This window comes from Gemmatimonadota bacterium (assembly GCA_009835325.1).
In the GTDB taxonomy this organism is placed as follows: Bacteria; JAAXHH01; JAAXHH01; order JAAXHH01; family JAAXHH01; genus JAAXHH01.
Genome location: VXWP01000017.1, coordinates 36847 through 82936, shown reverse-complemented (window position 1 = coordinate 82936; position 46090 = coordinate 36847). Strand labels below are relative to the sequence as shown.

General features: G+C 63.6%; 41 protein-coding genes and 1 pseudogene (1 of these 42 cut by a window edge). 16 read left to right on the top strand and 26 right to left on the bottom strand.

Translation table 11 applies throughout. From position 1 onward, the window contains the following. The first annotated feature begins 261 nt into the window (after window positions 1–261). The 7 genes and pseudogenes from F4Z81_02085 (at window position 262) to F4Z81_02055 (ending at window position 7225) form a co-directional block, all read left to right on the top strand. Window positions 262–648 (top strand): hypothetical protein, encoded by a 387-nt coding sequence (locus F4Z81_02085; GenBank protein ID MXW03836.1) that lies wholly within the window; start codon window positions 262–264, stop codon window positions 646–648. Window positions 649–753: 105 nt separating this feature from the next. Further along, window positions 754–2475 (top strand): annotated as a pseudogene (polX, locus tag F4Z81_02080) (DNA polymerase/3'-5' exonuclease PolX). Window positions 2476–2622: 147 nt separating this feature from the next. After that, complete coding sequence (nth, locus tag F4Z81_02075) at window positions 2623–3261, top strand: endonuclease III (GenBank protein ID MXW03835.1); 639 nt, start codon at window positions 2623–2625, stop codon at window positions 3259–3261. Between the two features lie 208 nt (window positions 3262–3469). Then, entirely contained in the window at window positions 3470–4147 is a 678-nt protein-coding gene (locus tag F4Z81_02070) for a response regulator (protein MXW03834.1), read from the top strand. 8 nt (window positions 4148–4155) lie between these two features. After that, complete coding sequence (locus F4Z81_02065) at window positions 4156–6033, top strand: HAMP domain-containing protein (GenBank protein MXW03833.1); 1878 nt, start codon at window positions 4156–4158, stop codon at window positions 6031–6033. Window positions 6034–6452: 419 nt separating this feature from the next. Further along, window positions 6453–6782 carry a hypothetical protein gene (locus tag F4Z81_02060; protein ID MXW03832.1) on the top strand — a complete coding sequence of 110 codons (330 nt, stop codon included), beginning with the start codon at window positions 6453–6455 and terminating at the stop codon, window positions 6780–6782. Window positions 6783–6895: 113 nt separating this feature from the next. Further along, complete coding sequence (locus F4Z81_02055) at window positions 6896–7225, top strand: hypothetical protein (GenBank protein ID MXW03831.1); 330 nt, start codon at window positions 6896–6898, stop codon at window positions 7223–7225. Between the two features lie 132 nt (window positions 7226–7357). On the opposite strand, the gene ppk1 is transcribed toward F4Z81_02055, so the two are convergent. Further along, window positions 7358–9706, bottom strand: coding sequence for a polyphosphate kinase 1 (gene ppk1, locus F4Z81_02050; GenBank protein MXW03830.1), 2349 nt, complete (start codon window positions 9704–9706; stop codon window positions 7358–7360). 156 nt (window positions 9707–9862) lie between these two features. On the opposite strand from ppk1, the gene F4Z81_02045 reads away from it, so the two are divergent. The 7 genes from F4Z81_02045 (at window position 9863) to phoU (ending at window position 18987) form a co-directional block, all read left to right on the top strand. Next, window positions 9863–12229 carry an outer membrane beta-barrel protein gene (locus tag F4Z81_02045; GenBank protein MXW03829.1) on the top strand — a complete coding sequence of 789 codons (2367 nt, stop codon included), beginning with the start codon at window positions 9863–9865 and terminating at the stop codon, window positions 12227–12229. 36 nt (window positions 12230–12265) lie between these two features. Beyond that, window positions 12266–12832, top strand: coding sequence for a TonB-dependent receptor (locus tag F4Z81_02040; protein MXW03828.1), 567 nt, complete (start codon window positions 12266–12268; stop codon window positions 12830–12832). 114 nt (window positions 12833–12946) lie between these two features. Continuing rightward, window positions 12947–14674 (top strand): T9SS type A sorting domain-containing protein, encoded by a 1728-nt coding sequence (locus F4Z81_02035; GenBank protein ID MXW03827.1) that lies wholly within the window; start codon window positions 12947–12949, stop codon window positions 14672–14674. Window positions 14675–14770: 96 nt separating this feature from the next. Continuing rightward, window positions 14771–15901, top strand: coding sequence for an ABC transporter permease subunit (locus F4Z81_02030; protein MXW03826.1), 1131 nt, complete (start codon window positions 14771–14773; stop codon window positions 15899–15901). A 34-nt stretch (window positions 15902–15935) separates the two neighbouring features. Further along, complete coding sequence (gene pstA, locus F4Z81_02025; protein MXW03825.1) at window positions 15936–17369, top strand: phosphate ABC transporter permease PstA; 1434 nt, start codon at window positions 15936–15938, stop codon at window positions 17367–17369. 110 nt (window positions 17370–17479) lie between these two features. Beyond that, the gene (gene pstB / locus F4Z81_02020) at window positions 17480–18277 is read left to right on the top strand and encodes a phosphate ABC transporter ATP-binding protein (GenBank protein MXW03824.1); all 798 of its coding nucleotides are present in this window, start codon (window positions 17480–17482) and stop codon (window positions 18275–18277) included. Between the two features lie 5 nt (window positions 18278–18282). Further along, window positions 18283–18987, top strand: coding sequence for a phosphate signaling complex protein PhoU (gene phoU, locus F4Z81_02015; protein ID MXW03823.1), 705 nt, complete (start codon window positions 18283–18285; stop codon window positions 18985–18987). Here the strand turns inward: phoU and F4Z81_02010 are convergent. Continuing rightward, a complete protein-coding gene (locus F4Z81_02010) occupies window positions 18920–19945 on the bottom strand; it encodes a tRNA dihydrouridine synthase DusB (protein ID MXW03822.1) in 1026 nt (341 codons plus the stop codon). The two genes, phoU and F4Z81_02010, sit on opposite strands and share 68 nt — an antisense overlap. 135 nt (window positions 19946–20080) lie before the next feature. Here F4Z81_02010 and F4Z81_02005 point away from each other — a divergent pair, with 135 nt between their 5' ends. Then, window positions 20081–20398 (top strand): cupin domain-containing protein, encoded by a 318-nt coding sequence (locus F4Z81_02005; protein MXW03821.1) that lies wholly within the window; start codon window positions 20081–20083, stop codon window positions 20396–20398. Window positions 20399–20486: 88 nt separating this feature from the next. Continuing rightward, window positions 20487–21671 (top strand): LbtU family siderophore porin, encoded by a 1185-nt coding sequence (locus F4Z81_02000; protein MXW03820.1) that lies wholly within the window; start codon window positions 20487–20489, stop codon window positions 21669–21671. A gap of 39 nt (window positions 21672–21710) precedes the next feature. On the opposite strand, the gene F4Z81_01995 is transcribed toward F4Z81_02000, so the two are convergent. From F4Z81_01995 to F4Z81_01880, 24 genes are all read right to left on the bottom strand, one after another. Next, entirely contained in the window at window positions 21711–21965 is a 255-nt protein-coding gene (locus F4Z81_01995) for a hypothetical protein (GenBank protein ID MXW03819.1), read from the bottom strand. 274 nt (window positions 21966–22239) lie between these two features. After that, on the bottom strand, window positions 22240–22764 hold the full coding sequence (locus tag F4Z81_01990; protein ID MXW03818.1) for a 3-hydroxyanthranilate 3,4-dioxygenase: 525 nt from the start codon (window positions 22762–22764) through the stop codon (window positions 22240–22242). A 16-nt stretch (window positions 22765–22780) separates the two neighbouring features. Beyond that, on the bottom strand, window positions 22781–23194 hold the full coding sequence (locus F4Z81_01985; GenBank protein ID MXW03817.1) for a RidA family protein: 414 nt from the start codon (window positions 23192–23194) through the stop codon (window positions 22781–22783). 80 nt (window positions 23195–23274) lie between these two features. Beyond that, a complete protein-coding gene (locus F4Z81_01980; GenBank protein ID MXW03816.1) occupies window positions 23275–24717 on the bottom strand; it encodes an aldehyde dehydrogenase in 1443 nt (480 codons plus the stop codon). A 258-nt stretch (window positions 24718–24975) separates the two neighbouring features. Next, window positions 24976–26364: an FAD-dependent monooxygenase gene (locus tag F4Z81_01975; GenBank protein MXW03815.1), complete on the bottom strand. Its 1389-nt coding sequence runs from the start codon at window positions 26362–26364 to the stop codon at window positions 24976–24978. Between the two features lie 58 nt (window positions 26365–26422). Next, the gene (gene kynU, locus F4Z81_01970) at window positions 26423–27685 is read right to left on the bottom strand and encodes a kynureninase (GenBank protein MXW03814.1); all 1263 of its coding nucleotides are present in this window, start codon (window positions 27683–27685) and stop codon (window positions 26423–26425) included. 66 nt (window positions 27686–27751) lie between these two features. After that, entirely contained in the window at window positions 27752–28804 is a 1053-nt protein-coding gene (locus tag F4Z81_01965) for an amidohydrolase (GenBank protein ID MXW03813.1), read from the bottom strand. Window positions 28805–28942: 138 nt separating this feature from the next. Next, window positions 28943–29893 (bottom strand): phytanoyl-CoA dioxygenase family protein, encoded by a 951-nt coding sequence (locus F4Z81_01960; protein ID MXW03812.1) that lies wholly within the window; start codon window positions 29891–29893, stop codon window positions 28943–28945. 35 nt (window positions 29894–29928) lie between these two features. Further along, on the bottom strand, window positions 29929–31338 hold the full coding sequence (locus tag F4Z81_01955; GenBank protein MXW03811.1) for a sulfatase-like hydrolase/transferase: 1410 nt from the start codon (window positions 31336–31338) through the stop codon (window positions 29929–29931). Between the two features lie 9 nt (window positions 31339–31347). Further along, window positions 31348–32748: an amino acid permease gene (locus tag F4Z81_01950; GenBank protein ID MXW03810.1), complete on the bottom strand. Its 1401-nt coding sequence runs from the start codon at window positions 32746–32748 to the stop codon at window positions 31348–31350. Between the two features lie 42 nt (window positions 32749–32790). Further along, on the bottom strand, window positions 32791–33786 hold the full coding sequence (hpaD, locus tag F4Z81_01945) for a 3,4-dihydroxyphenylacetate 2,3-dioxygenase (GenBank protein MXW03809.1): 996 nt from the start codon (window positions 33784–33786) through the stop codon (window positions 32791–32793). A gap of 11 nt (window positions 33787–33797) precedes the next feature. Next, window positions 33798–35330, bottom strand: a complete 1533-nt coding sequence (gene hpaE / locus F4Z81_01940; GenBank protein MXW03808.1) for a 5-carboxymethyl-2-hydroxymuconate semialdehyde dehydrogenase — start codon at window positions 35328–35330, stop codon at window positions 33798–33800. Then, entirely contained in the window at window positions 35327–36082 is a 756-nt protein-coding gene (locus tag F4Z81_01935) for a 2-hydroxyhepta-2,4-diene-1,7-dioate isomerase (GenBank protein ID MXW03807.1), read from the bottom strand. Before F4Z81_01935 ends, hpaE begins: the two co-directional genes overlap by 4 nt. A 40-nt stretch (window positions 36083–36122) precedes the next feature. Further along, a complete protein-coding gene (locus tag F4Z81_01930) occupies window positions 36123–36995 on the bottom strand; it encodes a hypothetical protein (protein MXW03806.1) in 873 nt (290 codons plus the stop codon). Between the two features lie 13 nt (window positions 36996–37008). Beyond that, a complete protein-coding gene (locus F4Z81_01925; GenBank protein ID MXW03805.1) occupies window positions 37009–38667 on the bottom strand; it encodes an acetolactate synthase in 1659 nt (552 codons plus the stop codon). A 34-nt stretch (window positions 38668–38701) separates the two neighbouring features. Continuing rightward, window positions 38702–39673, bottom strand: a complete 972-nt coding sequence (locus F4Z81_01920; protein ID MXW03804.1) for a D-glycerate dehydrogenase — start codon at window positions 39671–39673, stop codon at window positions 38702–38704. 53 nt (window positions 39674–39726) lie between these two features. Continuing rightward, window positions 39727–40503, bottom strand: coding sequence for a phytanoyl-CoA dioxygenase family protein (locus tag F4Z81_01915; protein MXW03803.1), 777 nt, complete (start codon window positions 40501–40503; stop codon window positions 39727–39729). Between the two features lie 160 nt (window positions 40504–40663). Continuing rightward, the gene (locus F4Z81_01910; GenBank protein ID MXW03802.1) at window positions 40664–41674 is read right to left on the bottom strand and encodes a DUF523 and DUF1722 domain-containing protein; all 1011 of its coding nucleotides are present in this window, start codon (window positions 41672–41674) and stop codon (window positions 40664–40666) included. Window positions 41675–41697: 23 nt separating this feature from the next. Continuing rightward, on the bottom strand, window positions 41698–42444 hold the full coding sequence (locus tag F4Z81_01905; protein MXW03801.1) for a phytanoyl-CoA dioxygenase family protein: 747 nt from the start codon (window positions 42442–42444) through the stop codon (window positions 41698–41700). 2 nt (window positions 42445–42446) lie between these two features. Beyond that, a complete protein-coding gene (locus F4Z81_01900) occupies window positions 42447–43571 on the bottom strand; it encodes a mandelate racemase/muconate lactonizing enzyme family protein (protein ID MXW03800.1) in 1125 nt (374 codons plus the stop codon). Window positions 43572–43573: 2 nt separating this feature from the next. Continuing rightward, window positions 43574–44185 carry a hypothetical protein gene (locus F4Z81_01895; GenBank protein MXW03799.1) on the bottom strand — a complete coding sequence of 204 codons (612 nt, stop codon included), beginning with the start codon at window positions 44183–44185 and terminating at the stop codon, window positions 43574–43576. Between the two features lie 31 nt (window positions 44186–44216). Next, window positions 44217–45335 (bottom strand): hypothetical protein, encoded by a 1119-nt coding sequence (locus F4Z81_01890; GenBank protein MXW03798.1) that lies wholly within the window; start codon window positions 45333–45335, stop codon window positions 44217–44219. Window positions 45336–45369: 34 nt separating this feature from the next. Next, window positions 45370–45651, bottom strand: coding sequence for a hypothetical protein (locus F4Z81_01885; GenBank protein ID MXW03797.1), 282 nt, complete (start codon window positions 45649–45651; stop codon window positions 45370–45372). Window positions 45652–45769: 118 nt separating this feature from the next. Further along, window positions 45770–46090, bottom strand: the 3' portion of a protein-coding gene (locus F4Z81_01880) for a hypothetical protein (protein MXW03796.1). 492 nt of this gene lie beyond the right edge of the window; 321 of the gene's 813 nt are visible here — the last part of the coding sequence; its start codon lies beyond the right edge, outside the window; its stop codon occupies window positions 45770–45772.

The window sequence follows — 46090 nt, the reverse complement described above, 5'->3', positions numbered from 1 at the left end:
AATATATAATTTGATAATGTATGTGTCAACAATTAGATTGGAAAAAATCCATACTCATCCGGGAGATCGCCGACTGCCTCGTCCGGACAGGCACCGGCAGACTCGCCCGGACGGGTCCCTGCAGATCCACCCCTGGAACACGCGTGGAGCACGAGCCGGACCGAAACAATCCCCTTGTTTGCGGCCGACTTCCGCCTGTATATTCGAACTGCCGAAACGTTGAAACCCCGTCAGCCAGCGTGATGCGAGCCTGGAGCCGTGATGCCTGACCATACCATTCTCGTCGTGGTAGACGACCTGTTCTTCTCCGCCAAGATCGGAGAGACCATCCGACAACTTGGCGGCAAGCCGCGCTTCGCGGCGGAAGCGAGCGAAATCCCGGGTGACTCCGAGGGAGGTCCACCCGCCGCGATCATCGTGGATCTCGATCTTTCGCGTACCGACGCCGTTGGCCTGATCTCGCACTTGAAGGCCGGTGAAGCGACCAGGGACGTACCCATGATGGCCTACGGACGGCACACGCGGCCCGAGGCCTTCGTACTTGCCCGGGAGGCGGGCTGCGAACAGGCCGTGCCGAGATCGGAATTCGTGAAAAGGCTGCCGGAATTCGTCGAAGCCTGCCGTGAGAACGCCCGCACCGCGCGCTGAGCACATTGCAAATGCCCCGGGACGTCAGGACGCGCCGGGACGTCAGGACGCGCCGGGACGTCAGGACGCGCCAGGACGTCAGACGCGCCAGGACGGAATCCAGTCATGACCAACAAACAGATCGGCAAGGTACTCAGCCAGATCGGATCGCTCCTGATCCTGCAGGGCGAGAACACCTTCAAGACCCGCGCCTATGCGAACGCCGCGCGCCGCGTGGAGACCCTCTCTGAACCGGTAGTGGATATGGTGAACGAAGACCGGTTGGGCAAGGTCCCCGGCCTGGGCGCTTCCATGGTGCGCCACATCACCGAACTCGTCCGGGACGGGCAGTCGAGCTATCATCAGACCCTCGTTCAGGAGGTGCCGGCCGGGTTCCAGGAAATGCTCACGATTTCCGGTCTCGGAGCGCGGAAGATCCGGACGATTTACGACCATCTCGACATCGATACCGTGGGGGAACTGGAATACGCCTGCCGGGAGAACCGCCTCGTCAAGCTGGACGGATTCGGCGCCAAGACCCAGGAGCGCGTGCTCAAGGGGATCGACCTGATCAAGCGTTCGCGCGGGTTCCATCTCCTGGACCGGGCGATGAAGGAGGCGAAATCCCTGGCGGACGACCTGCTCCGCCACCCCGACGTCTGGCGCGCCGAGGTCGCCGGAGAAGTAAGGCGCAGGATGGAAGTCATCCGCGAGGCAGACCTCGTCGTCGGCCATCCCGACGCGGAGGGGATCAAGCCCATCCTGCATCGTTTCGGAGAGGTGCGGGAGCAGGACGGCCGGGACTTGACCGTCATCGGTCCATCCGGTCTGCCCGTGCGGGTCCACTGCGTGCCGGACGAAACCTTCGCCGTCACGCTGTACCACTGGACGGGCAGCGAAGGCCATCGAACGAGGATCGCCCGGCACGCCGACGACCGGGGGATCACCATTACCGACCGGCACGTCATTCACGACCGCGCCGTGATCCCCTGTCCCGACGAATCCGTGATCTATGACCTGCTCGGTCTTCAGTTCGTACCCCCGGAACTGCGGGAAGGAGGAGACGAGGTCGCCATGGCCGCGGAAAACCGGCTGCCGGAACTGCCTTCGAAGGCGGATATCCTCGGCGTGATCCACAACCATACTTCCTACAGCGACGGGATGCACAGTCTCCGGGAGATGGCCGAGGGCGCTCGTGCGCGAGGGTACCGCTACATCGCGGTCTGCGACCACAGCCGGACCGCGGCCTATGCCCAGGGACTGAGCATCGAAAGGGTTATGGAGCAGCAGGAGGAAATCGACAAACTGAACGCCGGCTACGACGACTTCCGCATCCTCAAGGGCATCGAGTCCGACATCCTCCCCGACGGAAGTCTGGACTACCCGGACGAGGTCCTGGCCTCCTTCGACCTGGTCGTGGCTTCCGTCCACTCCATGTTCAACATGTCCGAAGCGGACATGACCGAACGCATGGTCAAGGCGATCCGGAATCCGTACACGACCATCCTGGGACACCCCACGGGCCGGCTGCTGCTGGCCCGGGACGGCTATGCCGTGGACGTGGCCCGCCTCATCGACGAAGCGGTGGCTCACGATGTCGCCGTAGAGGTCAATGCGAATCCCCACCGTCTCGACCTGGACTGGCGGCATCTCGATTACGGCATGACCCGGGGCGCCCGGTTCAGCATCGGACCCGACGCCCATCACGTGGACGAACTGGACTACGTGGAATACGGACTCTCCATGGTCCGCAAGGGCGGCGTAACGCCCGATCGACTCCTGAACAGCCTGACGGCGGAAGAACTGATCCGGCTGAAGACCGGGCGTCTCAGCACGGCGGCGAGTTGAGCCGTCCGCATGGACTGCGTGGCTCGCCTGGTCCGCCTGACCCGCCGGTCCCTGCCTGTCCCGCCGGTCCACCAGTTCCTGCGCAGTCCGGCCTTTCCGATGAGTCCCCGCCTGTCCCGGCCCGACTCCCACAGGAGATGCTGAAACATGCCGACCGTGAAAGCGCAGCGTGAACGAATGACGGAGGTCCTGTCCCGCCTGAAGAAGACCTACCCCGACGTGGGACCGGCATTGAGGTTTACAACGCCATTTGAGCTGCTTGTCGCAACCATCCTCTCGGCACAGTGCACGGATAAGCAGGTAAACGTAGTCACGGAATCCCTCTTCAAGAAGTATCCGTCTCCCAGGCACTACCTGGACGCCGCGCCCGATGCATTGGAAGCGGATATCTTCACCACGGGCTTCTACCGCAACAAGGCGGCCAATATCCGGAAATGCTGCCGTTCGTTGGTCGATCTCCACGGCGGCGAAGTGCCCTCGGCCATGGAGGACCTGACGAATCTGGCCGGCGTGGGCCGGAAGACCGCCAACGTCGTGCGCGGCAACGCCTTCGGGATTCCGGGGATCGCCGTGGACACCCACGTGAAACGGCTGTCCGGGCTCCTCGGGTTCGCGAAACATGCCGACCCCGACCGGATCGAGCGCGACCTGATGAAGGTCGTGCCGGAATCGGACTGGACCGGCCTCGGTCACCTCCTGGCGGCTCACGGCAGGAAGACGTGCATCGCCCGGCGTCCGAAATGCGACGAATGTGTCCTGAGCGACCTGTGCCCTTCGGCAAAGTAGGCGTTATTGCCTGCCCGTACACACGCCCGATCGCGGGTCCGGCCGCCGTTTTGTGTTTTCAACAGACCCCGCGCCAGGTATATTTCGGATACCTCGAATGAGCCGCCTGCGCGTCGATCTGCGTGTCGATGGCCCGCGGCGCGCGCGCGAGACAATTCGACCCGCGGGACGCGCGCGAGGTGGTCCCAGAAAGCAGACAGGATGGGGAATGCGCCAAACGATACTTGTCGTAGACGACGAGCCCGATATCGTGGAAATCATCCAGTACAATCTGGAGAAATCCGGCTTCGACGTCATCGTGGCGGCGGACGGCTCGGCCGCGCTTGAAAAAGCCCGCGACGAGGCCCCTGATCTCATCGTGCTCGACCTCATGCTGCCCGGACTCGAAGGCACCGATGTTTGCCGCATTCTGAAACAGGACGAACGCACGAGGTTCATACCCATCCTTATGCTGACCGCGAAGAGCGAGGAAATCGACCGGATCATCGGTCTTGAACTGGGGGCCGACGACTATGTGGTCAAACCCTTCAGCCCCCGGGAGATCGCCCTGCGCATCCGGAACATCCTGCGCCGCCGGACCGAGCCGGAAACCGCGGGCCCCGTCCGGGCGGGATCCCTGGTCATCGACGTGGAAGGCCACCACGTGTCCGTATCGGGAAGCTCGGTGTCCCTGACGGCCACCGAGTTCAAGCTCCTGGCCGTTCTCTTTCAGCGGCGCGGCAGGGTACAGACCCGGGAGGAACTGCTCGACGTGGTCTGGGGATATGACTACATGGGGTACGGACGCACCGTGGACGCCCACATCAAGCGATTGCGAGAGAAACTCGGCGAGGCCGCCGGCATGGTGGAAACGGTGCGGGGGGTCGGATACCGCTTCGCCAGGTAGGCCCTGTCATGCGATTTTCGCTACAGACAAAGATCCTGGTCGGCTACGTCGCCTTTACCCTGGTGGTGGCGGGCGCCGTGTACATCTATCTGAACACGTCCCTCCGCGAGGACGTCAGCGGCCATACCCGCGAGCAGTTGCTCAATGACGCCCGCCTGATCCAGTCCTACCTGGAAAACACGCCGCTTCCGTCCCTTTCCCCCGAAACGATCGATCCGATCGCGGACCGCCTGGGTGAGCAGTGCGGCGCCCGCGTAACCGTGGTGCGGGACGACGGCGTCGTGGCCGGTGATTCGTCCATCCCCCTTTCGTCCGTTCCCCTCTTGGAGAACCACGGCGACCGGCCGGAGATCCTCGAAGCCATCGCGTCGGGGATCGGTAACAGCATCCGCTACAGCAACACGCTGGAAACCGACATGGCCTATGTGGCGGTCCCCTTCCGCACCGAACAGGCAAGGGGCGTAGTTCGGGTCGCGCTGCCGCTGCAGCAGTTCCGTTGGATCGAATCCCATATATGGAAGATCGTGCTCGCGGCCCTTGGCATCGGCCTCCTGTTGAGCGTCGTGCTGAGCTGGGGCACGGAGAGACTGGTGTCCCGACCGATCGAACGCATGACGGAAGTCGCCCGTCGCCAGGCCGCCGGCGACCTCGAGGTCGCCGCTTCCGCGCCGGCGCACGTCGAACTCTCCTCACTGGCGGCCGCCCTGAACGAGATGGCCGCGCAATCAAAGGAAAGGCTTTCGCGGATCCGGGAAGAGAACGCCCAGCTCGAAGCGGTGCTGTCCGGTATGGCGGAAGGCGTAATGGTGACCTCCGCGGAAGGGCGGATCCTGATGGTCAATCCGGCTTTCAAGCGCATGATGGACGTGGACGCGTGGTGCCTGAACAAGCGACCGATCGAGGTCGTGCGCAACCACGACCTGCAGAGCGTGGTGGACGCCGCGATCGATTCGGCGCCGTCCCTGCACGAGGATACCGTGTTCGACCTGACCCTGGAGTGGAACCAGCGCATCTTCCAGGTACACCTGACTCCCGTACGCATCGGGGAGCAGCTGCACGGCGTGGTCGCCGTGTTCCACGACATGACCGAACTGCGCCGCCTTGAGCAGGTCAGGAAGGACTTCGTGGCCAACGTGTCTCACGAACTCAGGACGCCGCTGACCTCCATCAAGGGTTTTGTGGAGACGCTGCTGGACGGCGCCATGGAAGATACCGCCGCGCTGCGCCGTTTCATGACGTCCATCCAGCATCATGCCGACCGGCTCCAGGCGCTGGTCGAGGACCTGCTGCAACTGTCCAGCATAGAATCGGGCCGGTACGAGGTCGAATTCACCTCCTGCCGCCTGGACCGGGTTTCGGAACGGGTTGCCGAGATTTTCGCGAAACAGGTCGACCGCAAGCAACTGGCGCTCTCCCTGCGTTTCGAAACGGACAGGCCGGCCCGCGGAGATCCCGAACTCATGGAGCGGGCCCTGTCCAATCTGGTGGACAACGCCGTGAAATACACGGAGAATGGCGGATCGATTACCATCGGCACCGAGGAGCGGGTCGATGAGATCGTCCTGTCGGTTTCCGACACCGGACCGGGCATTCCGTCCGAGGCGCTTCCCCGGATCTTCGAACGTTTTTTCCGGGTTGACCGGGCGCGGTCCAGGGCCCTGGGCGGAACCGGCCTGGGCCTGGCGATCGTCCGGCACACCATGGAACTGCTCAACGGCCGGGCATGGGTCGAGAGCAGGCTCGGCGAAGGCGCGACCTTCTACCTCTCCCTGCCCGCGTGGACCGAAAACGAGCCGTCGGAAGACGAACAGTCCGAAGTGACCGGACGCCCCGCCCGCACGCCAGGAGAATCGGTCGGCGAAACTACCACGGGTGGAACCACTTAGACCACACCATCCCCACTCGCGGCACCCGGTGGGATGTGCTGGCCGGGACCGCTCGTTTCATGGTCTGTGCTCGATCAACGGACCGCCGTGTTCTTCCGCTTTGTTTCCTGTGTTTTTTGGATCAAAAAACACATTTACCCTTGACAGTGCTTCCCTTCTGATATTTATTGGGTACATAACCCAAAAAACAAAATAAACCATCGGGAACAAGACCCCGATACGCAGGACTCCGGCCAGGCTTCTGAAGGCAGTCGCACGATGCGCGGACGCGCGCGTCCGACTGAACCGTTTCGAAGGAAGTTAGTGACAGGTGCGGCTTACTGTGCGTACGCGACGCAAGTTCGTCTCGCCGTAGTTCCCGCCACGGCAACGCGCTGGTGCGGGCCGGTGGCAAAACCATTCTCCTCCAGGAGGTAGATATGGCAACCAGAGTAATTGTGGGTTTGATCGCCCTTTTGGCGATCATCCAGGGGTTGGCTGGTGGCATGATGAATGATGGCGGAGCCATAATGATCCTGATTGTGCTCCTGGGTATCGCCTACGGCTTCGTGGGGGTAGACGCTGAGGACGCAACGGACTACCTGGTCGTGACTATCGCGGTAGGCGCGGCGGCGGGCGCAGACGTGTTGAGTGGCATACCGGTCATCGGAATGTCCCTGGACGGCATTCTGGATCCGGCCAGCTCAGCGCTGTACGCCAGCGTGTTTTCCATCCTGATCATGCGTACGTTAAACCGGCTCAAGGGATAGGCGGCCGCGACCCGCGGCCTTCCGTGCCGGGGACCCGCGGCTTTCCGTGCCGCGAAGGTTTACCCGGCCTTCCCTGAACCGAGTCGTTTTCAAGTGCTTAGGAGGTAAGATATATGGCATCCCGGATAGTCGTTGGACTCGCGGTGCTGCTGGCGTTGCATGAGGGGCTGGTTAGCGGTATGCTGCTTGACGGTACCGTTGTCGGGCTGTTGCTGGTCATCCTCGGCCTGTTGCACGCGCACCTGTCGGTCGACGCGGAAGACGCCACGGGCTACCTGGCGGTCACCATTGCCGTCGGCGCAGCAGCGGGCATGGACGTGCTAAGCAACATACCGGCGATCGGCGCGACCCTTGACGCGATCATCGATCCGGTCAGCACCGTCCTATACGCCGGCGTCGTTACCATTCTCCTGAAAAGGACGAAGGCCCGTATCGGGTGGTAACTGAGACGTAGTCGGCGTAAAAACACACAGGCGGACCGGGGAAGACTCAATCTCCCTGGTCCGCCTGTTTTTTGTGTAACGGTTGTCCCCCGGTACCGGCTGACCCTGGTACCGGTTTTCTCCCGAATCCCCTCAGTTCCGGGCGGTCAGCGCAGTCCGGGAAGCCGCGGAGCGCTTCATCTTCAGGTCCGCGTTGATCCTCACGGTCTCGCAGGCCAGTTCGTACAGTTCCCGCTGCGACTGGAAGCGTCTTCCCGCTTTCTTCACGTACCGGTACGTCCCGTCCGACTGCAATTCACGCGCCTTCACGTTGTCCTTCAACTGTATCTTCAAATACGCCCACAGCTCCGCCTGGAGTGCCCGGTCGATGACCGGGAACGATATCTCGACCCGGCGGTTGAGGTTCCGGTCCATCCAGTCCGCGCTTGAAAACAGGTATTCCGGGTCTCCGTCGTTGTAGAAATAGAACAGCCGGACGTGCTCGAGGAACCGGTCGACGATGCTGATGACGCTGATGTTCTCGCTCAATCCCGGTACGCCCGGTCTCAGGCAGCATATGCCGCGGATGATCAGCTGTATCCGCACGCCGGCCTGGGAGGCCTGGTACAGGGCCACGATCATGTCCGGGTCAACGAGGGAATTGATCTTCGCGATCACCAGGGCCGGATGCCCGGCGCGGGCCCGGTCGCTCTCCCGCTGAAGCCGCTTCACCATGTCCTCCCGCATCGACGTGGGCGAAAGGATGAGATGGTGAAAGCGCGAGGGCAGCGCGTAGCCGGTCAGCAGGTTGAACAGTTGCGTCACGTCCTCGCCGAATTCCTCCTTGTCGGTGAACAGGCCGAAATCGGCGTAGATACGCGCCGTCTTGTCGTTGTAATTCCCCGTACCCAGGTGACAGTACCGGTGTATCCCCTCGCCCTCCCGGCGCACGACCAGGCAGGCCTTGCAGTGGACCTTGATGCCCGGTATGCCGTAGATGACATGGGCCCCCGCCTCCTCCAGCTGCCTGGCCCACTGGATATTCGCGGCCTCGTCGAACCGGGCCTTTAACTCCAGCAGCACCGAGACTTCCTTGCCGTTCTGCGCCGCTCGCGTCAACGCCCGGGTGATAGGCGAATTGGCGCTGACCCGGTACAGCGTCATTTTGATGGCGAGTACCTGGGGATCCTCCGCCGCTTCCGAAACGAACCGGACCACCGCGTTGAACTGATGAAAGGGGTGGTGCAGCAGGATATCGTCCTTCCTGATGGCCTCCCAGATGGAAGGCGCGCCTTCGAAGGGCGTCGCCGGCTGGGGCGGGAAGGGTTCGTCCATGAGATCGGGCCGGTCGACGGCGTCGTACAGTTCGATGAGATCGGAGAAAGCGGTGAAGCCTTCCGTGGGGTAGAGATCCTCCGGCTCCAGTTCCAGTTCGTCCACCAGGACGTCCAGGATGCGCGAAGACAGCTCTGGGTCGTACTGCAACCGTACCGCGGCCCCGTTGCGCCGGTTGCGAATGCCCTCCTCGATGACCTTGAGCAGGTCCTCCGCGCCTTCCTCCTCGTAGTCCACGTCGGCGTCCCGCGTCACGCGGATCGACGCGCAGTTCAGCACCTCGTAACCGTTGTAGAACAGGTCGAGGTTCATCTGGATGACGTCCTCCAGCATGAAGAACGCCTGCCGGCCGTTTTCGGACGGGAGTTCGAGGAACCGCGGCATGACCGAGGTGGGCAGGTGGATGACCGAGAGGTTCGTATGGGGGAAAACGGATTTCTGGATCTTGCGGATTTCAGCCACGAGACAGAGCGTGCCGTTGGCCAGGTAGGGAAACGGATGGCCCGGGTCCACCGCCAGCGGGGTCACCACCGGCAGGATGGTCTTCCGGAAGTACTCGTCCAGATAGGCCTTCTGCGAAGGGCTGAGTTGCTCCGGCTCGAGGATGTCGATGCCCTGCTCGGTGAGTTGCGGGAAGATCTCGTTGATGAAGAGTCCGTGCTGCTTGTTGACCAGTTCGTGCATCCGGGACGAGAGCGCGGTCATTACCTCCCGGGGACTCAGGCCGTCGGCGGTCCGCGTGGACTGGACCTGCGCGTCGATCTGTCTCTTGACGCCGGCGACGCGGATCATGAAGAACTCGTCCAGGTTGGTGCTGAATATGGCCAGGAACTTCACCCGTTCCAGCAGGGGAACCGACGGGTCGAGCGCTTCCTCCAGCACCCGCGCGTTGAACTCCATCCAGCTCAGTTCCCGGTTGAAGAAGTGTTCCGGGCGCCAGTAGTTCGTCACCAGCGGCGCGACGGGAGGCCGGGGCTTGTGGGTGAACCGGCGCCCCGCTCTCTTAGAGGCGATGGTTCGAACCGTGGCGGTCCTGGAGTTGTTCCCATTCGCGGAAGACATGACTAAAGCCACCTGGAGGATATGCGGTTTCGAGCCTGGATCAAGTATCCATAAAGCAAGACGGACGGCGGTTTTGTCAAGCCGTCTTTGACCCGCCGGCCGCATCCGACCGGAAAAACCAAACTTTATTCATAACGTCATGGCCTTGTATGCTGTTCGTAACAGAATCGTCAAATAACCTTTTTATATTTGCACCGTGTTTGATTCAAGCTTGCGTTCCAGGCACCCGCAGACGGATTGATTCGACGAAAACAAGGGGAGATGCCGTACATGACGAAGACATACCGGTTCCGGAACGGCCATTACGCGAAATACGACAGAAACCGGCTGGCCGCATCGATGCGGGCAGCGGTAGTCGTGGCCGCACTCGCGGTCGTTCTCGCGCTCCTTGCCGGCACAGCGATGGAGGTCCGGGGACAGGCGTCCATGGGCCGTATATCGGGTACGGTCGTCGACGCGGCGACGGGCGATCCGCTTATCGGCGCCACGGTGGTGGTGGTGGGACTGGAGCTTGGCGCGATGGCCGATCTCGAAGGCGCCTACCTGATCCGGAACGTCCCGGCGGGACTGCACACCGTCCGTGTATCCATGATCGGGTACGCGGCGAAGCGGGTCACCGGGGTCCATGTCGAACCGGACCAGGTGAGCAGAATAGACATAACCGTCGAACAGGAACTCATCGTGGCGGACGTGGTGGAGGTGACGGCCCGGTCCCTGGAAAACACGGAAGCGTCACTGCTCAAGCGCCGCCAGAACGCCCTTTCCATCAGCGACGCCATCAGCGCCGAGGATATCTCCCGGGGCGCCCAGGGAGACGTGGCCGCGGCCATGACCCGCGTTACCGGCGCATCGGTGGTGGACGGCAAGTACGTCTACATTCGCGGACTGGGCGAACGCTACAGTACAGCGCAGCTGAACGGCACCGCCCTGCCGAACGCCGATCCCAACAGCAAGTCGGTCCAGATGGACATCTTCGCGGCGAACCTGCTGGACAACATCACCACGGAAAAGACCTTCACGCCGGACAAGCCGGGCAACTTCACCGGCGGCAGCGTCAACGTGAAGACCAAGTCCCTGCCCGAGTCTTTCACCATGTCCTTTTCCACGTCCACGAAGTACAACACCCAGTCTTCCTTCAAGGACATGCTGAGCTACGAGGGCGGTGAGTACGATTTCCTGGGCTTCGACGACGGCACCCGGGATATACCCCTGCCCCTGCAGAATCCCGATGTGGAGATTCCCGGCATCACCAGCGCGCTCCGGGACCCGGAAGCCGCGCAACTCCTGGACCTTTATTCCAAGTCGTTTGCCGACAAGTCGATGACACCGACCACCATAGAAGGCGGGCTCGGCCAGAGCTACGCGTTTTCAATAGGCAACCAGACGGAGATCGCGGAACGCCCGTTCGGGATGCTGGGCAGCGTGAGCTACAACCGGAACGTCTCGGCGTATGACAACGGCGCGTCCGGGATATGGAAGCGCGTGTCCCGGGAGGCCGAAGGGTTGAACAGGGAGCGATTCGCGACGGACATGAGCGGGTCCGAAGAAGTACTCTGGGGCGGCCTCGTGAACGCTACCTACCAACCGAGCATCACCCACGAGATCGGCGTCAACGTGCTTTACAACCGCAGCGGCGAAAAACTGTCCCGATTCCAGACCGGCGCATGGCCATCCTCCCTGCCCGGTGAAAACGTGCGGTACGAGACCCGCGTGCTGTCCTTCATCGAGCGCGAGATGCGGTCTCTGCAGTTCCGCGGCAAGCACGTAATGCCGTCCGTATCCAACATGGAAATCGAATGGACCGGCGCATTCATCCGGTCGACCCAGGACGAGCCCGACCTTCGTTACTTCACCAACGAATTCCAGACGGTCGACGCGGCCGGCGAAGGTGCGCCCGATATCGACAGCTACACGATCGCCCTGTCCAATTACGCGGCGCCGACCCGTTACTTCAGGAACCTTGAAGAATCCAACCGGGACTTCAAGCTGGACGTGACGCTGCCCTTTACGCCATGGTCCGGACTCACGGCCCGTCTGAAGTTCGGAGGAGCCTACCTGGACAAGGACCACACCTTCCGGGAGCGGCGATTTTCCTTCAGGCAGGACGCCCTGCAGTACCGGAATGATCCTGTCGTCTTCTTCTCCACGGCGCGCACCGGGATACTGCCCGATGAATTCCAGGATACGCCCGGGTTTACCCGGTTCGGTAATTTCGTATCCGAGGACTCGGACCTGAGGAACAACTACGACGGCGACCAGGAAATCCGGGCCGGATACATGATGCTGGACCTGCCGATCACCAGGCGGTTCAAGGTCACGGGCGGCGCGCGGTACGAGTCCACCCTGCTGGACGTGGCCAGCCATGAAACTTCGCTTACGCCCGGCAGGCTGGATGAGAAGGACTGGCTGCCCTCGATCAACACGGTGTACCAGGTCGTGGACAACATGAATGTCCGGGGCGCTTACAGCCGGACCCTGGCGCGGCCCTCCTTTCGCGAACTGGCTCCATTTGCCTCTTTCCTCTTTGTCGGCGATTACATCTTCGTGGGGAACAGCGAGCTGAAGCGGACGCTGATCGACAACTACGATTTCCGCTGGGAATGGTTCACCCGGCCCGGCGAGATCTAAGCCCTCAGCTATTTCTACAAGAACTTCGAAAACCCGATTGAACGCGTAATCGTGACGACGAACGGCGAAATCCAGTTTCAGAATGTCGACAGGGCGCGCGTCTCCGGTTTGGAACTGGAATTCCGGAAGCAGCTCGACCAACTCCATCCGTCCCTGGGCAACTTCCAGCTCGGCGGCAACCTGTCCCTGATCAGTTCCCAGGTGGATATCGCGCCGTCGGAACTCGCCATCATCCGGGCGCTCGATCCGGGTGCGGCGGAGACCCGCAAGCTGCAGGGCCAGTCTCCCTACGTAGTCAATATCGACGCCATGTACGACAACACGGACACCGGTACCCTGGTGAGCGTCCACTACAACGTTTTCGGCGAAAGGCTTTCCGAAGTGAGTACGGGCGGGACGCCCAACGCCTTCGAGCAGCCCGCCGGCATGCTGGATATCACGGGCTCGCAAAGGCTGTGGGACCGGGTAACGCTTAAGTTCTCCGCCAAGAACCTGCTGGACCCGGACATCAAGAAGGTACATCCGTTCAACAACGAGGAGTTCATCCGGAGCCTGTACAAGCGGGGGCGGACGTTCTCCCTGGGATTTTCGTACGGGATATAACCGACCCGCCGACGGGCCGGTCCGCCGACCCGCTGGCCCGCCGACCCGCTGGCCCGCGAGGACGACTATGACTTCATCTTCACAACTCAACCGCAAGCCCTTCAAGGAGAAGGTATGTTTCGGTGGATATCCATCGCCTTGGTTTCCTCATCATTGGTTTACCCGGTCCTCGCAAAAGCACAATCCCCCGCCAATCCCGCAATAACCATCACCGACGCAGACATCGTCGGCAACACATCCTTCACCTCAGACAACACTTATCTGCTGTCCGGCCTGGTCTTCGTCGAAGACGGCGAGACGCTGACGATCGAGGCGGGCACGGTGATCAAGGGCAAGTCCACGACCATCGAGGGCGAGGATACCGCCCTGATCGTGGCCCAGGGCGGCAGGATCATCGCCGACGGCACGGCGAGGAATCCGATTATCTTCACGGCCGAAGCGGACGACGTCGATGATCCGGACGACATCCTGCTGTCCTCCCCCACCGCTTCCCGCGGGCTGTGGGGCGGAGTCATCCTCCTCGGCCGGGCGTCCATCAACACCGCCACAGGTGAGAACAACATTGAAGGCATCGATGCGACGACCGAACCCCGGGGTATCTACGGTGGTGGATCGAATCCCGACGACGACGACGACTCGGGCGTGCTGAGGTACGTGTCGATCCGGCACGGCGGCGCGGTCATCGGCGCGGACAACGAGATCAACGGACTGACCATGGCCGGCGTGGGCCGCGGCACGACCATCGAGCACGTGGAGGTGTTCTACAACCAGGACGACGGCTTCGAATGGTTCGGCGGAACGGTGAATACGCGCTACCTGATATCCGCTTTCGCGGGCGATGACGCCTTCGACTACGACGAGGGCTTCCGGGGCGAGCACCAGTTCTGGTTCTCGATCCAGGACCCGTCCCTGGGCGACCATGCCGGCGAGCACGACGGCGGCACGGATCCCGAGGACGGCAGGCCCTACGCCCGTCCCACGATCATGAACGCCACCTACATCGGCCGCGGCGCTTCTTCGACGGGCGGCAAGGACAACAACGCCCTCATCTTCCGCGACAACGCGGGCGGGATGTATTTCAACAGCATCTTTACCGAGTTCCAGGGCCATGCGCTGTCGATCGAGGACCTGGATCCGACCCGCGGCGCGCAGGACAGCAAGGCGCGCCTGGACGCGGGAGACCTGGCCTTCCGGTATAACATCCTGGGCAGGTTCGGAGCAGGGAGTTCACCCGCGGACCTGGGCGGCGACTTCCACACGACGGAACTGCTCGCCAACGAAGGCAACGCCAACCGGATCACGGATCCATTGCTCCAGGGCATCAGCTGGAACCGGAACCTGGGGCTTGATCCGCGTCCCGGCAACACCAGTCCCGCCTGGGATGCGAGCAGGCTCATGGAAGAACCGCGGAACAGCGGGTTCTTTACGGACGTCGATTACGCGGGCGCTTTCGGAACGGAAAACTGGGCGGACCATTGGTCGGCGCTTGCGGCATTGGGTTATTTCAGTACCGCACCGGCACCTATGCCGCCGGAACCGGCTGAACCCGGCGTAGATGCACCCGACGGCTTCAGCCTGGCGCAGAACAGTCCGAACCCCTTCGGCATGGCCACGAACATCGATTACACCGTATCGTCGACGAGCCATATACTGATCGAGGTATACAATCTCCTCGGCCAGCGGGTGGCGACGGTGGTGAACGATATCAGGCTTCCGGGGCACTACACAGAACGCTGGGAGGCGCGGCATCTCTCGAGCGGCGTGTACTTCTATCGCTTCGAGGCTACCGCGGATGGACGGACCGCCCACGTCTTCAACCGGAAGATGACCCTGCTGAAGTGATGCGCCGGTATTGACGCCGTACGGACCCATCGCTTAACTTCCACTCGTTGACCTCGTCCAATAATGCCCTGTTAAATCCCGATCCAGGATCCCCGGATGACCGATCGCCCCCAAGGACGCCGGTTTGACCGGCGCCTTCTGCTGGACCTTCTGGTTGGCCGCCTCTCCGCCCTTGGCGGCGTGGTGTTGATCCTGACCATTCTGTCGGTCTTTGCCGTGATCATGTGGGTGATTTACCCCTTGTTCACGTCGCCCGCGGGATTCCGCTGGGGGGTTTCCGATCCCGAGGGGATCGACGCCGGGTACAGCATCCTGCCGCTGATCTCCGGGACCTTGAAAGGGGCGGTGTATACCTTGCTTTTCGCGGTGCCGGTCTCGGTGCTCGCCGCGCTCTACGCGTCGCAGTTCCTGCCGCGGGTGCTGAAGGAAAGACTGAAACCGCTGGTGGAAATCATGGCCGCGGTACCGAGTGTCGTGCTCGGTTTCATCGGCGGCATCTGGCTTGCACCGTTCCTGGCGTCCCACGTCTTCGCCCTCTTCCTGGCGCCAGTATTCATTTCCGGCGCGGTGGTGGCCGCTTTTCTCATCAGGCACCATGCCCCGGTGCGGTTCCGGGCGTTCAATCATCCGGGCCGGGAGATCTGGCTGCTGCTGGTTGCCGTGCTCGCCGGGGGATGGCTGGCCCTGGAATGCGGGGCGATGCTGGAGGCCGCCTGGCTGCGGGCCGGCTACGAAACCTGGTTCGAGGAGTCCCTGGGACTGACCTATACGCAGCGGAACGCGATCGTCGTGGGTATGGTCATGGGCCTGGCCGTCACACCGATCATATTCACCCTGTCCGAAGAAACGCTTTCCGCCGTGCCCCGCTCATTCCTGGAAGGATCGATGTCGCTGGGGGCCACGCGCTGGCAGACCGCCGTGCGCATCGTCCTTCCCGCCGCGGGATCCGGCATACTGGCCGCCGTTCTGCTGGGGTTCAGCAGGGCGATCGGGGAGACCATGATCGTGCTGTTCGTCTCGGGCAATATACCGGTGATGGACTGGTCCGCCTTCTCCGGGTTCCGGGCCCTGTCCGCCAGCGTGGCCCTCGACCTGCCGAACGCCGCGCCGGACGACACGCGCTACCGGGTCCTGTTTTTCGCCGCCTTTCTCCTGCTCGTTTCGACTTTTGCGATCAACACCGTGGCCGAACTGGTTCGACGGCGGCTGAGACGGCGGTATGCTTGAGCGCCGGATGTTCCACCGGCCGCAGGGAGATGTGATGGTTTCGAAGTGGTCAAAGGATGACGCCCTGATCTGGCTGTCCGGCGGCGCCCTGGTCCTCGGCTTCCTGATGGTGGCGGGACTGATCCTGGTCATTGTCGTGCACGGACTGGGCCGGTTCTGGCCCCAGGAACTCACGCTGTACGAGCTGCGCGACGGCAGGATTGTCCTGGGCCACGAGACGTCCCGCGTCAGCGTCCGGACCGCCGGCTTGTCGGGTGAGCGGTCCGTGGCCTATCGATTGAGGGTCCGGACCGGCGACCGGGAACGGTTTCCGGCCGAATACGTCTGGCTGGAGGAAGGCCGGGTCGCGTGGCGTGACGCCCCCCGCGAGGCCGTGGTCGTGGAGCAGGTCCGGGGCGGGGACGTCTTCGGCTTCCTGGAATCCTTCGTGGACGACGGTACGGTCGTCGCCCGGGGTTACGAAGCCGTTCGGGCCCATTACCGGGAGCAGTCCCCGGAACTGGAACGCCTGCGCAGGCAGCGGGCGCTGTCCATCGTCCTGTCTTTTGCGGATGGCCGGCAGCACACCGTTTCCCTCGCGAACGTCCACCGGATCTACGCGCCCAATGCGATGACCACGTGGACGAGGATCCGTCACTATATGGGCGGCGCCTGGTCCTACCTGTGGTCGCCGCCGAGAGACCAAAACCGGCTCGGCGGGGTCTATCCGGCGATTTTCGGCACGGCGGCGATGGTCATCCTCATGTCGGTCGTCGTCATGCCCTTCGGCGCGCTGGCGGCCTTTTACCTGAGAGAATACGGCAACCCGGGCCCGTTCCTGAACGTGGTTCGAATCGCCGTGAACAGCCTGGCCGGCGTACCCTCCATCGTATTCGGGGTTTTCGGACTCGGTTTCTTCGTGTATTATCTGGGAGGAACCCTGGACCGTCTGTTCTTTCCGGCGGAACTCCCGGAACCGACTTTCGGCCGCGGCGGCATCCTCTGGTGCGCGCTGACCCTGGTCCTGCTCACCCTGCCCGTGGTCATCGTGGCCGTGGAGGAAGGGCTGGCCGGCGTGCCCCCGGGACTCCGCGAGGCATCTCACGCCCTGGGTGCGACGCGGTTCGAGACGCTGTGGCGTGTCGTCGTGCCGGTGGTGCTGCCGTCCATACTCACGGGCCTGATCCTGTCCGTGGCGCGGGCGGCCGGTACCGTGGCGCCGCTGATGATCACGGGGGTCGTCGCCTTTTCCGCCGAGTTGCCCGTGGACGGCACCTGGCCCTTCGTGCACCTGGAACGGGAGTTCATGCACCTGGGGTTTCATATCTTCGACACGGGTTTCAGGCCGGACGGCGGGGAGGCGTCTCTACCCATGGCGTACACGTCCACCCTGTTGCTGCTGGCCATCGTGGTCGCGCTGAACGCGGCGGCGATCGGGCTCAGAAGTCGGCTGAGGAGACGCTATTCACTGGCCGCGGCCGGGGCATAGGTGATCCCGCCGCGCACCCCTGCAGTGCGCTGAAGTGGCACGCACGGGCAACGCGCACAAGCGGCGCAAAGGCGGTTTGCACAAGCAACGCGCCCAAGAGGTTCTAGCGAATGACGACGGAAAACGCGCCGGTCACGCCGAAGATCCTGCGTGAGGAAACGATCATCGATGTCGAGCACGTGTCCTTCTGGTACGGGGACCGGGCCGCGCTGAAAAACGTGACCATGGCGATCGACCGCCAGGTCATCACGGCCTTCATCGGCCCGTCAGGCTGCGGCAAGACGACCTTGCTCAGGTTGATCAACCGCATGAACGACCTCGTTCCCCAGGTCCGCATGACGGGTATGATCCGGATGAACGGGGTGGATATCTACGGGCCGGACACCGACGTCACGAGGCTGCGCCGGCGCGTCGGCATGGTCTTCCAGCAGCCGAATCCCTTCCCCAAGTCGATCTACGAGAACGTGGCCTACGGTCCGCGGATCCACGGCGTGAAGTCCGGCGGTTTCCTCGACGAGATCGTGGAACGGTGCCTGCGCCGGGCCTTCCTGTGGGAGGAAGTCCAGGCACAGCTCGAGGAGAGCGCCCTCGGGCTTTCTCTCGGACAGCAACAGCGGCTCTGCATCGCGCGGGCGATCGCGGTCGAACCGGAAGTCCTGCTCATGGACGAGCCGTGCTCGTCGCTGGACCCCGTCGCCACGTCCAGGATCGAGGAATTAATGCTTGATCTGAAGGACGATTACACCATTGTTATCGTGACGCACAACATGCAGCAGGCGGCGCGTGTGTCCGAATACACCGGGTTCATGCTCAAGGGCGAACTGGTGGAAATGGGCGTGACCGACGCGATGTTCACCACGCCCCGCGACCGGCGCACAGAAGACTACATCACGGGCCGTGCGGGTTAGAAGTCATGGAAACCCAACTTCAACAACAACTGGAAGGCCTGAGGTCCGCCCTGCTGAGTATGGCGGCGCTCGTAGAGGAACAGATTGCCCGGGCGATCACGGCGCACGTGGAGCGCGACATCGACTTGTGCGATCAGGTCATCGCCGGCGATCAGCCCATCGACGCCATGGAACTGGAGATCGACGAGCAGTGCATCCGGCTGCTGGCACTCCAGCACCCCATCGCGCGGGACCTGCGCTTTGTCGCGGCCAGCATGAAGATCACGATCGACCTGGAACGGCTGGGCGACATCGCCGTCAACATCTCCAAGAAAACGAAACAGCTCGCCGGGATGCCCCTCCTGAAACCGCTCGTCGACCTGCCGCGCATGGCGGACCTTTCCCAGTCCATGGTCAAGGACAGCCTCAACGCCTTCGTGCGCGGAGACGAGCAACTGGCTATGGAGGTCTGCGACAGGGACGAGGAGGTCAATCAGTTGCAGGACCAGATCTTCGAGGAACTGCTGGCCTGCATGAAGGAGGATTCAGGGTCGGTGCCCCAGGCGATGCAACTGATCTTCATTTCCCGCCACATCGAACGCCTGGCCGATCACGCCACGAACATCGCCGAAGGCGTGGTGTATTTCTCGGAAGGCCGCGTGATCAAGCATCATACGGCTGACGATCCGATTCCGTCACCCATTCGTCCAGAATCCGGTGGGCCTGCGTGACGGTGTCCACCTGCACGAGGCTGGTCCTCAGGTGGGATGCGTTGGGGAAGCCTTTGAAGTAGGAGGCGAAGAACTTGCGCATTTCCATCACGCCCACCTTCTCCCCCTTGTACTCCACCATCATGCCCAGGTGGTCCCGGGCGAGCCGGACGCGCTCGGTGAACGTTGGTATCCGCGCGCCGGAGAAGATGTAGGGGTTGTCCCGCGCAGCCCGGGCGATCATCACGCCGGCACACCCCGTCTCTTCCACCATGCGCACCGCATCCTCGTAGGTGAACACGTCGCCGTTTCCGAAGATCGGCACGGGAGAGACTTCCACGGCGCGGGCGATCCATGACCAGTCCGCGGTCCCGTTGAACTTCTGCGCCACGGTGCGTGCGTGCACCGCCACGGCGTGGGCGCCGGAATCCGCGGCGCGTTTCACCACTTCCAGGATGCTGATGTTGTCGTGGTCCCAGCCCAGACGCGTCTTGATGATTACCGGAATCGAGACGGCCTCGGCCACGCTGCGCACCGCGTTCATCATCCGGTCGATGTCCTTGAGGAAGGCGGCGCCGGAATCGGACCGCAGGATCTTGGGCACGGAACACCCGAAGTTGATGTCCATGATCTGCGCGCCCTTTTCCTCCAGCACCAGCGCGCCTTCCACCATGCGGCCGATATCGTTCCCGTAGATCTGCGCCGCGAGCAGCGACATGCCGGTATCGCGGTAGATGTCGGCGTCGCAGAAGTTCATCATCTGAAGCGTCTTCGGGTTCTTGTGGAGAATGGCGTTGCAGTTGATGAATTCCACGCCGACCATCTGGGCGCCCATCTTCGCGCAGATCAACCGGAACGGCCAGTTGCTGATGCCCGCCATGGGCGCCAGCGTGAGGATGGGCATGCCGGGTTTAAGCGACTTTATGCGATGAGAACCTATTTTGATTTCGGTAGTCACGGTTTCTATGCGTTCTTCCATTCCCCTGGCGATTGACAACCTCAAGTTCGACGGATAGATTACGGGATGAAAATATGCCGGGAAACGACCTGTTCGCAAGGTCTTTGTCCGGCCAGGTCTCCTCTCCCATTGAGCATTCCTAAGGAGCAAACCGCCATGCCGGTGGAATTTGTGCCTGATCGAAAACGGTTCTCCTTTGACAAATTCCAGAAGGTCAATCTCTTCGATACGGATCGCATGTTCTGCGATATCTACTGTTTCGAACCCGGCCAGGAACAGAAGGCCCACAGCCACGCCGAAAACGACAAGATCTACTACGTGCTGGAAGGGAAAGGCGATTTCACGGTCGGCGACGAAACCGTGAAGGGCATTCCCGGTACGGCGGTGCTGTGTCCCCCCGGAATCGACCACGGCGTGCTAAACTCGGGCAACGCCAGGCTGGTCGTGCTGGTCTTCATGGCGCCCCACCCCTGATACGCCGGGTCCCGAAGAGCCCGTGTGAATCGGCGCCGTTGAAACGGTTTGTGGCCTGCCTGCCACGAGAAAGCAGAAGAACAAGATAATGCATTCATGCTTGAACGGTACGTCACGGTTCTGTGCGGCCCTCCTCACGATGTTCGGGGCGGTGATGTGCACGGCCTCGGTTATCGGCCAGGAAGCCGATGAGGAATCCGGTCTGGAATCCCTGTTCCGGTCGATTGAAATAGGCGGCGTGTTGGAGTTTACTGTGTCGCGCAAACAGTCGTCTGCGGGGGAGAGTTCCACGTCCACGGCGGCCGAGCAGCTGGAAATGGGTATTGGAATCGAACCCCACGAATGGATTGGATCGGAGTTTGGATGGATTCATGAACATGATGAAGAGCACGACGAAGAGGAGGCGGGCCACGAAATCGGGATCTTTACGGGGACCTTGATTGTCGGTCCACCCGACGGAATGTGGTGGCTCAAGGGCGGCGTACAGTTCCTGCCCTTCACCATGTTCGAGCTGGCTGAAATCCATGCGGCGCACGATGCCAGCATCGGTCCCTTCGAGACCGAGGCGATCGTCGAACCGTTGTCTTTCAAGTTCGGTTCCAAACGGGAGAAGTCCCTGTTGTTGGGTGTTTCACTGGGTCAATTCCTGGGCAGTGTCTATGGATATTACGGTGACGACGAGCGCTCGAACGAACCCAGGTCCGGTTTCGGCGCGGCGGTGGGTTACAAGAAGCACGTGTCCGAAGAGGACGAGTTCGCCGTCAACCTGTCGTTTATCGATGACCTGGGCACGCTGTACGGTTTTCAGGAGGAAGTGTTCGGACACCATGACGAGATGGACGACGCGAGTCACGACGGGTCATCCTTTATCGTCGATGATCGGATGCCAGGCTGGGCAGCGGCAACCGCGGTACATTACCGCAGTATCGCTATAGCCGCCGAATACATGATCTCTCAGGATAGATTCGCGCCCGGTGTGCTGGCGTTCGACAGGCGGGGGGCGCGTCCAACGGCCTGGTCTCTCGAAGCCCACTATGGGTTCGAACTGGCTCGGAGGGCCGGTAAGTTCACACTGGGGTACCAGGGTACATCCGAGGCGTCGGGACTTGGATTGCCGGTATCGCGCTACCTCTCCGTGCTGACCGTCGACCTGTGGAAAGAAACACTTATCGGAACGGTTGAATGGGTTCACGACAAAGCGTACGGGACGGCCAGGGGCGGCAACGGCGAGAACACGAACAAATACACCCTGCAGCTGGGCGTCGAATTCTGAGCAGCGTAAACCAGCCGCTACAGATTCCTGCGGCCACGATCAGTGCATGGCGATTCCGTCACCGAAGGGCGTGGTCGGAATGTGCCGCTCGTTGAGGGCCAGTCCCAGGCGGGACAGGCCTTCGGGATCTCCCCAGGCCAGGACGTTTTTGCCGGCGCGCGTTTCGTCCAGCACGCGGCTGATGCACCGGTTGTAGAAGGGCTTCGCCGGAAACATCACACTGACCCGGTCCGAGTCTCCCCGGCACCACTTGAACACCCTGTTGCCTTCGAATCCGCGGTAAATCAGGACCATATTCTACCCCCTTTCCGAAAGCATCACCGGACTACTAAACAAAAGATAAGCACAAATCGGCAATTTGTCAACTTTTTGTCGATTTTTTACTTTAAATCCGGACTAAGAACGCGTTTTTTCGCAGAAATTCGTAATTCGTGGCGATTTCCATGCGATTGGACGTTGAAATCCTGTAAACGCGATCCTCGATGCTTGTTAAGGCTTTAGTCGGAAAAGGCCTGCATTTTACCGCAGAAAACAAGCAGTACTTCTTCGAAGGGTATGGGTCTCCCGATCACCCGCCTTCCGGTTTCGGCATGACCGCGCCGCAGATCCTGCAGGTTCGGTGTCCTTCGCTGCTGAAGAACCGGTTCATGACGGGTGGCAACTGGCTGACGATGTCTTCCAGTTCGAAACGTTCCTCGTATAGCTTCTCCCCGCAGCTTTCGCAATACCACATGAACCCGTCGATCTCACCGCTTCTGCGCTTGGTTTCCATGACCAGGCCCACGGTGTCCGCCGGTCTCTGGGGTGAATGGGGAACCCCGGCGGGAAGGAGGAAGATCTCGCCTTCCCGGATCGGGACGTCCACCGGCTTGCCTTCGTCGATGATCTTCAGGACGATATCGCCCTCCACCTGGTAGAAGAACTCCTCGCCTTCATTGTAGTGGTAGTCCTTGCGGGCGTTCGGTCCGCCGACGACCATGACGATGAAGTCTTCGGCCTCCGTATAGACGCACTGGTTGCCGACCGGAGGTTTGAGCAGATGCCTGTGTTCGTCTATCCAGGCCTTGAAATTGAATGGAGCCGTTACGGCCATGATCGGACCTCCTTGTTCAGATCGTAGCGATGCATTTCAGTTCGATGGCAATCCGGGTGGGGAGCCGGGAAACCCCGACCGTGGTGCGGCAGGGCTGATGCTCCCGGAAATACTCGCGGTAGATCCGGTTGAATACCGCGAAGTCCTTTTCCATGTCGGTGAGGTACACGGTGATGTCCACGAGGTTCTCCCAGGCGCTGCCCGCGTCTTCCAGGATGGCGCGGACATTGTGGAAAACGGCGTGGCACTGCTGCTCGATATCGTAGGATGCGATCTCGCCGTCCGGCCCCAGGGTCACCCCCGGAATGTCCTGTCGTCCCCTGGCGCGGGGCCCGATGCCCGACAGGAACAGCAGGTTCCCCACCCTTCGGGCATGGGGATAGGGTCCCACCGGTTCGGGGGCCCGATCGGAATCGTAATGCTGTTGCATGGCCGTGTCTCCGCGTTACGTCTGGTCTTGCGGGATATCGTCCGTACCGACCGTACTTTCCATACCGTCCATACCGACCGCTACATCTTGATGCACACGTTCTTCGGCTCGGTGAAGAACCGCAGGGCTTCGAATCCTCCCTCGCGGCCCACGCCCGACTGCTTCATGCCGCCGAAGGGCGTGCGGAGGTCACGCAGCATCCAGCAGTTGATCCAGATGATGCCCGCGTGCAGGCGTTCGGCCACGCGGTGGGCGCGGCCCAGGTTGTCGGTCCAGACCATGGCGGCCAGGCCGTAGGGCGTGCCGTTGGCCTGGTCCACCGCTTCGTCGTCGGAATCGAAGGGCAGGAGCGTCACCACGGGACCGAAGATCTCTTCCTGGTTGGTCCGGCAGTCCGGCGGAAGACCCTCGATCACCGTGGGCGCGACGAACCACCCGTCCCGGCAACGGCCGTTAACCCGCACCTGTTGCCCGCCGCAGAGGACCCGCCCGCCTTCGTCCCTGGCCAGTTCCACGTAGGACAGGATCTTGTCCATATGCGCCTCGGACACGACGGCGCCGAGCCGGTTGCCGGCATCCCTCGGATCCCCGACGGCCAGCCCGCGGGTCCGTTCGACGAAATCGTCCCGGAAGGTCTCGTACAGGGGCCGTTCGACGAGGATGCGCGGACCGCACAGGCAGATTTCTCCCTGGTTGGAGAAGGAGGACAGCAGGGCGGTTTGCAGGGTATCCTCGTAGGGACAGTCCGCGAAGACGATATTCGGGTTCTTGCCGCCCAGTTCCAGGGAGACCCGCTTGAAGTTCGGCGCGGCCGCGGCCGCGATGCGCCTGCCCGTCGCCGTCCCGCCCGTGAAGGAAACGACCGGAATGCCGGGATGGTCCGCCACGGCGGCGCCCGCCTTGTGGCCGTGGCCGTGCACGATGTTCAGCACCCCGGCGGGCAGTCCCGCCTCGATGCATATCCTGGACAGCAGGAACGCGGTCGTGGGCGTCAGTTCCGACGGTTTGCCGATCACGCAGTTGCCGGCGGCAAGGGCCGGCGCGATCTTCCACGTCAGCAGGTAGAGGGGCAGGTTCCAGGGTGAAATGCATCCGGCGAGGCCGATCGGCGACCGGAGGGTGTAATTCAGGGCGGATTTGCCCATGGCGTGGGCGTCGCTGGCGAAGTGCTCGATGGCCGTCGCGTAGAACCGGAAGTTACTTGCGGCGCGGGGGATGTCCACCGTTTCCGCCAGGGCCACCGGCTTGCCCGTATCGTTTGATTCCGCCAGGGCCAGTTCTTCCCGGTTCTCCTCGATCAGGCCGGCGATGCGGAGGAGGTGCCCGGATCGTTCCTGTACGGACAGGGACGACCAGGCCGGAAAGGCCTTTTCCGCGGCGACGACCGCTTCCTCCACCTCCTGCGTGCCGGAATCGGGCGTCCTGCCGATCACGTCGCCCGTGGCGGGCTCGATATTGTCCAGGTACGTGCCGCCGGCCGGTTCGCGCAATTCACCGCCGATGTAGTTGAGTACATGCATCATGCCGCGAAACCGCCTGGAATGTGGTTTTGGATACGTGAGGCCGGGTGCGCCGCGCCAGATGTGCCGCGCCGGGTGTGCCGCGCCAGGTTACCGATTAATGTAGAACGGTCCGGGAGACCTGTCAAGCCGGCGGACGGCCGTCCATCGCGATTACCCTGACATGTTCCTCGTACCGTACCGTGCGTTGTCCAGACGCTGATCGGGCGCCGTCCAGCCGTCATCCGGGCACCGAGGCGTCACCCGGGCGTCATCTGGGTCTCATTCTGGCGTCATCCGGGCGCCGAGCCGTTCCCCGACGAGCCGCTCCGCCATGTTCCAGTCGACCTGGTCCGCCGTGGAGATGGAGGCGCAGAGCTCCCGGAGGATGCCCTCCTGGAGCTCGCCGCAATGCAGTGCCTCACTGTAGGGGAAACGGTGGAACGACACCATGGAGTAACGCGGGATGAACCGATCGGGATACTTCTGTTCCAGGAGGAAACCCACCTTCTGCCGCAACTGGAAACCGGGGTCGCTTACCAGGTCGCGCATCTCGACGTAATTGGCCAGCGCCATGTCGGCGATGGCATCCGTGTCTTCCTTCCTGCGGCCCCCGAAGGACTCGAAAACGCTCCCCCAATCCGGCCAGTGCGCCTCGATACACTCGTCGAGGATGGTGCAGTCTTCGAAAGCGCAGTTCATCCCCTGGCCGAAGAACGGCACGATCGCGTGCGCGGCGTCACCCAGGAGCAGCACCCGGTCGCGGTAATGCCAGGGAGAACACTTGAGGGTGACCAGGGACCCGGTGGGATTGTCGCGGTAAAGAGTGGCCAGATCGGGCATCAGCGACGTCGCATCGGGAAACTGCATCTTGAAGAAGTCCAGTATCTGGCGCGGGTCCAGGAGACTGGCGAAACTGTACTCGCCTTCGTGTGGGAAGAAGAGGGTGCAGGTGTAACTGCCGTCCAGGTTGGGCAGCGCGATGAGCATGTACATGCCCCGCGGCCAGATATGGAGGGCATTGCGCTCCATCCTGTACGCGCCGTCCGGTCCGGCGGGAATGGTCAGTTCCTTGTATCCATGGGTCAGGTACTGCTGGGAGAGGTCGAACCGGCCCACGTTCATCATGGCGGTCCGGATGGCCGATGCCGAGCCGTCCACGCCGATGACCCGGTCGGGGCGGAGGGAGTGGACGTGATTGGTCGCGTCGTCGCGGACGTACAGCACGCCGGTTCGGAATTCCAGCCCGGTGCACCGGGCGTTGAAATGCAACCGCACGCCGTCTTCCCGTTCCGCGGCGTCCAGCAGGAACCGGTTCAGTTCGCCGCGGGATACGGAGTAGATGACCTCGTCCTCCCGCTGGCCGTATGGCTGCAGGACCCGGTCGCCTTCCACGGGATGGATCAGCCGTCCCACCATGGGGATCGCCATGGCCAGGACTTCGTCTCGAAGGCCTACCTGCCCCAGCGCATGCAGGCCCCGCACCGACATGGCCAGATTGATTGACCTGCCGGCCTGGCCGGCGTGACCGGCGCCAGCCGATTCGCGGCGGATATCGGGCCGCTTCTCGTACACCTCGACCCGGAATCCGCGGCGGGCGAGGAAGATCGCCAGCAGGGATCCGGCAAGGCCCGCGCCGATCAGGGTTACGGTTTCCCGTTTTGCACCCATTAAAATCCTCGATTGCTTCCGATCCGAAACGGAAGCCGGCTCACCCGACCCGTTCTGCTCACCCGGTCCGCTTGGCCCGCTCCATGCCCTCCGCCATGACCTCCACGAAACGGCGGACGTCCGAAAAACAGTTGTACAGCGGAACGGGGGCGACGCGGATCACGTCGGGCTCCCGCCAGTCGCACCAGATGCCGTGATCGGACAGATGCCGGTGCACGCGGCCGCCTCGCGGCCCCGTCCGGAGCGAAAGCTGGCATCCGCGCTGCTCCGGATCCGACGGCGTGATGATGGCCAGTTCATCCGGGAAGCGTTCCCGCAGCAGGCGTTCCAGGTACCCGGTCAGCCTTCTGCTCTTCTCGCGCAGCCGGTCCATGCCCGCCGCGTCGAAGAGCTCAAGCGAGGCGCGCAGGGCCGCCAGCGGGAGAATAGGCGGATTGCTGAGCTGCCAGCCTTCCGCGCCCGGGATCGCCTCGAACGCCGAGGGCATCCGGAACCGGGTGGACTTGTCGTGTCCCCACCATCCGGCGAACCGGGGCAGGTCGTCTTTCCGTCCGTGCCGTTCGTGGACGAAGCACCCGCCTACGCAGCCGGGCCCTCCGTTCAGGTACTTGTAGGAACACCAGACGGCGAAGTCCACGTCCCAGTCGTGCAGATGCAGTTCCAGGTTTCCCATGGCGTGGGCGAGGTCGAATCCCACGACGCAGCCCTGCCGATGGCCCGCCGCCGTGATCCGGTCCATGTCGAAGACCTGGCCGGTCAGGTAGTTCACCCCGCCCAGGAAGACCAGGGCGATGGACTCGCCCTCCCGTTCGAGCAGGTCCTCGATGTCCCCGGTGCGGATCGTGTCTTCCCCTTCCCGCGGATGCAGTTCGATCACGCTTTCCACGGGGTCGTAACCGTGCCACGCCGCCTGTGAAGCGACGGCGTACTGGTCGGAGGGAAAGGCGGCGCCTTCGACGAGGATGCGGTACCTCTTCGGAGTCGGACGGTAGAAGGAGACCATCATCAAGTGGAGATTCACCGTGAGGGTATTCATGGCGACGACTTCACCGGGCAGGGCGCCGGCCAATCGGGCAAGTGGGTCCGCCAGCGCTTCGTGGTAAGGCATCCAGGGGTTTTCTCCCTTGAAATGCCCTTCGACGCCCAGGCTCCGCCAGTCGTCGAGTTCCCGTTCCACGTATTCCCGTGCGGCGATGGGCTGGAGTCCGAGCGAATGGCCCACCAGGTAGACCGCCTCCGCCCCGTTCCCGGTCCTCGGGAAGTGAAATCGCGACCGGAAGCCCGCAAGTCCGTCCCTGGCGTCCATCTCGCCGGCGTCCATTCGCTGGTCGCGACGAGCGTCCAACTCGCCGGCGTCCATTCGCTGGTCGGATCGCGTGTCCATGGTCTAGTCGTTCCCACCGAAAAACCGGTCTGCTTCAAGGTTCAGCCAGTTGAGCGCGGAGCGGTACAGCAGCCTGGACTTGACGTCGTCGTCCAGGTGGCTCATGGATTCGATCATCCTGCCCGGTACCGCTTCACCCAGCGGGAAGGGATAATCCGATCCCATGGCGATGTGGTCCGGTCCGATGAGCTGGATCAGGTAATCGAGGATGCGGCTGTCGTGGACGAGGGAATCCAGGTAGAACCGGCCCAGGTAGTCGCTCGGCAGCACGTCGTTATCCACCGCGCACAGGTCGGGGCGGATCTTGAACCCGTAGTCGATCCGCCCGATGGTCGCGGGAAAGGACCCGCCGCCGTGGGCAAAGGCCACGCGCAGGCCGGGGAGGCGCTCGAGTACCCCGCCGAAAATCATGGAACAGATCGCGCGGGAGGTCTCGGCGGGCATGCCCACCAGCCAGGGCAGCCAGTACTTCTCCATGGACTCCTGTCCCATGATGTCCCAGGGATGAATGAACACCGCGGCGCCGAGCTCGGCCGCCGCTTCGAACACCGGAAAAAGGTGGGGTTCGCTCAGGTTGTTTCCGTTGATGTGGGTCCCGATCTCAATGCCGGACAGTCCCAGTTCCCGGACGCACCGCTCCATTTCCCTGATGGCCAGTTCGGGCGCCTGCATGGGAACGGTCCCCAGGCCGATGAAACGCCGGGGCCAGGTACGGACTACATCGGCGATATGGTCGTTGAGCATGCGGGACAGGTCCAGCGCGTCCGCCGGCTGCGCCCAATAGCTGAACATCACCGGGACGGTGGAGAGGACCTGGACGTGCACGCCGGCGTCGTCGCATTCCCCGATCCGGGTTGGCGGGTCCCACGAGTTGGCCTGGATCTCGCGGAACTGCCTGCCGTCGATCATCATGCGCGCGCATCCCGGCCGGTAATGGTCCAGTTCGACGAATCCGCCGTACCCGTAGCGCTTGTGCAGATCGGGCCAGTTCTCCGGCAGGATATGGGTGTGGATGTCGATCTTGGGGATGGGATTGGGGCCGGTGTATACGCACATGGTTCCAGGAGAGGTTCTGGGGCGGCGACGGGACCTTCGGATCGCCTTCCCGAAGCGATTAGGGCGACGCGTTCCGCATCCTGAAAGGGACGGACGATACAGGATCAGGATAACGAAGAACACGCGGTATTGTCAAGGTCATGATGCCCGGTGCACAGCCTGGCGATAGGGGGCCAGGTCGATACCCGGGAAGGCCTGCGCGAGGAGGTCCAGGGTCTGGTCCGTGTAGTAGGGATGGCCGGGCTCGGGCCAGCCGAACAACGACCGGACGCGCGGCGTCGTATCCGTTATGTAGGGAATCATGTACTCCCGCTCGCCATAGATGAAGGGGTTCGCAAACCGGGTCCACCGGTCGGCGTCGCGGCGGCACATGGAAAGGGTCCAGAACGCTCGTTGCTTTTTCTTGTCCTGAAAGGGCTGCGCCGAGTGGAGCAGGTAGGACGAATAGAAGGCCGCTGTTCCTCTCGTGCCCACGGCCGGGACCGGATCTCGCAGGCCGGCCTTGCGGATGTCGCGGACGTGGCTGACGCTGGCCATGTTGCCCGTAGCCCATCCCTCAGCGAAAACCTCGGCCGCCCGTGTGTGCGACCCCGGTACGAGCAGCATGGGCGCGCCGTCGTCTTCGACGTCATGGAGATACACGCCGGAGTTGATGTAGGAGAATCGCGCGGCGTCCACGGATGGGGGAAGGACGCAGTTCGTGTTGTGGTCGACGTGGTATCCGCTCCAGGATTCATCGGGATACCGCTCGTCCACCGGTCCGGTGCGCATGAACAGGTGGGCGTTGCAGTAACTGGACCGGTCTCCCAGGAACAGCTCGTAGAGATCGAGATAACGGTCGTTCTCGATGAGCCGGTCGAGGGCCTTGTCGCCGACGGGAAACTGGGACCGTCCCACCACTTCGTCCTGCTTCGTGGTGAACCCGTCCCCCACGGACCCCTGTTCGCCCCGTTCGAAGTCCTCTAGCCATGACGCGTAGGACTTTCCGTAGAAGTTCCGCTCCATGGCCTCCAGCGCAGCGTCCATTTCCTCGTCGTCGAAGACGCCGGGCACCAGGATGTAACCGTCGCGTTGAAACTGTTCCAGCATGTCGCACCCCCTGGTTCGGGAAGGATCCGTCTTCGTCAGGCGTTGCGTATCAGGTCGTCCCACGATGGCGCGATGCCGTCCCGCCTTCGTCGGGAAATGTTCAGGGCCGGGCCGTCGGGACGGACGCCGTGCTGGACGATCACGTCGAAATAGGGCTCCCGCGTGGCTTCCAGCAGGCTCAGCAGACGCGTCCGCATGTCCGCCAGTACGGCCGGATCCGCGTCCGCGAGATTACGCAATTCGTACGGGTCTTCCCACAGGTCGAAGAGCACTTCGTGACCGGTTTCGTAGAAGGCGTACTTCCATCGTTCGGTAACCAGCCCGCGCCAGTCCGCGTAGTCGAAGTGCACCCTGGGCGCCCCCACCATTTCGAGCAGTACTTCCCCGGGCCCATTGAAATCCGCGCCCCTCAAGGCCGGAGAAAAGTCGGCGCCCTGCATGTGGACCGGCACGGGCGCTCCGGCCAGGCCCAGGGTCGTGGGCGCCATGTCCACCAGGCTGAACAGGTCCGGCCGCGCGCCCTGGGTTTCGATGATTCCCGGCCCGTGAAAGACCGCGGGTACCCGTACGGACTCCTCGTGGGGGTGCCCCTTGTCTTCCATCTGGCCGTGGCTTCCCATAAAGTCGCCGTGATCCGAAAAGTACACCGTAACCGTGTTGTCCCGAAACCCATCCATGCCGCCCACCGCGTCGAGCAGGCGGCCGATGTTCCCGTCCAGATTCTCGATCATGGCGTAGTAGGCAGCCAGCCGTTCCCGCAGATCGGCCTGGCCGCCGAAATTCGGGCGAGTCTTCAGGGACGCGGGATCGAACCGCATGAAGGCATCCGGTGCTTCGAGGGGCCAGTGGGGCGGCTCCACGCTGAGGACGAGAAAGAGCGGCCGGTCCCCGTCGTAGTCCTGCAGGTACGCGATGGCCATGTCGGTCAATGCATCGGTCTGGTAACCCGGCATGTGCGTCGGGTCGATGTCGCCTTCCCGGTAGTAGAATCCCTTGAACGGCGCGTTGTTCATCTCGAATCCGTACCAGTCCTGGAAACCGCCCCGGTGGAACTCCGGTGTGCGCGCCGCCCCTTCGAGGTCGTAGTAGCCCGGGTCGCGCCTCACCTCCGGGGGGATCTGGTCGCGCACCGTCCCGCAGTGCCACTTGCCGAAATAGGCGGTATGGTAGCCGGCTTCGCGAAGCAGGGTAGCCGAGCTCGGCGCCGCCGGTTTGTACACGTCGTGAAACCCCTGCACCGGACCGGCGTGGGCGTGGCGACCCGAGAATATGGTGCCCCGCGAAGGCGTACACACGGGACAGTTGGCCCGGGCGCGCATGAAACTCACGCCCTCCGCGGCCATGCGGTCCATGTTGGGGGTTCGCAGGTTGGGGTCCCCCGCGTGGCCCATGGCCTGACCCGCGTGTTCGTCGGACAGGATGTAGATGACGTGCGGTTGGGGCATGTGCCGGGTCTACTCCTTGGCCGTCGAGCCGGCCGACGGGTTCGTCCGCTGCTGCCGCTTCCAGTAGAAATAGAAGGGCAGGCCGATGGCCAGGATGACGAGGCCCAGCAACGGACGCGTAAAGTCGCCGATCAGGGCGTTGACCAGCACGCCCGCGGCGATCAGGAGGAACAGGACGGGGGTTACGGGATAGCCCCACACCCGATACGGCCGGTGCAGGTCCGGTTCCTTTCTCCGCAGGATCATCAGGCCGACAACCGCCAGCGTAAGGAATACGTAGGTGTAGAACATGGCGAAACTGACGATCTCGACGAAGGTGCCCGTCAGCGCGAAGACCGACGCCCACAGCCCCTGCATTACGATAGAAACCACTGGCGTCCGGTAACGGGGGTGCACGTACTGGCACACCCGGAAGAAGATCTCGTGATTCGCCATGGCGTGATAGACCCTGGGCGCCACCATCAGCTGGGCGTTGACCGTGCCGAAAGTCGTCAGCATGATGGCCGCCGATATGGCCATCGCACCCGAGGGGCCCACCAGGGCCTGGAGAGTATCGGCGGCCGGCCGGCGTGACGCCTGGAGTTCTTCGAAGGACAGGACCGTCAGGTAGACGACGTTGGCCAGGATATAGACCGTGGCCACGATGGCCAGCGCGGCGAAAATCGCCCGTGGAATGCTCCGCGCCGGGTCCTTGATCTCGGTCGCGATGAACGTCACGAAAAACCAGCCGTTGTAGGCGAACAGCGCACCCAGGATCGCCAGGCTCAGGCCGCCGAGGAGCGCGGTCCCCGTCTTCTCCTGCACGAGCGGGGTCCAGGAGACTTCCGTGCCCGTTGCCATGGTAAAACCGAGGAGGATGACGGCAAGGACGGCGCCGACCTTGATGAAGGCGAACACGTTCTGAACCGATCCGCCGATCTTGACGCCGAGGCAGTTGACCACGGTCAGGAAGAGGATGCATCCCACGGCCAGCCACCGTTCGGTCCAGAGGTCTTCTATGCCGAAGAGTCCGCCGGCGTACCGGGCGAATACGGTGGCCACCGCGCCCATCGCCCCGGTGATGATGATGAAGAGAAAGGCCCACCCGAAAAGAAAGGCGACCAGGTCCGTGTTGTAGGCGCGCCTCAAAAAGGCATAGGTGCCCCCGCTACGCGGTATGGCCGCGCCGAGTTCCGCGTAGCACAGGGCGCCCGCCAGAGCCAGCACGCCGCCGATGATCCAGACGAACAGGCTGAGCGCGGGCGAACCGACCTGCGCGGCCACCGTGCTCGGCACCATGAAGATGCCCGATCCGATGATCGCACCGATGATGACCGCTGTACCGGTTTTTGCCGTCAGTACCCGGAGCAGCCGGGGTTGACCCGCCGGCAATATCTCTTCTACGAGTTCGTCGTCATGGGTAGGTGACATGAGTGCTCCTGTTAGATTGCGGCCTGGATGTTCGTCATGTACTCATTCCGGCGCAATGACCGGTGCGGCTTCCAGTCGCGATGGAACCGGTTCGACCCCGTGAAACCGGGTGCCGTGCTCGAACCAGGACCGCGGGGCGGCCTGCCCCCACAGGGTCTGGCGCCGGGTGTCCTTCAGGTCCCAGACCCGCGCGGGATGATCCGGGTCGACGGTGACGTAGTCTCCCGTGAACAGCTCGATCCGGTGGCCGTCCCGGTCGAACAGGTACAGGAAGAAGGCGTTCGAGATGCCGTGGCGCCCCGGTCCCCGCTCGAAGGCGTCGCGGTGCTGCGAGCTGGCCAGGCGGTCGCAGAAGTGGATGATGTCCATGGCCGTGGGCACGTAGACGCCGATGTGATGCAGGCGCGGCCCCAGCCCGTTGGTGAAGGCGATGTCGTGGACGCCGCCCCGGCGGTGCAGCCAAGTGGCCCAGAGGTCGGCGTCCTCGTCTGTGATGTCGGCCACGGTCACCTCCGTCGGCCGGAATCCGAGCGACTCGGCGTAGAAGGCCGTCATCCCGTTCACGTCATGGGAGAACAGGTTGAAATGGTCGATGCGCTGGATATGGGCGCCGTGGTAACGGTGGTACTCCTGCAGCAGCAGGTCCCGGCGCTCCATCTCGTGGTAGAACTCCAGGGGGATGCCGAAGGGATCGTCCACGTGCAGCGTGCGGCCCTGGGCGTACCGGTCGACGAAAGCCGTCCGGCAACCGGCGCCGTCGTAGAAGGCTTCAGCCCGGTCCAGGTCGGCGTCTCCGGCGACCTTGAAGGCGATGCGGTGCACGACCGGTTCGTCCGCCTTCGTCAGGACCAGCGAATGGTGGTTCCGTTCCTCCATTCCGCGCAGGTAGAGCGCATCCCCCACGTCGTCCTCGCAGACGTACCCCAGCAGGTCGATATAGAAGTCGCGGGCGTAGTCCAGGTCCGTCACCCCCCACTCCGCATGGCTGGCGCGGACGATGTTGAAGGGCGGGGAAGGATTCGCTGCGGGAAGGGCCACGATGCGTCCTCTTATTTTCCCAGTTTCGGCACGGGGTGGTGTTCCAGGGCGATGTCGATGTTCTTCGTTTCCATGTAGAAGTCGAAGCTGTAGTCGCCCCCGTCCCGGCCGATCCCGCTCGCCTTCATGCCGCCGAAGGGCGTGGGCAGGTGGCGCACGTTCTCCGAGTTCACCCAGACCATGCCGGCATCTACGCACTGGGCGAAGGCATGGGCGCGCGTGACGTCACTCGTCCACAGGTAAGCGGCCAGGCCGTAGTCCACGTCGTTCGCCACCTCCAGCGCTTCCGCTTCCGAGTCGAAGGGGATGGCCGTGAGAAAAGGGCCGAACACCTCCTCCCGGGCGATGCGCATGGACCGGTCGGCGTCACCGAAGAGCGTGGCCTCGAAGTAGTTGCCGGCGCCGGTGTGTTCCGGGCATCTCCCCCCGGCGATCAGCGTGGCGCCCTCCTGCAACCCAGTGGTCACGTAGCGCTGGACCTTCTCCAGGTGCTGCGGGTGGATCAGGGGACCCAGTTCGGTGGCCGGGTCGAAGGGGTTTCCCAGGCGGATGCGCTTCACTCGTTCCGCGAGCCGCCCGGTGAATTCGTCGTAGACCGTCCGCTCCACCAGCACCCGGCTGCCCGACGTGCACCGCTCCCCGTTGAGGCTGTAGATCATGAATACCGTGGCGTCCAGGGCCCGGTCCAGGTCCGCGTCGGCGAAGACGACGACCGGGTTCTTGCCGCCCAGTTCGAAATGCACTCGCTTCAGCGTATCGGCGCCCTGGCGCATGATGGCCCGACCGGTCCGCGTGTCGCCCACGAATCCGATGGCCTTGACGTCCGGATGCTCGGTGAGTGCCCGCCCCGCGGTCTCGCCGATGCCGTTGACCACGTTGACCACGCCCGGGGGAATGCCCGCCTCGTGCACCAGTTCGGCCAGGCGCGTGGCCGTGACCGGACTCCATTCCGCGGGCTTGTGTACCACCGTGCAGCCGGCCGCCAGTGCAGGCGCCATCTTCCACGTGCTGAGCATGAAGGGCGTGTTCCAGGGCGTGATGAGGCCCACCGGCCCGATGGGCTGTCTCAGGGTATAGTTCAGGTGTCCGGCCGCCGGCAGGGAGAGGCCGTCCGACGCGCTTTCGGCCCGGTCCGCGAAGAACCGGAAGTTCTCGGCGGCCCGCGCCGCGGCCTTCGACATGAACCGGATGGGCTGGCCCGTGTCGAAGGTCTCCAGCAGGGCGATCTCCTCGCCGTTCGCCTCGATCAGGTCGGCCACCCCGTGCAGCAGCTTTTTTCGCTCGGTCCCGGACGTATCGCGCCAGTCGGCGAAGGCCTCCGTTGCCGCGCGGGCCGCGGCGTCGACCTCCCCCGGTCCTCCGCTCGCCACGGTGCAAAGCACGGAATGGTCGATGGGCGAGGCGTTCTCGAAGGTGTCGCCGCCGGCGGAAGGGACGGACGATCCGCCGATGAGATGTCCGATGCCTTCCTCGCGGAAGCGGGCGATGAACCGCTTCGCTTTGGCCTCGTTCGGGTGTGCCTGCGTGGAAACCTGGATGGCTATGATCCGCCCTCCTTGAGACTGGCCACCACGTCGTTTTCCAGGGCGCCCAGTCCGTCCACTTCCAGCCGGAGGCGGTCGCCCGCGTGGATGTGGGATATGCCTTCCGGCGTGCCCGTCCAGATCATGTCCCCGGGGTTCAGGGTCATGTAGGCGGTGATGTACTCGATGAGTTCGGCGACGCCGTGGCGCAGGTCGCCGGTCCAGCCTTCCTGGCGGAGTTCCCCGTTGACGTAGGTGCGCAGGTGCACGTCGGTGGGATCGATATCGTCCGCGGTGGTCAGGAAGGGGCCGAGCGGGCCGAAAGTATCGAAACCCTTGGCCTTGATCGGCGGCCTGAAGTAGTTGCTCACGAAGTCCCGGATCGTCAGGTCGTTGCCGATGGTGTAGCCCCCCACGTAGTCCAGGGCCTGTGCGGCCGTCACCTTCCGGGCGGGCCGGCCGATCATGGCGACGAGTTCGCATTCGTAGTGCAGGTAGTCGAATTCCGGGGGCACGACGATCTTTGCGCGGTGGCCGATGAAGGTCTGGGGCATCTTGTTGAACAGGATGGGTTCCTCGGGCAGGTCCAGGTTCAGTTCCTTCGCGTGCTCCGTGTACCCCAGCGCGACGCCGATGGCCTTGCTCGTATGGGCCACCGGCGGCAGGAACATGACGTCTTCCGGATCGTAGGCGACCGTGCCCACCATGAGTTGTCCGTTCTCGAAGACGGCCTCGAGGACCTGGCCGTTGCAGGCGAAGCGTGCTGTTTTCATACCTGATCTCCGTTATGTGCCATTACACCTCGTACCACTGTCATACCTCATACCACTGTTCCACGGCTTGCACCAACGCTTCGGGACGGGCGTACCGGTCTTCCATCTCCCGGATGGCGGCTTCCACTTCCTGCGCCGACGGGACGAGGTCCCGCTGTCCGGCGGACAGGTCGTAGACCGACCGGCCTTCCGTGGACAGGAGCATGTCCAGGTCGATCCGGCCCGCGGGCCGGCGCTTGAGCAGGGCAGAGTAGGTGTCGCAATACAGGTCCGGATCGTACGCGTCCGTCTCGCATGCCTCCCCCGTTTCATCGAGCAGCCCGAATCGCGACGCCACCGCGCGCAGGTCTTCCCACAGCGCATACATGATGTCGGGCTGCGCGTCCCCCTTCTCCCGTTCGTGCAGCGGGCTGACGCTTCGTTCCTTGCGCTGTGTCTCGATGAGCCGCCTGACCCGCCGGGAGGGCGTCGGTATGGCGAAGTAGGCGGATTCCCCGTCCGAGAGCAGGGCCTCGACGGGGTCCTGCTCCCTGCGGACGAGTTCGACCAGCCGGTTGCCGATGATCGGGACCTCGCCGATGAGGATATCCCGGTCGTCCCGGTGCGCATCGGCCCAGTGCCCGACGGCTCGCCTGGCCCACAGGCCCACGGCCTTGCGGACGCCTGCGTGGGTGATCCCGTCCTGCTCGTGATAATGTTCCTTCACGCGGTCGTTTGTCAAGAACGGCAGCCGGCAGACGTCCCACTGGAGCAGGTGGGGCGTGCGCCCGCGGCCGTGGGCCAGGATGGCCAACTGCTGCAGCAGAAGGCTCTTCCCGGTGCCCGGCAATCCGGCGAGGAAAACCATCTTACGGGCGTCCACCAGATGCCGAAGGGTCTGGAACAGTCCGCTGTCTTCGGGTATCAGAAACATGTCTGAGCGTGTCCTACCACTGCAGGGCGTGTTCGGATCGTTCGGCCGTGCCCCGCACGCGGGCCCCCCGCTTGAAGCGGTCCACGTCCGGCATCTCACCCACCGGGATCTCCACCAGGGTGGGACCGTTTACGGCGAATCCCGCTCGGATGGCCCGGCGCAGTTCCTCCGGAGTCTCCGCCCTGATGCCACGGGCGCCGAAGGATTCGGCCATCCGGACGAAATCAGGGTTGTGCAGGTCGGACGCGATCACCCGGTTGCCGTACAGTTTCTGCTGCATCCGCTTCACGTTGCCGTAGGCGTTGTCGTTGAAGAGGAGCGTCACGAGGCCGATGCGGTGCTGGACGGCCGTGGCCAGTTCCTGCACGCCGAACATGAACCCGCCGTCGCCCGTTACGGAGAGGACAGGCTTGTCCGGGTGGGCGACCTTCACGCCGAGCGCCGTGGGGAAGCCCCAGCCCAGGGTGCCCTGGTAACCCGTGGAGATGAAGGTGTAGGGTTTGTACACGGGCATGATCTGCCGCGCGGCGTACCCCACCTGGGTCAGTTCTTCCACGAAGAGGCCGTCCTCGCCCAGTTCCTCCCGGATCACCCGCAGGAAGGAGGTCTGGGGTTCCAGGAACGCGAACATCTCCTCGGTCTCCGCTTTCAGCGCGCGCATTTCGGCTTCCCGAGACGGGCGGACGCGGTTATGCCTTTCCACCGCTTCGACCAGCAGGGGCATGGCGTCTTCGGTCCGCGCCGTGATGGCGATGTCCGGCCGGGCGATACGGTCCTGGGCCCTGGCGTCCACCTCGATGCGGATGGTCGTCAGGTGCTCGTCCACGCCCCAGTAGAGCTGTGGGATCGCCAGCCGGGACCCCACGGCGAGGACGACGTCCACCTTCGGCCAGAGCTTGTGGGCCGCGGGGTTGGGATGGCTCAGGTAGTGGCGGCTGTCGAGCACGCCGCGGCCCGTCCGGTACCCGATGACCGGCGCCTGGAGCAGTTCGGCGAGCCGCGTGATCTCTTCGGAAACGTTCATGGCCCCGCGGCCGACGAAGATCATGGGGTTTTCGGCCCGGCCCAGCTTCCGCGCGGCGGCCTCCAGCATCTCCGTGTCCACCGGGGGATTGGATATGGGTAGCGGCCCGGGAATGCGCGGCGCTTCGCCTTCGGACGCGAGCACGTCCCAGGGACATTCCAGGCCCACGGGGCGCGGCCGGCCGGAATTCAGCTGCCGGATGGCCTCGGCCGTCCTGGACGGCGCACCGGCGGTACTTTCGATCCGTGCGGCCCACTTGGTCAAAGACCGCAGCACATCGAGCTGGCCGTTGATCTCGTGCAGCTGGCCCGTGTGCCGCCCAAGGTACTTCGTAGGGATCTCGCCCGTCAGGCAGAGCACCTTCGCGTTGGTGGCATAGGCCGTGGAAAGGGCGGCGGTCCCGTTGAGAAACCCCGGTCCCGGTACCACGTTGTAGACCCCGGTCCGGTCTGTCGAGAGGGCGTATCCGAGCGCCATGTACGCCGCGCCCTGCTCGTGGCGCGTGTGGACGAGGCGTATTTCATCCCGATGGTCGTAGAAGGCGTTGTAGAGGGCGTCGTTCTGCACGCCCGGCAGTCCGAAGACGGTATCGATTCCGTGGGCGGTCAGCGTCCGGACGATGGCTTCGGCGGTGGTCATCTGTTGCATGGAGGGCGGGTTTCCGGGAAAGGTGGACGGCCGGTCACAGGTCGATCCGGTACAGGGGTTCCAGGCCCCGGGCGACCCGGTCCGTGTTCTCCGCGGCCGCGGCGGCCCGCCGGCGGGAGGTACCGTCCGTCACCCCGGCGATATGGGGCGTGACGACCACGTTGGGCAACTGGTAAACGGGCAGGGAAGGATCGGGCGGTTCCTGGGCGAAGACGTCGAGACCGGCGCCGCCGATCTTCCCCTCGACCAGGGCGTCGTAGAGGGCCGCTTCGTCCACGAGGGCGCCGCGGGCCACGTTGATGACGCTGGCCGTCGGTTTCATGAGCCCCAGCCGCCGTCCGTCGATGATATGGCGGGTCTCGTCGTTCAGATGCAGGTGCAGGGAGAGGAAGTCGCTTTCGGCCGCGACCCGGTCCAGGTCGTCCGGCCCGCCGATGAAATCCGGCTGTATGTCGTCGAGCACTTCGGATTCGATCTCCCGGACGTCGATGCCCAGGATCCGCATGCCGAAGGGCTTGGCCCGTCGGGCCAGGGCCTGGCCGCTCGCACCGAATCCCACGATGCCCAGCGTCTGGTGCTCCAGCTCGTATCCGAGCGGATTGTACATACGGCCTTGTCGTAAGTTTTCTACCGCTTCCCGGTACCGCCGCGATACCATAATGATGAACATCATAGCGGTCTCGGCCAGGGCGACGTCGCTGAACAGTCCGGGGGTATTGGCCGTGGGGATGCCCTTCGTCTTGATATAGGCCAGGTCGAAGTGGTCGAATCCCGTGCCCACGATCTGCCACAGCCGGCAGTCGCCCGCGGCGTCCATCATCTCCCGCGTGCCCCGGCTTCCGCCCTGGTCGATCACCACGTCCACTCCGGCGAACTGGAGCGCCAGGGGTTTGTCATCGTCGAAATCCCTCAGTTCGTGGCGGTCGCCGATGGCCTCCCGGATGTCCACGCACCACGGGCTGTAAATGGGGCGTACGGGAAGCAGCAGGACGTTCAGGCGTTCCATCGAATCTCCAGTAAATGAATCTGCAGTATATGAATCTGCGGTAAATACTCGGGTCAGGCCCCTGGCAGGTCCACCGGGGTCGTATCCTGCACGTCGGTCCGGAACACCCACGTGCCGTCCTTCACGTAGTGGACGGCGAAGGCCAGGCGCGGCCGGGTGTGCGACCGGTTGGCGTAGGAGCCGTGCACCGTCCTGCTGGTGAAGAACACCCCGCTGCCGAGCGGCACCGTCAGCCGGACGAGGTCTTCCTCCTCAATGCCCACCACGTCGAAGGAGTAGAGCTTCTCGGTCCATTCGCGGCCGTCCGGCGATCTCATGCCGTAGTCACTCTCCCAGCTCATGTGCTCCGGATTGGTGTTCAGGGTCGTCTCGCGCAGGGTGTCCCTGTGGCTACCCGGCGCCACGCAAAGTCCGCCGTTCTCCGGATCGGTATCGCTCATGGCGATCCAGCAGGCCATCAACGTGTCGGGCTCGTTGGGCAGGTAGTGGGCATCCTGGTGCAGCGAGATGCCGGCGCCGCCCAGTTTCTCGTCCGGTTTGGCCGGTTCCTTGGCCATGTACATGGTCTGTACGATGCGGGGCCGTCCGCCCAGGATCTGGCGGGCGACGCCGGCCACGTTGGGATGGTGGGCCAGCCGTTGCCAGAAGGGGTCCGAGAGGTGGGTACGGAGCCCCTGCTTCAGAGACTCGGCTTCCGGATCGGCCTGGTGCCGGACGAACGCCTCGACTTCATCCGCCGTCAGCAGGTCCGGGACGACGAGATAGCCTTCTTCGTGGAACCGGGCGACCTGTGCGTCGGTGAGCTGGATGGACCGGGTTTTCTGCGTCATATTCCGCCGTGGCCTCGCGGGTATCGAGCGAAGAAAAGGACTCGGAACGCGGCGTGGATTCGCGCCGGAAGGCAATCAACCTAAGAAAACGATCCGGGGATTTCCGGTCAAGGAGTATGTCCCGTACAAACCGGCTGTCCGCCGCCGCGATTCCGGGCCGCTACAACTGGTTGAGCAGCATCAGTTCGCCGGGAAAAGGATGGAGGTAGGTCTGGTCCTGCAGGTAGGTGATGTCGAACTCGCGCACGTAGTGCCGCAGCATGACCACGGGCACGATCAGGGGCAGCAGCTCCTCGTGGTACTTCTGGATCATGCGCGTCAGTTCACGGCGCGTGCGGCCGTCGAGCCGGTCGGAGACATAGCCCGCCATGTGCTGCAGCACGTTGGTATGGTTCCGCCGGGACGGCGTTCTTTTCATGACCCGGTTGAATTCGCCCAGGTAGGCGTCCGCCAGTTCCCGGGTGGTGGCGTAGCGCTCCGGTTTCGCCAGCAGCCGTCCGAGACGGCGCGTGCCCTCCTGGCTGTGCGCCATGAGGAGGTACTTGTAGGCCCGGTGATAGCTCATCAGCGATTGCCGGGTCAGGCCCGAATCGGCGAGCTGCAGCCAGCGGTAGCAGGCGAAAACCCGGCTGATGAAGTTCTCCCGGACCCGCGGGTTATGCAGCCGCCGCTCTTCTTCCACGGGCAGATGGGGCAGGGCATCCATCAGCCGCCGGGCGAATATCCCGCGCCCGTTCCGGAGCGCGGGTCCTTCGGGCTGGACGACGGGTACCCGTTCCATGCCGCACGAGGGTGACCGGCTCTTGAGGATGTAGCCGCTGAGCCGGGCCTGCTCCAGGGTCTGCACGCGTTGCCGAGCGAACCAGTCCACCCTGTCGGTGTGATCGACCCCGTTTTTCGTCAGCATCCGGACATCGCCGTCGACCCGGGTCAACTGCACGGTCTCCCGCGGGGTACCCATGCCCGCTTCCACTTCCGGACACACCGGGATCCACTCCACGTAACGGCCGACCACGTCCACCAGGTAGTCGTCGCGCTTGTGTCCGCCATCGTAGCGGACGCGCTCACCGAGCAGGCAGGACGAGATGCCGATGCGTACGGGCATTTCGGCCCGGTGGATATCCATCATGGCCAGTTCGCTCATCTCGCTCATCTCGCTCATCTCGCTCATGGCAGGACGTCGGTCAGGTTACGCTACCAGCGGTCGATTGCGCCGAGCAGCAGTTTCTGTTCCCTGGTTCCCTTCTCCCGCATGGCGGTCACCCGTGGGCCGTCGAAGGGTTCCCGGGACTTCATCCAGGCGTTCTGGTAGCACATCAGGCAAACCCTGCGGTTGCGGTCCGACTGGTTGGCGGCTCCGCGGTGAAAGAGCCAGCCGTCGAACAGGACGGCCTGTCCCGGTCTCGCCAGTACATGCTTCTCGTCCGGAAAACGGGCCTGGGTCTCCGGCGGCTTGAAGGGCGCCCGGTGGCTGCCTGGCACGATGACGATGGGTCCGTTCTCCATAGTCAGCTGGTCGAGGTAGTACCCGCAGTTGATCTGGCCCGGCTCGTTGCCGTAGGGCGGCGGCTCCGGATCCTTGGGCCAGGGTATGTCCCGGTGCCAGTTCTGGTCCGGTTCGCCCGGTTTTGTAACCCGCGCCGTCGCGCTGTGCAGCTGGACGCAGTTGCCGAGTATGGCCTTCATGCGGTCCAGGACGGGTGGATTGTCCAGCAGGAATGCGAACCGTTGGTCCTCTTCCAGAAGTTGGTGCGTGAAGGACTCGCCGTGCCGGGAGAAGGTCTCTTCGAGGGCGTCCCGAAGCTGCTCGATCTGCCCGGAGGTCAGCGCATCTTCCACGACCAGATAGCCCCATTTCCTGAAGAAGGCGGCCTCCCGTTCCAGTTCGGGGGACAGGTCCGGGTTCATTCGCGGCCCGACGATTTCGGCATCATATCCCATGATCAGAAGAAACCGAGGTCCTCCCGGGCCGCGCGCCGCGCCGCTTCCTCGTCCAGCGTAACGCCCAGGCCCGGCGTCTTGGGCAGGTCGATATGCCCGTCCCGGATCAGGTCCCGTTCCACCGTCAGCGTATTCCACACTTCGTCGTCCAGGTGATGGAATTCGAGTACCTGGAAGTTGGGTACTGCCGCGCACAGGTGGCACACGGCCATCGTCCCGATGGGGCCGCAGATGTTGTGCGGCGACAGGGGGATGTAGTACATGTCCGCCAGGTCGGCGATCTTCCGGCCCTCCAGCAGGCCTCCCGCCTTGGCGTGATCGGGCGAGATGATGTCCGCCGCCTGCGCCTCGATGAGGTCCCGGAAGCCGTGACGGGTGTAGAAGTTCTCCCCGGTGCAGATGGGGACGCGCGTGGCCTGGGTGACCTTCGCCATGGCCTCGATGTTCTCCGGCGGCACGGGGTCCTCCAGCCACATCAGATCAAGGTCCTCGATGGCGTAGGCCACCTTGAGGATGTCCACCGGGGCGTAGTTCCAGTGGGCGTCGATGAGCAGGTCGGTATTGGGGTCCAGGGCCTCCCGCAAGGCGGTGATGACGTCGACGAAGTAGGCCACGTCGTGGTTGCTGATGGTCCGGTTGTACCGGTCGCGTCGCGAGGGCTGCGGATCGATGTCGAACTTGATGGCGTCGAAGCCCCGGGCTACCCCGGCCCGGCCCTTAACCGCGTAGGCTTCCGGCGTTTCCTCGTCCCCCGCGTGACAGTCGTTGTATACGCGGATGCGGTCCCTGAACTTGCCGCCGAGCAGTTGCCAGATGGGCACGCCGCAGGCCTGTCCCGTGATGTCCCACAGGGCCATTTCGATCCCGCTGATGGCGCTCATGACCGCACCCTGGTAGAATCCGGAAGCCGACATGGAACCCATCATGTCGTGAAAGATCTTGTCCACGTTCCGCGGGTCCTGGCCGATGAGCGCCCTTTCGACCAGCCTGGGATCGGTGGCGATCTGGTGGACCCCGGCGCCGTGATAGGCCTCGCCGATGCCGACCAGCCCCTCGTCGGTCCTCACCTTCACCAGCACCCAGGGCATGGGCTGGAGCAGCACGGCCCCCACGTGTGTAATTTTCATGCTCATTGCATCCAGGTCAACGCATCCCGGGTGTTGAGAAAGGGAACCGATCGTTCAAGGAAGGTCTCCAGCAATTCCCCGGGCGTCAGATCGGACGTGTCGATGTCGAATTTCCGGTGGATCCAGGACTGCGCGACCTCTTCATCGAACCGTTCCAGGATGCGTTCGACGTCCTCCGCCGGGACCAGTTGCCGGGGATGGGGGTCCGTCTCCATGCGCCGCCGGATGACCTCCGGACGGGCGTGGAGATGGACGAGGATCGCGTCGTCCGGCATGTCCGGCTCGTATTCCCGCACCGCGATGTTGATCCCCGGGTAATAGTACCGGGGCCCGTACACCATTTCCTCGATGTGGAACCCGCCGAGGAGGATGTGATCGAACTTGTGCATCAGCCGGACGTGGTACACGATCTGGAACCGCTGGAACCGCTCCTTGATGGCCGGCAGCATGTCGATGAATCCCTGCTGCTCCGCTTCGTCGAGGTGGTACGCGTCCGGGATGGTGAAGTGGTCGTCGAGGTGGTGGTGGACGCCCCGTTCGTTTCCCCAGGTATAGAGCCCGTCGATCAGCGTCGAGACCCCGGCGTATTCGCAGCCCACGGCGATCAACCGCATGGGCGCTCCTTTCGAGGTTCCGCATGGCGCATCAGTTCAGCTCCTCGTGTTGCTGCGTGTACCGCTGCAGCGCGTCGTAGTCCAGGTCGCAGCCGAGTCCCGGTTTCATCGGCGTGGGCACGTGTCCGTCCACGAAGGTGATGGGCTCTGCGATGAGATCGTCCTCCCGGGTCCACCCGCCGACGAAATCGGAGGCCATGGTGCAGTTCGGAGCGGCGGCGGCGGCGTGCACGAAAGAAGTGTCCGAGATGCCGAGGTCGTTTCCGGAACCGTGCCAGCAGGGCAGGCCGGCCGCGGCGGCCACGGCGGCGTTGCGCTGGAATCCGAACATGCTGCCGCCCAGGTTCACGCAGTCCACCACGCCCCGGCCCCCGTCCGCCTGCAGGGCGCGCACGACCCCTTCACCGTTCCCCAGGTGCATGGCCAGGGGGAAGGGGATGGCCCGGTGGATCTCCTCGTAGCCCGCGATGTCCGTCTTGGGTATGGGATCCTCGAAGACCTCCACGTTGCCCAGGGTTTCGAGACGGCCGGCCAGCTCGATGGCCTGGGCGGCCGTGTAGAACCGTTCGTTGGGGTCCACCGTCACCTTGAACTCCGGACCGGCCACGTCGCGCATGGCCTTCAGGCGCTCGTACATGGGTTCTTCGAGCCGGCACTTGATCTTGACGCCCGTGAATCCGAGGCGCAGCCCTCTTTCCACGGCCTTTGCGCCGTCCTCCGGCGTCTGGTGGCCCATCCAGTAGTCGGCCCGGACCCGGTCCCGGACCGCGCCGCCCAGGAGGGTGTGCACGGGCAGCCTCCGGACCCGTCCCACCAGGTCGAGCACGGCCATCTCGTAGGCGTCATAGGCCGGACCCGTTCCCACGGTGAGATCGTCCGCCGCCCGTTCGGCGCGGCGCCCGAAGATGTCCTGCGGCGTGATTTCCTCGGGATCGCGGCCGATGAGCAGCCTGGCCCCTTCCCGGACCTGTTCGATGGGCAGGCCCCGGCCGGTCTCCCCGATCCCGGCGTACTCGGTGTCGGTATCGACCCGTATGATGTGCTTGGGCACCTCGTCCCACCCGGTCTTCTCCGCGTATTCCGGACTGTGCACCCGGCCGGGTATGGTGGGTACGACGACGGTCCATACGGAAACTGCGGTGATCTTCATCGTGGTCTCCCCGGGAAGGCGCGATAGCGGCTCGTCAGTTGTTCCGCCATCCCGCCAGAAAAGATTCTATATTCAGGCCGGAAGGCATTTCCTCGAAATAGTAGTGCATGGGATCCGACTGGAATCCCGGCACGTACTGGAGCGCATCGGACTGCATCTGTTCGTCCAGCGGCTCGAAGCGCCGCCAGAGCGTGTCCAGCTCGCCTTCGGTGAACCGTGGTTTCAGGTCTTCGTCGTGCGAGATGTCGCTGCCGTAGTGCGGTCGGACCGGATGGGTGGCGAACCTCATCTTGTACGCGATCTTGGAAAGGAGCACGGCGCATACGATCCGACCTGCTTCACCGGGATGCAGCGCGGCGACGCCTTCCTGGAAAGCGTCCTCGTCGCCGTCGATGGCCGCGCGGAAGATGGACTCGATCCGGTCGGTCTCATCGTCATATCTGCGCCGGATGTCCTTGAAAACCGCCTGCAGATCGGAAGGCAGACATTCGATGAAGCCGAGGTCGCGGAAGGTCCGGTTGACGTAGGGGAAAACCGGCCCTCCGTAGGAACGGTAGCCCAGGTGTATGGTGCGCCGGGTCCTGGCGCTGTAGTCGCTCCCCCAGTGCAGGATCGTGTTGGTATAGACCACGCCGTCGCCCGCGTTGAGCTCGACCTGCACGCCGCCGGGCAGCGGTTCGCGGGGGTTTTGTGCCAGGCAGCGGTTTTCTTCGGCCGTGTTCCCCCTGCGGTGACTCTTCGGCACGACCCAGAGC

Coding starts and splice junctions, on each gene's coding strand:
- F4Z81_01960 (MXW03812.1), bottom strand. CDS start 29,893: ATGCTGGAACAGTTTCAACGCGACGGTTACATCCTGGTGCCCGGCGTC.
- F4Z81_01930 (MXW03806.1), bottom strand. CDS start 36,995: ATGTTTCTGATACCCGAAGACAGCGGACTGTTCCAGACCCTTCGGCAT.
- pstB (MXW03824.1), top strand. CDS start 17,480: ATGACGACGGAAAACGCGCCGGTCACGCCGAAGATCCTGCGTGAGGAA.
- F4Z81_01925 (MXW03805.1), bottom strand. CDS start 38,667: ATGCAACAGATGACCACCGCCGAAGCCATCGTCCGGACGCTGACCGCC.
- F4Z81_01935 (MXW03807.1), bottom strand. CDS start 36,082: ATGAAAACAGCACGCTTCGCCTGCAACGGCCAGGTCCTCGAGGCCGTC.
- F4Z81_01920 (MXW03804.1), bottom strand. CDS start 39,673: ATGGAACGCCTGAACGTCCTGCTGCTTCCCGTACGCCCCATTTACAGC.
- F4Z81_01910 (MXW03802.1), bottom strand. CDS start 41,674: ATGAGCGAGATGAGCGAGATGAGCGAGATGAGCGAACTGGCCATGATG.
- pstA (MXW03825.1), top strand. CDS start 15,936: ATGGTTTCGAAGTGGTCAAAGGATGACGCCCTGATCTGGCTGTCCGGC.
- F4Z81_02065 (MXW03833.1), top strand. CDS start 4,156: ATGCGATTTTCGCTACAGACAAAGATCCTGGTCGGCTACGTCGCCTTT.
- F4Z81_01890 (MXW03798.1), bottom strand. CDS start 45,335: ATGAAGATCACCGCAGTTTCCGTATGGACCGTCGTCGTACCCACCATA.
- F4Z81_01995 (MXW03819.1), bottom strand. CDS start 21,965: ATGGTCCTGATTTACCGCGGATTCGAAGGCAACAGGGTGTTCAAGTGG.
- F4Z81_02085 (MXW03836.1), top strand. CDS start 262: ATGCCTGACCATACCATTCTCGTCGTGGTAGACGACCTGTTCTTCTCC.
- F4Z81_02030 (MXW03826.1), top strand. CDS start 14,771: ATGACCGATCGCCCCCAAGGACGCCGGTTTGACCGGCGCCTTCTGCTG.
- F4Z81_02060 (MXW03832.1), top strand. CDS start 6,453: ATGGCAACCAGAGTAATTGTGGGTTTGATCGCCCTTTTGGCGATCATC.
- F4Z81_01975 (MXW03815.1), bottom strand. CDS start 26,364: ATGGGTGCAAAACGGGAAACCGTAACCCTGATCGGCGCGGGCCTTGCC.
- ppk1 (MXW03830.1), bottom strand. CDS start 9,706: ATGCGGCCGGCGGGTCAAAGACGGCTTGACAAAACCGCCGTCCGTCTT.
- F4Z81_02000 (MXW03820.1), top strand. CDS start 20,487: ATGCATTCATGCTTGAACGGTACGTCACGGTTCTGTGCGGCCCTCCTC.
- F4Z81_01895 (MXW03799.1), bottom strand. CDS start 44,185: ATGCGGTTGATCGCCGTGGGCTGCGAATACGCCGGGGTCTCGACGCTG.
- F4Z81_01985 (MXW03817.1), bottom strand. CDS start 23,194: ATGCAACAGCATTACGATTCCGATCGGGCCCCCGAACCGGTGGGACCC.
- F4Z81_01905 (MXW03801.1), bottom strand. CDS start 42,444: ATGGGATATGATGCCGAAATCGTCGGGCCGCGAATGAACCCGGACCTG.
- kynU (MXW03814.1), bottom strand. CDS start 27,685: ATGGACGCCGGCGAGATGGACGCCAGGGACGGACTTGCGGGCTTCCGG.
- F4Z81_01915 (MXW03803.1), bottom strand. CDS start 40,503: ATGACGCAGAAAACCCGGTCCATCCAGCTCACCGACGCACAGGTCGCC.
- nth (MXW03835.1), top strand. CDS start 2,623: ATGCCGACCGTGAAAGCGCAGCGTGAACGAATGACGGAGGTCCTGTCC.
- F4Z81_01950 (MXW03810.1), bottom strand. CDS start 32,748: ATGTCACCTACCCATGACGACGAACTCGTAGAAGAGATATTGCCGGCG.
- F4Z81_02035 (MXW03827.1), top strand. CDS start 12,947: ATGTTTCGGTGGATATCCATCGCCTTGGTTTCCTCATCATTGGTTTAC.
- F4Z81_01955 (MXW03811.1), bottom strand. CDS start 31,338: ATGCCCCAACCGCACGTCATCTACATCCTGTCCGACGAACACGCGGGT.
- F4Z81_02055 (MXW03831.1), top strand. CDS start 6,896: ATGGCATCCCGGATAGTCGTTGGACTCGCGGTGCTGCTGGCGTTGCAT.
- F4Z81_01965 (MXW03813.1), bottom strand. CDS start 28,804: ATGTGCGTATACACCGGCCCCAATCCCATCCCCAAGATCGACATCCAC.
- F4Z81_02010 (MXW03822.1), bottom strand. CDS start 19,945: ATGGAAGAACGCATAGAAACCGTGACTACCGAAATCAAAATAGGTTCT.
- F4Z81_02045 (MXW03829.1), top strand. CDS start 9,863: ATGCCGTACATGACGAAGACATACCGGTTCCGGAACGGCCATTACGCG.
- phoU (MXW03823.1), top strand. CDS start 18,283: ATGGAAACCCAACTTCAACAACAACTGGAAGGCCTGAGGTCCGCCCTG.
- F4Z81_01990 (MXW03818.1), bottom strand. CDS start 22,764: ATGGCCGTAACGGCTCCATTCAATTTCAAGGCCTGGATAGACGAACAC.
- F4Z81_02070 (MXW03834.1), top strand. CDS start 3,470: ATGCGCCAAACGATACTTGTCGTAGACGACGAGCCCGATATCGTGGAA.
- F4Z81_01980 (MXW03816.1), bottom strand. CDS start 24,717: ATGATGCATGTACTCAACTACATCGGCGGTGAATTGCGCGAACCGGCC.
- F4Z81_01900 (MXW03800.1), bottom strand. CDS start 43,571: ATGAAAATTACACACGTGGGGGCCGTGCTGCTCCAGCCCATGCCCTGG.
- F4Z81_02005 (MXW03821.1), top strand. CDS start 20,081: ATGCCGGTGGAATTTGTGCCTGATCGAAAACGGTTCTCCTTTGACAAA.